This is a genomic window from Corynebacterium sp. HMSC22B11 (assembly GCF_001815965.1).
Classification (GTDB): Bacteria; Actinomycetota; Actinomycetes; order Mycobacteriales; family Mycobacteriaceae; genus Corynebacterium.
Window position 1 is genome coordinate 1 of sequence record NZ_KV823491.1, and the last position, 57,671, is coordinate 57,671.

General features: G+C 63.8%; 41 protein-coding genes and 1 tRNA gene (1 of these 42 running past the window's edge). 16 read left to right on the forward strand and 26 right to left on the reverse strand.

From position 1 onward, the window contains the following. Nucleotides 1–522: 522 nt before the first annotated feature. On the forward strand, nucleotides 523–1,266 hold the full coding sequence (locus HMPREF3088_RS04815; protein ID WP_070758679.1) for a M23 family metallopeptidase: 744 nt from the start codon (nucleotides 523–525) through the stop codon (nucleotides 1,264–1,266). Nucleotides 1,267–1,433: 167 nt separating this feature from the next. Here HMPREF3088_RS04815 and HMPREF3088_RS04820 read toward each other — a convergent pair whose 3' ends face one another. After that, complete coding sequence (locus tag HMPREF3088_RS04820) at nucleotides 1,434–4,478, reverse strand: UvrD-helicase domain-containing protein (RefSeq protein ID WP_070758680.1); 3,045 nt, start codon at nucleotides 4,476–4,478, stop codon at nucleotides 1,434–1,436. 80 nt (nucleotides 4,479–4,558) lie between these two features. Between HMPREF3088_RS04820 and HMPREF3088_RS04825 the strand changes: the two genes are divergently transcribed. Continuing rightward, nucleotides 4,559–4,888 (forward strand): chorismate mutase, encoded by a 330-nt coding sequence (locus HMPREF3088_RS04825; protein ID WP_210398572.1) that lies wholly within the window; start codon nucleotides 4,559–4,561, stop codon nucleotides 4,886–4,888. 181 nt (nucleotides 4,889–5,069) lie between these two features. Here HMPREF3088_RS04825 and HMPREF3088_RS04830 read toward each other — a convergent pair whose 3' ends face one another. Further along, nucleotides 5,070–5,915 carry a S1 family peptidase gene (locus HMPREF3088_RS04830; RefSeq protein ID WP_246818055.1) on the reverse strand — a complete coding sequence of 282 codons (846 nt, stop codon included), beginning with the start codon at nucleotides 5,913–5,915 and terminating at the stop codon, nucleotides 5,070–5,072. Nucleotides 5,916–6,095: 180 nt separating this feature from the next. Between HMPREF3088_RS04830 and HMPREF3088_RS04835 the strand changes: the two genes are divergently transcribed. The 3 genes from HMPREF3088_RS04835 to HMPREF3088_RS04845 all read left to right on the forward strand — a co-directional run bounded on the left by HMPREF3088_RS04835 (nucleotide 6,096) and on the right by HMPREF3088_RS04845 (nucleotide 10,027). Then, entirely contained in the window at nucleotides 6,096–6,905 is an 810-nt protein-coding gene (locus HMPREF3088_RS04835; RefSeq protein WP_012359778.1) for a metal ABC transporter ATP-binding protein, read from the forward strand. Continuing rightward, complete coding sequence (locus tag HMPREF3088_RS04840) at nucleotides 6,902–8,668, forward strand: metal ABC transporter solute-binding protein, Zn/Mn family (RefSeq protein WP_246818056.1); 1,767 nt, start codon at nucleotides 6,902–6,904, stop codon at nucleotides 8,666–8,668. The genes HMPREF3088_RS04835 and HMPREF3088_RS04840 overlap by 4 nt, the downstream gene beginning before the upstream one ends. Nucleotides 8,669–8,779: 111 nt before the next feature. Then, nucleotides 8,780–10,027 (forward strand): AI-2E family transporter, encoded by a 1,248-nt coding sequence (locus tag HMPREF3088_RS04845; protein ID WP_070758683.1) that lies wholly within the window; start codon nucleotides 8,780–8,782, stop codon nucleotides 10,025–10,027. A 134-nt stretch (nucleotides 10,028–10,161) separates the two neighbouring features. On the opposite strand, the gene HMPREF3088_RS04850 is transcribed toward HMPREF3088_RS04845, so the two are convergent. From HMPREF3088_RS04850 to HMPREF3088_RS04860, 3 genes are all read right to left on the reverse strand, one after another. After that, nucleotides 10,162–10,584 (reverse strand): pyridoxamine 5'-phosphate oxidase family protein, encoded by a 423-nt coding sequence (locus HMPREF3088_RS04850; protein ID WP_070758684.1) that lies wholly within the window; start codon nucleotides 10,582–10,584, stop codon nucleotides 10,162–10,164. Between the two features lie 46 nt (nucleotides 10,585–10,630). After that, on the reverse strand, nucleotides 10,631–11,020 hold the full coding sequence (locus HMPREF3088_RS04855) for a cupin domain-containing protein (RefSeq protein WP_070758685.1): 390 nt from the start codon (nucleotides 11,018–11,020) through the stop codon (nucleotides 10,631–10,633). Between the two features lie 166 nt (nucleotides 11,021–11,186). After that, on the reverse strand, nucleotides 11,187–11,579 hold the full coding sequence (locus tag HMPREF3088_RS04860) for a hypothetical protein (RefSeq protein ID WP_141759429.1): 393 nt from the start codon (nucleotides 11,577–11,579) through the stop codon (nucleotides 11,187–11,189). Between the two features lie 714 nt (nucleotides 11,580–12,293). Between HMPREF3088_RS04860 and HMPREF3088_RS04865 the strand changes: the two genes are divergently transcribed. After that, nucleotides 12,294–12,596 carry a hypothetical protein gene (locus HMPREF3088_RS04865; protein WP_070758687.1) on the forward strand — a complete coding sequence of 101 codons (303 nt, stop codon included), beginning with the start codon at nucleotides 12,294–12,296 and terminating at the stop codon, nucleotides 12,594–12,596. Here HMPREF3088_RS04865 and HMPREF3088_RS04870 read toward each other — a convergent pair. From HMPREF3088_RS04870 to HMPREF3088_RS04900, 8 genes are all read right to left on the reverse strand, one after another. Next, the gene (locus tag HMPREF3088_RS04870) at nucleotides 12,593–12,859 is read right to left on the reverse strand and encodes a hypothetical protein (protein WP_070758688.1); all 267 of its coding nucleotides are present in this window, start codon (nucleotides 12,857–12,859) and stop codon (nucleotides 12,593–12,595) included. The genes HMPREF3088_RS04865 and HMPREF3088_RS04870 overlap by 4 nt on opposite strands. A gap of 57 nt (nucleotides 12,860–12,916) precedes the next feature. Then, nucleotides 12,917–13,099 (reverse strand): helix-turn-helix domain-containing protein, encoded by a 183-nt coding sequence (locus HMPREF3088_RS10145; RefSeq protein WP_083317325.1) that lies wholly within the window; start codon nucleotides 13,097–13,099, stop codon nucleotides 12,917–12,919. A 27-nt stretch (nucleotides 13,100–13,126) separates the two neighbouring features. Further along, nucleotides 13,127–13,438 carry a recombinase family protein gene (locus tag HMPREF3088_RS04875; protein ID WP_246818057.1) on the reverse strand — a complete coding sequence of 104 codons (312 nt, stop codon included), beginning with the start codon at nucleotides 13,436–13,438 and terminating at the stop codon, nucleotides 13,127–13,129. A gap of 60 nt (nucleotides 13,439–13,498) precedes the next feature. Continuing rightward, nucleotides 13,499–16,651 carry a type I restriction endonuclease subunit R, EcoR124 family gene (locus HMPREF3088_RS04880; RefSeq protein ID WP_070758689.1) on the reverse strand — a complete coding sequence of 1,051 codons (3,153 nt, stop codon included), beginning with the start codon at nucleotides 16,649–16,651 and terminating at the stop codon, nucleotides 13,499–13,501. A gap of 12 nt (nucleotides 16,652–16,663) precedes the next feature. After that, nucleotides 16,664–17,896, reverse strand: coding sequence for a restriction endonuclease subunit S (locus HMPREF3088_RS10700; RefSeq protein WP_141759430.1), 1,233 nt, complete (start codon nucleotides 17,894–17,896; stop codon nucleotides 16,664–16,666). Further along, nucleotides 17,889–20,759, reverse strand: coding sequence for a type I restriction-modification system subunit M (locus HMPREF3088_RS04890; RefSeq protein ID WP_070758690.1), 2,871 nt, complete (start codon nucleotides 20,757–20,759; stop codon nucleotides 17,889–17,891). The genes HMPREF3088_RS10700 and HMPREF3088_RS04890 overlap by 8 nt, the downstream gene beginning before the upstream one ends. 192 nt (nucleotides 20,760–20,951) lie before the next feature. Continuing rightward, a tRNA-Met gene (locus tag HMPREF3088_RS04895) sits at nucleotides 20,952–21,025 on the reverse strand. A 184-nt stretch (nucleotides 21,026–21,209) separates the two neighbouring features. Continuing rightward, nucleotides 21,210–24,212, reverse strand: a complete 3,003-nt coding sequence (locus HMPREF3088_RS04900; RefSeq protein ID WP_070758691.1) for a UPF0182 family protein — start codon at nucleotides 24,210–24,212, stop codon at nucleotides 21,210–21,212. 141 nt (nucleotides 24,213–24,353) lie between these two features. Between HMPREF3088_RS04900 and HMPREF3088_RS04905 the strand changes: the two genes are divergently transcribed. Then, nucleotides 24,354–24,890, forward strand: coding sequence for a PPA1309 family protein (locus HMPREF3088_RS04905; RefSeq protein WP_043951981.1), 537 nt, complete (start codon nucleotides 24,354–24,356; stop codon nucleotides 24,888–24,890). A gap of 25 nt (nucleotides 24,891–24,915) precedes the next feature. On the opposite strand, the gene HMPREF3088_RS04910 is transcribed toward HMPREF3088_RS04905, so the two are convergent. Beyond that, entirely contained in the window at nucleotides 24,916–25,992 is a 1,077-nt protein-coding gene (locus HMPREF3088_RS04910; RefSeq protein WP_070758692.1) for a YlbL family protein, read from the reverse strand. A gap of 184 nt (nucleotides 25,993–26,176) precedes the next feature. Here HMPREF3088_RS04910 and HMPREF3088_RS04915 point away from each other — a divergent pair, with 184 nt between their 5' ends. Then, nucleotides 26,177–27,826, forward strand: a complete 1,650-nt coding sequence (locus HMPREF3088_RS04915) for a zinc-dependent metalloprotease (protein WP_246818058.1) — start codon at nucleotides 26,177–26,179, stop codon at nucleotides 27,824–27,826. Here the strand turns inward: HMPREF3088_RS04915 and HMPREF3088_RS04920 are convergent. Further along, nucleotides 27,823–28,419, reverse strand: a complete 597-nt coding sequence (locus HMPREF3088_RS04920) for a M48 metallopeptidase family protein (protein WP_070758694.1) — start codon at nucleotides 28,417–28,419, stop codon at nucleotides 27,823–27,825. The two genes, HMPREF3088_RS04915 and HMPREF3088_RS04920, sit on opposite strands and share 4 nt — an antisense overlap. Nucleotides 28,420–28,594: 175 nt before the next feature. Here HMPREF3088_RS04920 and HMPREF3088_RS04925 point away from each other — a divergent pair, with 175 nt between their 5' ends. Further along, on the forward strand, nucleotides 28,595–29,569 hold the full coding sequence (locus HMPREF3088_RS04925; RefSeq protein WP_070758695.1) for a type 1 periplasmic-binding domain-containing protein: 975 nt from the start codon (nucleotides 28,595–28,597) through the stop codon (nucleotides 29,567–29,569). A 113-nt stretch (nucleotides 29,570–29,682) separates the two neighbouring features. Here HMPREF3088_RS04925 and HMPREF3088_RS04930 read toward each other — a convergent pair whose 3' ends face one another. The 7 genes from HMPREF3088_RS04930 to HMPREF3088_RS04960 form a co-directional block, all read right to left on the reverse strand. Next, nucleotides 29,683–31,875, reverse strand: coding sequence for an ATP-dependent DNA helicase UvrD2 (locus HMPREF3088_RS04930; protein WP_070758696.1), 2,193 nt, complete (start codon nucleotides 31,873–31,875; stop codon nucleotides 29,683–29,685). Further along, nucleotides 31,876–32,949: a potassium channel family protein gene (locus tag HMPREF3088_RS04935; protein WP_070758697.1), complete on the reverse strand. Its 1,074-nt coding sequence runs from the start codon at nucleotides 32,947–32,949 to the stop codon at nucleotides 31,876–31,878. A 139-nt stretch (nucleotides 32,950–33,088) separates the two neighbouring features. Beyond that, entirely contained in the window at nucleotides 33,089–36,763 is a 3,675-nt protein-coding gene (locus HMPREF3088_RS04940) for a UvrD-helicase domain-containing protein (protein WP_070758698.1), read from the reverse strand. A 3-nt stretch (nucleotides 36,764–36,766) separates the two neighbouring features. Then, nucleotides 36,767–40,291 (reverse strand): ATP-dependent DNA helicase, encoded by a 3,525-nt coding sequence (locus HMPREF3088_RS04945; RefSeq protein ID WP_070758699.1) that lies wholly within the window; start codon nucleotides 40,289–40,291, stop codon nucleotides 36,767–36,769. Nucleotides 40,292–40,354: 63 nt separating this feature from the next. Continuing rightward, the gene (locus HMPREF3088_RS04950) at nucleotides 40,355–41,485 is read right to left on the reverse strand and encodes a TIGR02569 family protein (protein WP_246818059.1); all 1,131 of its coding nucleotides are present in this window, start codon (nucleotides 41,483–41,485) and stop codon (nucleotides 40,355–40,357) included. A 13-nt stretch (nucleotides 41,486–41,498) separates the two neighbouring features. Next, nucleotides 41,499–42,503 (reverse strand): DUF3152 domain-containing protein, encoded by a 1,005-nt coding sequence (locus HMPREF3088_RS04955; RefSeq protein WP_070758714.1) that lies wholly within the window; start codon nucleotides 42,501–42,503, stop codon nucleotides 41,499–41,501. 32 nt (nucleotides 42,504–42,535) lie between these two features. After that, complete coding sequence (locus HMPREF3088_RS04960; protein ID WP_070761653.1) at nucleotides 42,536–42,769, reverse strand: DUF3107 domain-containing protein; 234 nt, start codon at nucleotides 42,767–42,769, stop codon at nucleotides 42,536–42,538. A 102-nt stretch (nucleotides 42,770–42,871) separates the two neighbouring features. Here HMPREF3088_RS04960 and HMPREF3088_RS04965 point away from each other — a divergent pair, with 102 nt between their 5' ends. Together HMPREF3088_RS04965 and HMPREF3088_RS04970 are read left to right on the forward strand one after the other, a co-directional pair. After that, nucleotides 42,872–44,356 (forward strand): DEAD/DEAH box helicase, encoded by a 1,485-nt coding sequence (locus tag HMPREF3088_RS04965; protein WP_070758700.1) that lies wholly within the window; start codon nucleotides 42,872–42,874, stop codon nucleotides 44,354–44,356. After that, complete coding sequence (locus HMPREF3088_RS04970; RefSeq protein WP_070758701.1) at nucleotides 44,356–45,642, forward strand: Rv3212 family protein; 1,287 nt, start codon at nucleotides 44,356–44,358, stop codon at nucleotides 45,640–45,642. Before HMPREF3088_RS04965 ends, HMPREF3088_RS04970 begins: the two co-directional genes overlap by 1 nt. On the opposite strand, the gene HMPREF3088_RS04975 is transcribed toward HMPREF3088_RS04970, so the two are convergent. Continuing rightward, nucleotides 45,639–46,052: a hypothetical protein gene (locus HMPREF3088_RS04975; RefSeq protein ID WP_070758715.1), complete on the reverse strand. Its 414-nt coding sequence runs from the start codon at nucleotides 46,050–46,052 to the stop codon at nucleotides 45,639–45,641. The genes HMPREF3088_RS04970 and HMPREF3088_RS04975 overlap by 4 nt on opposite strands. Before the next feature lie 659 nt (nucleotides 46,053–46,711). Between HMPREF3088_RS04975 and HMPREF3088_RS04980 the strand changes: the two genes are divergently transcribed. Both HMPREF3088_RS04980 and HMPREF3088_RS10870 read left to right on the forward strand, forming a co-directional pair. Then, nucleotides 46,712–46,972 carry a WhiB family transcriptional regulator gene (locus tag HMPREF3088_RS04980; RefSeq protein ID WP_012359749.1) on the forward strand — a complete coding sequence of 87 codons (261 nt, stop codon included), beginning with the start codon at nucleotides 46,712–46,714 and terminating at the stop codon, nucleotides 46,970–46,972. A gap of 135 nt (nucleotides 46,973–47,107) precedes the next feature. Beyond that, nucleotides 47,108–47,182, forward strand: a complete 75-nt coding sequence (locus HMPREF3088_RS10870) for a 50S ribosomal protein bL37 (RefSeq protein WP_012359748.1) — start codon at nucleotides 47,108–47,110, stop codon at nucleotides 47,180–47,182. A gap of 72 nt (nucleotides 47,183–47,254) precedes the next feature. Here HMPREF3088_RS10870 and rsrA read toward each other — a convergent pair whose 3' ends face one another. After that, complete coding sequence (gene rsrA, locus HMPREF3088_RS04985; protein WP_070758702.1) at nucleotides 47,255–47,539, reverse strand: mycothiol system anti-sigma-R factor; 285 nt, start codon at nucleotides 47,537–47,539, stop codon at nucleotides 47,255–47,257. Nucleotides 47,540–47,551: 12 nt separating this feature from the next. Continuing rightward, nucleotides 47,552–48,184 carry a sigma-70 family RNA polymerase sigma factor gene (locus tag HMPREF3088_RS04990; protein ID WP_070758703.1) on the reverse strand — a complete coding sequence of 211 codons (633 nt, stop codon included), beginning with the start codon at nucleotides 48,182–48,184 and terminating at the stop codon, nucleotides 47,552–47,554. Nucleotides 48,185–48,553: 369 nt separating this feature from the next. On the opposite strand from HMPREF3088_RS04990, the gene HMPREF3088_RS04995 reads away from it, so the two are divergent. Next, on the forward strand, nucleotides 48,554–54,640 hold the full coding sequence (locus tag HMPREF3088_RS04995) for a G5 domain-containing protein (protein WP_083317328.1): 6,087 nt from the start codon (nucleotides 48,554–48,556) through the stop codon (nucleotides 54,638–54,640). 271 nt (nucleotides 54,641–54,911) lie between these two features. On the opposite strand, the gene HMPREF3088_RS05000 is transcribed toward HMPREF3088_RS04995, so the two are convergent. Continuing rightward, complete coding sequence (locus HMPREF3088_RS05000; RefSeq protein ID WP_070758717.1) at nucleotides 54,912–55,610, reverse strand: SOS response-associated peptidase; 699 nt, start codon at nucleotides 55,608–55,610, stop codon at nucleotides 54,912–54,914. Between the two features lie 37 nt (nucleotides 55,611–55,647). On the opposite strand from HMPREF3088_RS05000, the gene aroA reads away from it, so the two are divergent. Both aroA and rsgA read left to right on the forward strand, forming a co-directional pair. After that, entirely contained in the window at nucleotides 55,648–57,051 is a 1,404-nt protein-coding gene (gene aroA, locus HMPREF3088_RS05005; protein WP_070758704.1) for a 3-phosphoshikimate 1-carboxyvinyltransferase, read from the forward strand. A gap of 3 nt (nucleotides 57,052–57,054) precedes the next feature. Continuing rightward, nucleotides 57,055–57,671: the 5' portion of a ribosome small subunit-dependent GTPase A gene (gene rsgA, locus HMPREF3088_RS05010; RefSeq protein ID WP_070758705.1), read on the forward strand. It continues 394 nt past the right edge of the window; the window shows 617 of its 1,011 coding nt (coding positions 1–617); it begins with the start codon at nucleotides 57,055–57,057; its stop codon lies off the right edge, out of view.

Below are 57,671 nucleotides of genomic sequence, written 5' to 3' on the forward strand. Positions count from 1 at the left end.
CCGGCGGGCGCCGGTGGGGGCCGGCCGGGCGGCGTCCCGCCTGGCGGGCGGCACTGCGGCGCGGTCTGGAACGGGGGTTGTCGGCTTGTCTACTCACAGTGTCTATTGTGCCTGCCCCTGACCGCACTGTGACATTCACTGCGCTTTCCGGCGTTTCCGGGCGAAGACGGGGTGAGCCATGCGTGACTACTTCCCTGGTCGGCACCAGAGAGGGGGCAAGGCCTGGGAACGCAGGCGCGAAAAGTGTGACTTTACCCACCCTTTCGGGTGTGTTTCGCCGGCGCAGGGATAAAAAGCGCCACATTAACCCGAGGAAAATGTGCCCTGAACTGCAGTTTTGAGGCACCCCTCAGTCATGACCCCGCCCGCCACACCAGTCACAGCGTTCACTTATTGTTATATTCCCGCAATATTGGTTGAAAGATACGGAAGGAAACAATAGAGTAACTCTCGTTCATAACGATCTGGTTACGAAAACCAGCGAGTAGATCACAGTCTCCAAAGCTTGAAAGGGCAAGGAACGTGCAGAAGACCTCCAGCACCCGGCGCGTTGGCCAGCACCGCAAGGTAGATAACAGCGCCAAGCGCCGTCTCGCATTGGTCGCCGTTGCAACGGGTGCCGTCTCCACGGCTGGCGCCGCAGGCGCTACTGCTGGCGCTCAGCAGGCAAACTCCGCTACCCCAGCCGATGGCTCCATCGAGCTGGCCACCGACTCCTCTTTCCTGGCCCAGGAGGCCGGGGGCAGCTCCGCGGCTGACGCCCCGCGCATCCTCGAGGTCCCGCAGCTGCAGGAGACCACCGCGGACCTGTCCGCACAGCTCTCCTCCGCTCTGGAGTTCGCCAAGCAGCGCGCTGCCGCTGATGCCGCATCCCGCGCCCCGCAGGCGGCTAAGCCTGCCGAGGGCTCCTTCACCTCTGGTTTCGGCGCTCGCTGGGGCACCAACCACAACGGCGTGGACATCGCGAACGCCATCGGCACCGCGATCCGCGCAGTCAAGGACGGCACCGTCATCGACGCTGGTCCGGCTTCCGGTTTCGGCAACTGGGTGCGCGTCAAGCACGACAACGGTGACATCACCGTCTACGGCCACATCGCCACCATCGACGTCTCCGTCGGTGACCGCGTGACCGCTGGCCAGAAGATCGCCGGCATGGGCAACGAGGGCTTCTCCACCGGACCACACCTGCACTTCGAGATTCACCCGAACGGCTCCGGCCCGATCGACCCGGTGCCGTGGCTGCGTGACCTGGGCATCGAGATCTAGCTCGACGCTGACGCGAATAGCTCCCACCCTGCTGCACACGGGGTCGGGAGCTTTTCTTCTTGTTATACGACCCCTCTGGGCTTGTTAGAGCGACCGCTCTGGGTTAGTTAGAAGACCGCTCTGGGGCTGCTATAGAGCACGACCCTAGGGGTGGCGCCACCCCTCCCCTAGAGCTTCTCCATCGGCACGCCACCAAAGAGCATGAGGCGCACGGTGCCGCGACTGCCGAAGTCGATCATGACGGTGGTGTGGCTGCCCGCACCGTCGACGCTCTTAACGGTGCCCAGGCCGTACTTATCGTGGTTGACGCGATCGCCCACGGCCAGCTCCAGGGGCTTGCCGCTGCGGTCTGTGGCCTTCTTTTTGCCCTTCGCAGCCGCACCCTTACCCGCAGGCTTGCCCGGCCGGAAGCCGGTGGAGTTGCCGCCGGACGCGCCACCAGAGCCACTTCCTGCAGAGCTAAATCCGGAACCTGCACGGCCCGCGCCGAAGGTACGCCCGCCGTCGAAACCGCCACTCCGGCTGCCGTAGCCACCAGAACCACCCGAGCCCCAGCCCCCGGAGCGGCCCCAGCCTCCCGAGTAACCAGAGCCACCGCCGAAGCTGGAGCCATCGGCATAACCACCGCTGCCCCAGGATCCCGCCCAGTCCGGTTCCTCGCGGAGCCACTCCACCAGTTCCTCGGGCACCTCGGAGAGGAAGCGCGAGGGCGGGTTATTCACGGGCGCGCCCCAGCCGGAGCGGGTGATCGCGCGGCAGATGTAGAGCTTTTCCTTCGCACGGGTAATGCCCACGTACGCCAGGCGGCGTTCCTCGGCGAGCTCCGTCGGGTCGCTGAGCGCACGCATGTGCGGGAACTGGCCGTCCTCCCAGCCGGTGAGGAAAACCACCGGGAACTCCAGCCCCTTGGCGGTGTGCAGGGTCATCAGCGTGATCTGGCCAGCGCCTTCTTCCGGGATCTGGTCGGCGTCGGCGACCAGGCTGACCCGCTCCAGGAAGGCCTGCACGCTGCCCAGCGGGGCTTCGCCCTCGTCGAGCATCGCGTCGGCGACGTCCTGCTTGAGCTGCACCTCGGGCTGCACCGCCTTGCCTGCGGGCATCTCCTCGTAGGCCTTCTGGTGGGCAGCCTCCTGGCTGAACTCGTGGCCCACGCTGATCAGCTCGTTGACGTTATCCAACCGGGTCTGGTCCTGCGGGTCATTGGACTTCTCCAGCTCGGCCCGGTAGCCGCTCTGCTCCACGATGGCGGCGATGATCGCGCCCAGGTCCGGCAGGCCCAGCGGGCTGCCGTCGGAGGCGCGCAATTCCGCATCCTCGACCGTTTTCCGCAAGTTCTCCATCATGCTGAGGAAACCCGCGATGGCGTTGCGACCGCGCCCACCGAGCCGGGCGACCTTGTCCTCAGCGGCATCCCGCAGCCCCTGCGCGAAGCTCACCCCCTGCGCTTCAGCGTGGACGGTGACCTGCGCAAGCGCCCGATCGCCGATGCCTCGCCGCGGGGTGTTGATGATGCGGCGCAGCGCGACCGTGTCCTCCGGGTTATCGAGCACCTTGAGGTAGGACACGATGTCGCGGATCTCCTTGCGCTCGTAGAAGCGGGTGCCACCCACGACCTTGTACGGCAGCCCGGAGCGCATGAGCACGTCCTCCAGCGCGCGGGAGGCGTTGTTGGTGCGGTACATGATGGAGATATCCCCGTAGGCCACGCCCTCGTCGACGAGCCGGTCGATCTCGCCTGCGATGAAGCGGGCCTCGTCGTGCTCGTTATCCGCCACGTAACCGGCGATCTTCTCGCCCTGGCCGAGGTCGGTCCACAGCTTCTTGGGTCGCCGCTCGGTGTTGCGGTCGATCACGGCGTTCGCCGCGGAGAGGATGGTCTGCGTAGAGCGGTAGTTCTGCTCCAGAAGGATGGTGTGGGCGTTCGGGTAGTCGCGCTCGAATTCCTCGATATTGCGGATCGTCGCGCCGCGGAAGGCGTAGATGGACTGGTCCGCATCACCCACCACGGCGAGCTCACCGCCCCCGCTGCCCTCTTCGCCGACCAGGGTGGAGACCAGCACGTATTGCGCGTGGTTGGTGTCCTGGTACTCATCGACGAGGACGTGGCGGAAGCGGCGGCGGTAATGCTCCGCGACCTGCGGGTTGTTGCGCAGGATGCCGACGACCTCGCCGATCAGGTCGTCGAAGTCCACGGCGTTCGCCGCCCGGAGGCGCTTTTGGTAATCCGCGTACAGGGAGGCGACGGTCTGCTTGTGGAAGTTGCTGTCCGCGTCCGCCTCAGCCTTCGCAGTACTAGGCCCGACGAGCTCGTTCTTCCAGTTGCTGATCGTGGACAGCACACCGCGGGGCGCGAATTCCTTGACGTCCAGGTTGTGGTCCTTGATGACCATGGTGATCAGGCGCTTGGAGTCATCCGAGTCGTAGATCGTGAAGTTGGTATTCAGCCCCGCCACGAGGTGAGCGTTGCTGCGCAGGATGCGCACGCACATGGAGTGGAAGGTGGAGACCCACATCCGCTCGGCGGCGGGGCCAACGAGGTCGGCGACACGCTCGCGCATCTCCGCCGCGGCCTTATTGGTGAAGGTGATCGCGAGGATCTGCCAGGGCGCAACACCGGTGGACAGCAGCCAGGCGATGCGGCGGGTCAGCACGCTGGTCTTCCCTGATCCCGCGCCCGCGACGATGAGCAGCGGGCTGCCGGTGTGCTGCACGGCTTCCTTCTGCTGCGGGTTGAGCCCGGCCAGCAGTTGCTCGCGGTTGTCCGGCGCGTGGCGTCGGTCGAAGGGGCTCACCGCGGTTGTGTCAGGACGTCGGTTCCCGCTGCTTGCAGTTCCCAGGAAGTCGTCGACGTCCCCGGCGTGCTGCGCTCCCTGACGTGGCTGGCGCTGCCCCTGCGACTGACTCTCCGTCGGCTGCGCGGGGGCGTGCTCGCCCTGCGCACCCGGCTGGGCCGTGGCCTCGTTCATGAGCGCGACCAGCTCCTCGTAGCCCGCGGGTGGGGCGTCCTCCGGGGGCGGGGCCGCATCAAACCCAGGGTCGAACTCAGGGTCGAACTCCGGCTCTGGCAGCGGCAGTTCCTCGGCCTGTTCTGCCTCCGGTCCGCTCGCACCGGTGGCTGGCTGCTCGCCGGCGTGGCTGGCCGCCTGGCCCGCCGGACGTGCGGCACCAGGGGTCATGGGAAAGAGGCTGTCTTGCTCATCAGGAGTGTTCATCGTCTACCAGGCTAGTAGATGCCCCAGACACGGCTGCGCGACGTACAATCAAAGCTATGACTAGCGAAGATGGCGCAGCGATGAACCCCGGCATCGGGGATGGGCCGGAGGCTCCGGCTAAGGACTTCGAGGTGCGCATGCCCTCCGGTACCGATGATCCGCTCTCCGATGAGGAGATTCAGAAGTATCGCCAGGAGATCAACCGGATGGACCGGACGATCATTGATGCGATCCACCGCCGCTCCGCCGTCTCGAAGGCCATCGGCAAGACCCGCCTGGGCTCCGGCGGTACCCGCCTGGTCTACACCCGTGAGGTTGCGATTATTAACCAGTTCCGCGAGGAGTTCGGCTCCGAGGGCGTGGAGATCGCCAAGGCGCTGCTGCAGCTTGGCCGTGGTCGGCTGGGCTAGCCCCGCCTTCACTCCCTGAGGCCCCTGCGCACCCTACCCCAACGCGCAGCTGCCCCCGACGATGCGTCGTCGGGGGCAGCTTTATGACCGAGGGTTCTGCCCTCGCGCTTGGGTGTCAGGGACGTTGCTGTGCGTCGGCACGCCAGTGCTGTGCACTAGCGTCTTCCGCTAACGCTATCCGTTAGGGCAGGCGGAAGCCCGCACCCGAACCGCCGAGCGCGTTCATGTCCGCCGCGATGGCATCCCAGGTGGTGGACACCGCTGGGGAGTGCAGCGGGCCCTGCAGCGGGGTGGTGCAGCTCGGCAGCGGCTGGAAGCCGCCGTTGAGGATGCCGACCAGGCGGCCGCCCGCGTAGACGGGTGCTCCGGAGTCCCCGAGGGATGCGCAGATGTGGCTCACGAAGGTCTGGCCGAGTTGCCCCAGCACCGGACCGCACTTGGTACCGGTGGCCACACCGGTCTTGCAGGCCGCGTTTGGCACGCCAGGCACCGGGCCACCGATTCGGTTCAGCGCGACGCGGCCGTAGTTCCGGGTCAGCTGAACGTCGGGGCGAAGGCGGATGACGGAATAGTCCAGGTTGCCGAACTTCACGACCTTGCCGATCACACCGGCCTCGGGAGCGTCGAGGGAACGCACCGGGCTGCCCGGCACGCCACAGTGAGCGGCCGTGATTCCCACCTTGTTGCCCGCAGCATCAATGCCCGCCACCGAGAGGGTGCAGATGCTGTCGCCCACCATGATCGGGGTGGATGGCCCCAGCAGAGCGCGAGGCTTGATGCGCTGCTGGGCAGCCGGCGCGGTGGGCGAGGTGAAGTAGTGCCCCGGCACGCGGTGTGGGCCTGGCTGGCCGGTGGCCGTGAGCGCTGCGTCGAGGGAGCCCATCGGGTTGGCCGCCGCCTGCCCGGCCGCACCGACACCCAGCCCGGCAGCGATGCCGAGGCTGGCGAGCAGGCCCGCGGCACCTCGCAGGATGCGCCCGCGCAGGGTGCGGTGGTGGCGGGCATGGGTCCGGCTGGTGCGCTGCATGGCGTGTTCCTTATGTGACAGGTGGGGCTCGATTCCCTCTAACCATAGCGCCCGCACCAGACACCGCCTACGCCAACGCGCATGGCGGTCCTGGCGCTACCCCCCCCAACACCACCCCACCCCAAAGTTCAATACATTGAACTTGGTGATTCATTGAACTGAACACTATTCTTGGCTGTCATGAGTATTAGCGTCCAGAACTTGAGCGTGAGCTACGGCGCGAACACCGCGATTCGGAACATCAGCTTCACCCTCGACTCCCCCGGCATGCACGGCATCATCGGCCCCAATGGCTCGGGCAAATCCACCCTCATGAAGGCGATGCTTCAGATCCTGGACAAACACAACGTCCACGGCACAAGCACCACCGGCACCCCTGCCGACTACCCCGTCACCCTCGACGGCAAGGCCCCCGCCGAGCAGCGCCGCGCAATCGCGTATATCGAGCAGCGCTCTGACCTCGACCGCAACTTCCCCACCAGCGTCTTCGACACCGTCCTGATGGGCACTTACCCGCGCCTGGGGCTCTTCCACCGCCCCGGCAAGACCGAACGCGAAGCAGCCACCCAGGCTCTCAAGGACGTCGACATGTGGGACTTCCGCCACCGCCACATCAGCGAACTCTCGGGCGGACAGTTCCAGCGCGTCCTCTTTGCCCGCGCCATTGTCCAGGACGCGGAGTACATCTTCCTGGACGAGCCCTTCGTCGGCATCGACGTCCCCAGTGAGAAGACGATCGTGACCCTGCTGCGGCAGATGGCGGACGCGGGCAAGCACGTCGTCGTCGTGCACCACGACATGAACACGGTGCGCGACTACTACGACGACCTCATCGTCCTCAACGGCGAGCTCGTCGCAGCGGGTCCCACCGAGGAGGTCTTCGTCCCCGACGTGCTGCAGAAGGCCTTCGGCGCGCTCGTCATCCGCGAGCCGTCAGCACCAGCCCACCCCACGCCACGGCAGGCAGCTCTTCAGGAGGAGACAGCATGATCGCGGAGTTCCTCGACTCACTACTCAGCCACGGCTACCTGCAAAAAGCGCTGATCACCTCGGTGATCGTGGGCGTGGCCTGCGGCATCGTCGGCAGCTTCATCGTGCTGCGCGGCATGGCCCTGATCGGTGATGCCATCTCGCACGCCGTATTACCGGGGGTCGCGGCCTCCTACCTGCTCGGCACGAACCTCTTCCTCGGGGCGGTGGTCGCGGGCCTACTCGCCACACTGGCGATCGGGCTGATCAGCGAACGCTCCACGGTGAAGAATGATTCGGCGATCGGCATCGTCTTTTCCACCTTCTTCGCGATCGGCGTGCTGCTCATGGCGAAAGCGCAGACGGCGACGGATCTGACGGAGATCCTCTTCGGCAACGTCCTGACCGTTCAGGACACCGACCGCAACCTCTCGATCGGTATTGCCGCTGCCGTGCTGATTCTCACGCTGGTCTTTTACAAGGAGCTCAAGCTCAGCACCTTCGACCCCGTCATGGCGCAGTCGGCTGGCGTGCCCGTGCGGGCAATCCACTACGGGCTGATGGTGGTGCTCACGCTGGTGACGGTCATTTCCCTGCAGACGGTGGGCGTGATCCTGGTGGTCTCCCTGCTGATCACTCCGGCGTCGGCGGCGTACCTGCTGACGAACCGGCTGGGAGTGATGATCGGGCTTTCAGTGGCGATCTCGGCTCTCAGCTCCGTAGTGGGGCTGTTCCTGAGCTATAGCTACAACGTGTCCTCCGGCGTGACGATCGTGCTGACCGCCAGCGCGCTGTTCCTGCTGGCTTTCCTCTTCGCGCCAGGCAAGGGACTGATTGCTCGCTCGCTGGGCAATAAGCCACTGGCCGCGCTGTTGGCCCTCCTGGTGGGCGGTGCCCTCGTGTTCGGGGCCGTGACCTTCTCGACGGAGGAGAAGGCAGACGGTGAGCAGCTGAACGTCGTCACCACCTTCACGCTGCTGGCAGACCTGGTGGAGGAGATCGGCGGCGAGGCGGTGAACGTCCATAACCTCGTGCCGACCGGCACGGACCCGCACGACTACGACCCCCTGCCCGCGGACCTGGATGCGACGAGCGACGCCGACCTGCTGTTCTACAACGGGCTGAACCTCGAGGGCGGTGAGCACGGCTGGCTCGCGAAACTGAAGAACACCGCGGGCCTGGACGATTCCCAGATGGTCGAGACCACCAAGGGCGTGGAACCGAAGTACCTCAAGGACGAAAAGGGCAATCAGGAGATCAACCCGCACGCCTTCCTGGATCCGACCGTCGGCATCGCGATGGCCGAGAACGTGACCGCGGCGCTGGCCGAGGCCCTGCCCGAGCGTGCCGAGCACATCGAGGAGAAGGGGGCGGAGTACAAGGCCATGCTGGAGAGCATCGACGCCGACTACCGCGAGCAGATCGGTGCGCTGCCGAAGGAGGATCGTGTGCTCGTGGCCAGTGAACATGCCTTCCAATACATGGTCGACACCTACGGCATGGAGCAGCTGTATATCTGGCAGATCGACACGGATGAAAACGGCTCCCCCGCGCAGATCGGACACCTCGTGCGCCAGCTGAAGGACAAGCGCCCGAAGCACCTGTTCGTGGAGTCGAACGTGGATACGCGCCCCATGAAGACCGTCTCGAAGGAGGCCGGGATTCCGATCTTCGACGAGCCACTGCACTCCGATGAGCTCGGCAAGCCGGGCACGGTCGCCGGGACCTACGAGGATTTCCTGCGCAGCAACTTGAAAACCATGATCGCGGGGCTGAAGCGCTAAAACGCGAATGCGCGAGGCCCACATGCGTTGGGCTTCCCCGGTCGCATTCCCCCCCTGCTTTTCTTGCAGCAGGGTGGGTGGCGGGCCGCCCGCGGGCTTATTATTTGATGCATGGCTGAAACTATCTCCGAGCAGAGGCAGCGGATTCTGCCCTCTCGCGCTCACCTGCCGTACGGGCTGGTGCTCGCCGCCTGGTGGAGCGCATGCCTGCTACTGATCGCGGGCGGGGCGATCGTCGGCGCCCGGTTGGTGGAGAAGCTCGCGGTGGTTGTGGCGCCGCTGGCCATCGCGGTGCTGTTTTCCGCGATGCTCACCCCGATCGTTAATTTTCTCGACGTCAAGTTGCGCCTCCCCCGCTCCCTGGCGTCTTTACTGACGGTTCTGGGGCTGATCGGGCTCATCTCGGCGGGCATAACGCTGTTCACGACCCAGCTGATCTCTGGGGTGCCCGCGATGCGGGATTCCGCCCGGGAGGGCGTGAATCAGATCGTTGATTGGCTGGAGAACGGCCCCTTCAAGCTCACCCAGGCGAAGCTCTCCGACATGGTCCACCACGTGCAGGGCGCGCTATCCGAGAACTCCAAGACCATCGCTGACGGCGCGGTGCGCACGGGCACGACGGCGGTGAACTCGGGGGCCGCGCTGCTGATCTTCCTGATCACCCTGTTCTTCTTCCTCTACGAGGGCCGGCGCATCTGGTTGTGGCTGGTGTCCCTGGCTCCCCGGGCCTCCCAGGTGCCGATGGATGAGGCTTTCCGCCGCGGTTGGGTCTCGCTGGGGACGTTCGCCCACGTCCAGGTGCTGGTCGCAGCGTTGAATGCGGTCTCGGTGGGTATTGGCTGCTGGGTGATGAAGGTGCCGTTCGCGATTCCGATTTCAGTGCTGGTCTTCATCGCCTCCTTCGTCCCGATCGTGGGCGCGCTGATCTCCGGCGCAGTGCCGGCGCTGATCGGCCTGGTGGACCAGGGCGTGTTCACCGCAATCGTCATGGTGATCATCGTGACGGCGGTGCACCAGATCGAGACGCACGTGCTGCAGCCCTTCCTGATGGGGCACGCGGTGGCGCTGCACCCGCTGGCGGTGATCGTGGTGGTGGCCGCGGGCACGTACCTCTTCGGCCTGGCGGGCGCGGTCTTCGCGGTGCCGGTGGCGGCACTGGTGAACTCGGTGGTGCGCTATCTGCGCGGCAATGACATGTTCCCCGCGCTCGGCGAGGCCTATGAGCTGCGGAAACCGGGGACCACGAGGGGGCTGACCGACCCCAAGGAGGAGAATGCCTCTGCGGAGTCGGCAGCTGCCGATGCAGAGTCGGACGCCGAGGCCACAGCTCCAGCTAACACCTCCGAGCTCCGCGACTAGCGCCCTCTCCCCTTCACCACCGGCGCGCTCCTCCACCTCCAACTAGCAGGCTTCCCCAATGCCCAGCTGGACACAGAAAATCCCCCATTCCGGTAAGTGCTGGCACTCACCGGAATGGGGGACTTTTGCTGGAGCTAGTAGCGCTCCGGCTCCTCGCCGAGCTGGAAGCGCCGGCCGGAGATTTCCTCTGGGGTGATCTCCACGTAGTTGTACTTCAGGGTCGGCAGCCACGGCTTCAGCGGCAGCTCGTCGGCCTGCTGAATCTCGTCGGTCCTCTCCAGGATGCGAGCGCGTCCCTTCACGATGACGGACCATGCCTTGTCCTCGGTGTGATCATCGGCTTCGAAAAGCACCCGATCGTTGATGGACACGGTGAAGAGCTTGGAGCCCTCCGCGGTGCGGAAGTAGATCTTGCCCTCGTTCACCACATAGTTCAACGGGTAGATGTCGAAGTCATCCTTGATGCGAACGACCAGGCGGCCAAGCTGCTGGTCGCCCATCAGCTCCAGGGCCTCGTCTTCCTTCAGGACCTCAATGGGGTTCTCAAAATCAGCCATGCTTCCATTCTGGCACTGTTTTGCTTTTCGTGTCGTGGCGGAGTTTTTAAGCCTCGGGTCCGGTGATCAGCATCAAGGTCACCGTGGCGGGTCCGTCGACCGCCCGCAGCTCGTGGGAGACGTTCGCCGCCACAGAGATTGCGGTGCCCGGCTTAATGAGCAGCGTCTCGCCACCCACGTCGAACTCGACCTCACCGGTTTGGCCGAGAACCATGATCGGCGCTGGCGCGTGGTGATCCGCCATGACGTCGCCCTTGCGGAAGCTGATACGGACGATGGACGCGTGTCCGAGCCTTTCCTGAATGCGAACCTCGGGGACGGCCCGTCCCTCCCCCTGGGGCTGGCTGTGTGCTGCGTCCAGCTGGGTGAGGTACGTCCAGCCTTCGCCAGCGGAATTGTAGGGCTGCTTCGTGGAGGTGTCTTTATTTGCGCTCATGGCCCCATGCTTCCACATAATTGCCACCCCAGGTATGGCGAAGGCCCCCTCACCGTTTCCAGTGCGCCCCGATGCGAGCAACCGCCTCTTCCCTACGTACTCCGGCACCGCCCCACGCGTGCACTGGCTTATTTTCGCGAGTAGCACAGAGGCCCACGAGCCCCAGTCAAGGCCGCGAAAAAGCAACCGCTACCGAGATGATGCCGAGCGGGATAAGCAAGATAAAGAGGTTAATGACGGGCAGCACTTGCCCTGCCGCGACTTCTTCCCATGCGTAAAGAGCCGTCGAACCAAACCCAAGGAGCAACATCGCGCACCCCACCCCGGCCCAAGCCAAGACGGTGCCCCTCGCTGGTTCCGTGCGCGACCGCAAGAAAAGGTACCCACCCAGAACAGCAACCCACACTGTTGTCAGCGACGCCCCCACGGCAATGATGATCCCATCTACAACACTCCACGCCGCATTCGGATCATTGATAATGAAGCTCGTCAGCACCGTGAGCGCTGGAATGCCCACAGCTCCTGCAAGCAGCCATCCAAGAATTGTTTTAGCGCCCATAGTGAAAGGTTAACAGCCGAGCACTGAAGCAGTGCCGGGATGTGACGAAGCCCCCTTCACCAGCACCCGCTGTTCCTGCCGCAGAAGTAAAACACCGACAGCTACGGCTCGGAATCGGCCGCGTTTACCCCGTCCACAGTATTCGGCCCGGACATCCTCGGGATTTCAGATTACGAGATATTGAACCAGGGGGCGGCTATCAGAAGATATGAAAAACAAGTACCCATGAAGATTCACACCAAAGTGGCGATCATGATCCAGCGGGCTGGCGCAACTGGGGCCTGTGTGTCGCCGGTGAAGGAGCGCAATTTACTTCGCAAGGTATATCGCCGACGTCGCTGAGCCTACTCTTCTAACAGGCACGCTGGCACATCACCAGATCCCACTAGAAATGAAATGTAGAAGGGGGTCAGGCGCCGACAAATCAGATGCTTCTTCGTCCTCGAATACAGTAACTCAATAAACCGGCAACGGCAATACCTATCACTAATTAGCTTCTATTTCCGGAAGGCTGACAGCTCGTCCCCATAATGATGCTGTCATTCGTGCCGCCTCCCGGCCGTGGGCTTCTTCTTCGACTTTCCCTTGGGCGGCTTGCCATCCAGCAGGTCGGACACACTGTTCAGATTCTTCGAACAATTGCCTCCAGAAGCGCTCAATGGATTATAACCAACCGTGCTAGGCTCAGTTTACAATCCTTTCAAGTTAAGGAGCATGATGGGAATCTTCGGTCGGCTTTTCGGATCCAAGGATGAGGAAGTCCGCGACGATTCAGCCACTGACGCAGCCTACGAGGAAGAGACCGAAATCTGCGGAGTTTGTGGGGCACGCGGTGACCGAAGTGACCTTTATGACATCGATGGCTTTCAGATCGACGGCCGCCCAGACCCAGTTAACGTCGTCTGTCACGACTGCTACGTCGAAAATAACCTGGACAGCGGCTACCCCAGCTACTGCTGCGGAATGATCTACGAAGACGGCGAAGAGTACTGCGCAAGCTGCGGCGATCCGCTTTAGGCTGAGCCGGAGCTCGGGGGCACGGAATCTTCCTGGGGTTCTTCGATCATTTCCTCTTTGACCGATTCGGTCTCCTCTGAAGGCACTGTGCCCGGTTTCTCGGCATCTTTGGCCCGCTGTTGCTTCCAATCCTTGAACTTCCGGTTCAGATAACGACCGCCCTCCAAGAGGGCCGCTGTCGCCATCATCGCAACCACAGCTCCTTGTTGCCTGCCGGTGGTACGGCCGTCGAAGAATCCCTTGCCGTAAACTGGGCTCCCCATGGACTATTACTCCTTTCGATACATCTATTCACCCCAGCCTAATGCAAATGGCGCAGATTAGCGCTGGGTTTGAGTGTCCATACGTTCGATGGCCCTATAAATCGTTGGCCTGGACACGTTGAACGTACGAGCTACGACGCTGACGGAATTACCGCCTTCGGTTAGCTCCTTGGCGGCTTGCGCCTGTTCGTTACTGAGCTTCGGCCTTGACCCGGCGCCCCCTGCCCTGTGCTCGGGCATGTTCCACACCCTCACGGGTGCGCTGGATCAGTAGGTCTCTTCCCACTCAGCAAGGCTTGCCATGGCGTTGATCACCACCTTGTCGCCAAGACGCGATGTGTCTAGCTCAGGCTCAAGCACCTTGAAGTTGATATCTCGCCTAGCCAGATCAGCGATCGTATTCACAGTCTCAGCCAGGCCACGACCGAGGCGGTGGAGTCTGGTCACAACGAGAGTGCCATCAGGCCTCATGCACGCCAGAGCGTCGTCAAGTCCCGGGCGTTGCCACTTAGTCCCGGAAATTGTTTCCGCGTAGGCGTGGTTTGGATCGTAGCCGGCGTCGATGAGCGCCTCACGCAAGGTGCCGAGACTTTGCCCTGCCTCGACGTGGACACACACGCGCGACACCAACAAGCATGGTTATGCCTCCTCTGCTGCTTCTTGGAGGTCTGTTGGAAGGTTGTGATGCAGCACGTACTCGCGTAACAGCTTGTAGATGGCCCTGTGGACTTTAAAGCGCGATGGTTTCCTTCCCGCCGATTGATAGAAGTACTGCGTTGCAGCGTCGAGATCAACAGAACTAATGACGTCATCGAAACGGCCGTATTCGTTGATATGCGCCTCATCCACGTGCGCGGCGAGGATAATTCGCAGCAGCTCGGCATCAACACCAATAGCACGCACAAGCTGCGCGATCTCACGGTCTTGCTGCGAGAGTTTGTACTCGTTGATGTAGTCCTGCACTGTTTTGCCGGGCACCAGGTCAGCATCGCCCGATTGAATGTCGTGAAGCCAGCGGTTAGCAAAGACCTGGTCATCGGCGCTGAGACGCGCAAAGCCTGCGTGTAGGTCTGAGAGCAGCTCATCGAGCTCAGCCTGCGGCAGACCAGCCTCGATAGCACGCAGGTACTTCGTGTACTTCGCGTTGAGGTAGTCAGCGTCGATACGCGCAGTGTCGATGTGAGTGATGTGGACGTTGATGTCGTACGGCGGGCGGTCATCGCCGTCTCCCCCGCCTGGCTCTGGTTCACCCTCTGCACCGCCAAGCTCTTTATAACGCGACAGCAGCGCGATGTAGACCGGCTCGGTCAGTTCCACGGCAATCTCGGTGTCGGCAACCTCGTAGGTATCTTGCTCCCAGGTAAACCCCTGGACCTGAGCTGCTTGGAGATGCTCGTAGAGTTCGGGCAGCACCTTCGCGAACTCAAGACGGTCGGCTTCATCGCCGGGCAAGCGAGAGAAGTCGCCGATGCCGGCAAAGAGTCGCGTGATGGTCGTGAAGCACTGGTTGATCTGCAACAAGTGCTCGTCAAGATGATCAACGAACAGCCCGAAGGGCTTATCACCGGAGTACAGCTTGACAGCATCGTCGATGTTGCGTCGCATCGTGTACGGCTTGCGGTAGTAGCGGATCGAACCGAAGGGCTTTTCCGGGCCGAAGACACGGTTGGTACGCGAGAACGCCTGGATGATGTTTTCATAATCGATGACTTTGTCCAGGTACAGCGTGTTCAGCCACTTCGAGTCGAAGCCAGTGAGCATCTGTTTGACGACGATGAGCAGGTCAATCTGCTTGTCGTGCGTAAACGCCGGCGTGTTGTATGGCGCCTTATGTGCCAGTCGTGCAGCAATATCGCGCTTAAAGGCGTCGTGCGTGGTCATGGTGAAGTGCTGATCAAACTTGGCGTTGTAATGCTCAAGTATTTCAAGTAGTCCGTCTTCTTTTCTGAGTTGGGCCTCACCTGTGTTGTCGATGTTGGCATCAAACAACGCCGTGACGTTCAAGTGCGGGTAGGAATCGCGAAAAATTTGGAAATACTCAATAGCCTCGACGATGGAGTGCGTAGCCAAGATCGCATGAAAAGCACTGTTCCGGCTTAAATGCACCCAGTGCTCGGCGATGTCAGAAGCGACAGCAGCACGGTGTTCTGGCTGATTGTATTGCGACATCGGAACGAAGTCCTCGATCCCCTTGTCATAGGAGCCGTCTTCGTGGCGCACACCAGCCATCGGGACCTGGGCCTTGTCCATGTACTTCAGGAAGGTCTTTTCCTTGTGTGGATCGCTAAAAGCGTCCTGCTCATCGACAGCCTTGGCCTGTTCGAGCGCGACAGAGGTGCGCACGTCATTTGCGCGGTAGGTCTCGACCATCTCAGGATCAAAACCGAGCACGTTGCCGTCACGGATACCGTCGGCAATGGAATAGCGGTGCAGCTCATCGCCGAAGATGGTGGCCGTGGTGGAATGCACCTTCTGGTTCTCGTCGTGGATCGGCGTGCCTGTAAAGCCGAAGAGCAGCGCGTCCGGCAGCGTGGTCTTGATACCCAGCAGCATGTCTCCGAAGGTGGAGCGGTGTGCCTCGTCAATGATGAACACGATACGCTTATCACGCAGTTTCTTTAGCACCGGCTCACGCAGCGTGTCAGCCTGCAAGTGGTGGAACTTCTGCAGCGAGGTCACGATCAACACCGAGGTGTCGTTTGTGAGCAGCCGAAGCAGCTCGTCAGCGCTGGCGGTGTCTGCAACGTCGATGGTGTCGCCACCATAGCTGCGATAGTTCGCCAGCGACTGCGTGCCCAGTTCCACGCGGTCAAGCAGGAAGACCACTTTGTCGGCGTTTTTGGAGTCGGCGATCAACTGCGCTGTCTTGAAGCTGGTGATGGTCTTGCCAGAGCCGGTGGTGTGCCAGATGTAGCCGCCCCTGTTACCGCTACCCCACTCGTGGCTTTCCACTCGGTCAGCAATGCGGTGCGCAGCGAAGTACTGGTACGAACGCATGACCATGAGCGCACCGGCTGCGCGGTCTGTCACCGTGTAGAAGCCAATGAGCTGGTGCGCCATCGGGATAGACAGCAGCGAGGTCACAACCGTCGGCCACTCGTTGATCGGCTCGTTGTTGAAATCAGCCCAGTTGAAGAAAAAATCAGGATTGAACTTGCCCCCAGGACCAGGGTTAGCAAAGTACAGAGTTTCACTCGGCGTCATGCCGACGAAGATCTGCACCAGCGAAAACAGCCCAGTGAAGACACCCTCGTGGGCGTATTTAATGATCTGGTTCGTCGCCTGCGAGACAGGCACGCCAGAGCGCTTGAGTTCCAGGTGGATCACCGGCATGCCGTTGATGAGCAACATGAGGTCGCCGCGCCGCTCCGGCATGAGCTTGTGAGCTGCAGTGGAGAACCTCGGCTGCCGTGCGATCTGATAATAGGACTGCCCACCTGCGATCTCGCGGCGGTCGTAGATTTTCAGGCTTACTTCTTTGCCCAGGTTGTGCGCCTGAGGTGCATCGCGGGTAATAGCCACGCTACGGCCGTTGATGAACTCATTGAGACGCAACGGTGTGCGTAGATCCGTGATCTGCTCGATGATCTGGTCCATCTCAGACGATGTCAGCGGCACATCACCGAGCCGGTCCTGGTCGCGGTTGTTGTTGTAGAGGATCTGCGCCCAGTTGTCGATGAGCTGGCGCTCAGTGGGACGGTCAAGCACCTCATCCCAGCCGTGACGGCGCAGCATGGCGACAACGTCATCCTCAAAGCGATTCTCATCTGTGTACGTCAGTGGTGTAGTCATGGTGAGCGCTCCTTAGACGAACATACGCTGCAGCAGCGCAGTCTTGGCTTGAGCTAGTTGCGTGATGTAGCCGGCTTCAGCTGCGATAAGAGCATCGAGGTTGGCAAACACTTCACCGATAGCACACTGCTCTTCGAGGGATGGGAACGAAAACACGGTTTCAGCCAAGGTTGAGATGGAGATAGAACTAACCTTGGTCCCCTGCATCTTTGACAGCAACTGGTTGTGAAAGCTCGGGGCGTTGAGAGCATGTCCGAGAAAACCTGGAGCAAAGGTTCTGATAGGTCGTGCGGAAATCGTGTGTAATCCAGCAAGCACGAGATTTTCAGAAATACCCTGTATCTCAACACATTTCCCTACTGTCGAGTCTTCGGCTGCATCAGCGAAAAGAATGTCTCCATCGGAAAGACTCTGCCGAGAAAGGTTTGAAAGTCGCTCAACGTCGCGAACGAAAGGTATATCGGTTTGCGAAACATCCACAACAGAGTCGTATTTCACAAGGATGTCACCGTAATGGATGTTCATTGCCGAGGTAGGTACATCTGTGAGATCTGCTCGACTCAAGCTGTTATGTCCACGGTAGGCAACCAAGTCAGAGAAAGGCTGGATCTCCCAGGCTCCACTGAACCCGCCGAGCCGCAGCTCAGGCTCATCAGCACCATCTTGCGGGAACATACGCTGCATGAGCGCAGTCTTGGTCTGCTGCAGGTTCGCGTGCTTGATGCGGTGCTGCTCGATCAGCGCGTCGAGATCAGCGAAGAGTTCACCGATGGCGCGCTGTTCTTCGCGAGTAGAAGGAAAAGCCATCGGCGCTTGGGACACGAGTTTCCAATCTGCACGAGGCATCTTGGAACCACTTGAGATACTGGCGGCGGCGTCATACGTCGGGGTTTGAATGAGTTGATAGAGAAATTTGGGATCAGTAGTCAGAGACTGTAGGACCCAGAAATCACCGACGGCGATGCCGTGAAAATCAGGGAGAAGCCAATTTTTGAGGTACGGGCGTAGCTTGCCGTAAAGCACGTCACCTGGCCCAAAAAGAAGGCCAGCTTTAAAGCTCTCCTTTCGGTTCAGATCTTTATTGAGAACACCGACACCAGAAACAATGTCTTCGTATTCCAGACGAGGAAGGGCCGATTCTGCTGATGCGGTGCTAGAGCGTGTGACAGCTGAGCCAAACTCTTTTACCTCCCACTCACCATCGAACCCATCGAACCGCAGCGCTGGTGTGTTGTGCTTAGTCACGCTGACCACCGCCCAGCATCTGCTTCAGGGCTGCGACAGCCTGCATATCCGCATCCGAGCCAGCGAGCTGGTCCAGCGATGCAAGCAAGCTACGCTCAGTGGTAGCGATCTGCGTATCTAGCTCAGTCAGCGGCGTGGCGTACTTATCCTGCAAGCGCTGCACCTTGCTTGCAAGTTTGACCAGCACATACTCGGGCAAAAGCTCTAGTTCACCCTCTAAAGCCTTGATCCACTTGGTGTTAAGAACTTCTTCAATCTGCCCTGGGGTCAAGTTCTCAATGATCTCGCGAGTTTCAGATTCTAACGCTTCAGAGGCATCCTTCAACTGCGTTTTAACTACTGACTGACGGTTAACAAGTTCGTATGCTTCCAGCACTACGGACTCAATACTCCCTTCAGGCCATTGCATCCCCATGGGTAAAGTATTGACCGTTTTTTCAAGACCACCCTTGAGGAAACCATCTCCCTTCACGTTAAGCAGCCCTACATGCTCGCGCTTGTCCTCATCGCTGAGATTGTCCACCAGTGAACGTAGCCCGTTCTTAATGGTCTTAGCTTCATCTCGAAGTTCGTTCAGAGCATCAGATTGCGGGTTTGACTCTTTAATCTTCTTCTTCACAATCGTTTGACGATTCATGAAGTCTAAAGCTCGAAGCAGTACGGCTCCCATGCTTCCGTCAGGCCACTGAATGCTCTTAGACAAGTTCGCTATAACGACCTCTAGACCTGACTTAATGAAAGCATCACCCTTAACATTGAGCGCTTCATCCACATCAAGCTTGTCCTCTTCACTCAAGCCTTCGATAAGACCATTGAGCTGGACTTTGATGTCTTCTGCTTCACCAGAAAGTGAAACTACCTTCTCGGCTAATTCGGGCAAATACAAACTGCGAACAATGGCAAACGGGGCTACACGGCCTTCCCAGCCGGTTCGGACGTAGACCTTCTTCTTGTCCTTGGTCTTCCACTCCATGACAGGATCAATGACCCGCATTGCATCCCAGCCCTCGGTCTGCAGGATCGTCAGATCGTTGGCAATGACAAGCCACTTCTCATGTAGCAGCTGGTATCCCTGGTACTCGTTGACCAGTGGCACCGGGGCTAGGCGCGCGAACAGATCAGCCTTGATGCCATCCTCAGCAGTGTTCACTGGAACAGCCATCGCACCGTCAATGAGGTCTGTTTCCAAGGCCCCAGCAAACCCATCCAGTGTCGCGTTCAATGTGTCTGCCAGCGTTCCGGCAGCACTGTGTTCTAAGACCATTTCGCGAATGTCGTCAGTGCGGAGGGTCGCGTACCCGTTTGCACCTTCTTCAAACAGCGTCTCACGCAGGCCCGGCAGCACATCCCAGTACTCAGCGAGAGCGTCGATCTCGCTCACAGGGATGCCGCCGTTGACGGTGGCGAAGAAGTCCACAGACTCCGGCGGCAGTGTTGCAGAAACGTAGCGCGGAATATTCAAGTTGTAGTCGTTGTCGCGAATCTCATCGCGAGACACAACACGTGCGAAGTGCTCTACGTCTCGGCGAGCATGAACAGTATCAACGATGCGCTCGATGTCACGCGCGCGCAGAAGATTGTTCTTGCCGTCTTTAATAAAGCCCTGGGATGCGTCAATGAACAGCACGTCATCGTGACTGCGCTGCTTCTTGAGCACCATGATGATGGTCGGAATGCCGGTGCCGTAGAAGATCGAACTCGGCAGGCCAATGATGGTGTCGATGTTATTGGCCTCGATAAGGCGCGTACGGATCGTCTCTTCTGCCCCACCACGGAAGAGCACACCGTGCGGCAGGACAATGGTCATAATGCCGTCTGGCTTGACGTGGAAAAGCTCGTGCAGCAAGAAGGCGTAATCAGCCTTATTCTGTGGCGCCAGACCATACTGCGTAAAGCGTGGATCGGTGTCCATGCCCTCTGGCTCCCACTTCTGCGAATAAGGAGGGTTCGATACAACAGCATCGACAAACAGCGGGTCATAGGTGTTTTTCGGGTCAGCCTCGTCAAACATCGGCCAGTCGTGTTTCAGGCTGTCTCCGTTACGAGCGACAATGTTGTCCGCCTTAACACCCCGCATAACCAAGTTCATACGCGTGAGGTTGAAGGTATTGTCTTTGAGCTCTTGGGCGTAGTACTTGATTGCATCTGGATCACCCATATGACGTGCAACGGCCTGGCCGATATTCAGCAGCAGCGAGCCAGAACCAGAGGTCGGGTCGTAAATGGTCAGGGTCTCACGGTCTTGGGTGTGCGCTGCAACAATTCGGCTCATGATCTCAGAGACCTCGTGCGGGGTGTAGAACTCCCCCGCCTTTTTGCCGGAGTTCGCTGCGAACTTCGAGATCAAGTACTCGTAGATAAACCCGAGAACGTCGTAGCCTTGGGCACCATCAGTGGGGATGTCGTTGATAAGGTCCAGCAGATCCTTAATCGCCTTGGTCTGCGAGACAGCACTACTACCCAGCTTCGACAGCCCTGTTTCTAGAGTGCGGAAGATGTCTTTGAACACGTGGCTGCGGCTCGGCAGGATGAGGCGTTCAAAAGCAGCGAGTGCATCACGCACATCAGCGACGTTGAAGTCACTACCGGCAGCACGCCACGTCGAGTGAAGGTTGTTATACGAGATGAAGTAGCCCAGCCGGTGCTGTACGAACTCCACTGTTTCGGGGTCGTCTTCGACGAGCACCTCAGCAAGTTCATCGGGTTCTACGTCGTTGGCGTACATCAGCTGCTCAACTTGATCAGAGAGGAACTTATAGAAGATGAAGCCGAGAATGTAGTCCTTATATTCCTGCGCCTCGATTTTGGAGCGCATGGTGTTCGCGGATTCCCAGATGCGCGATGCGAGTTGTCGTTTATCCATGATGCAGTGCCTGTTACCTGTCAGTATTAAATCGCACCATCGCTTAACGTCGCCAAAACTGTTGAAGTGTCACCAACGTACATGGTGCAGGATTTTGAGCCTAGTGCACCATCTAGTGCACCAAATGGCGATTTCAGCACAAAATGAAGAAGGCCCCTACCAGCGTTTCCACTGGTAGGGGCCTTATCTTAGTAGCGGGGGCAGGATTCGAACCTACGACCTCTGGGTTATGAGCCCAGCGAGCTACCGAGCTGCTCCACCCCGCGACGCTTGCGAGTACAGACTCAACCAATTCCTTGGCTGACCTCTGTCTGCAACATCGACTAGCCTAACAAGGCTCCATACAAAAGCAAAATCGCCCGCTGGCCTGCGCTCTTCCATCGAGCGCTGCGACCAACGGGCGATCAGCGGGCTAGTCACTGGGCGGCCACGCGGCCACCCAGCCTGCCCCTACTGCTGGGACTGCAGTTCGCGGACTGCCTTGTCCAGCTCGTCGAGGGCCTTGCCGAACTCCTCGAAGGAGCCGGACTGGCGGGTGCGGTTGACCTTGTCCATCGCATCCCGGACCTTGTCAGCAGCGTCGCCCTGCGGCAGCTGACCAGCAGCGCCGGAGCCCTGCTCCTGGCCTTTATCCTCGTCCTTATCGGACTCGCCTTCGTCCTTCTTATCGCCCTTACCCGGAGCCACGACGCTGCCGTCGACTTCCTCCAGGTCCGTGGCGGCCGCCGGGTCGATGCCGACCTGCTCCAGAGCCTCGGCGATCGTCGGCGCGTAACCGACCTGACCGTTGTAGGACACCAGCACGCGCAGCAGCTTCGGGAACGCGGACTCCTGGTCCTTGCGCTTGGAGTACACCGGCTCCACGTACAGCACCTGACCGTCGCCCACCGGCAGGGTCAGCAGGTTGCCGTTGATGACGTCGTTGGTGCCCTCAAGCAGCGTGCGCTCGCGGGCCACCTCGTCGGAGGACATCATCGTGTCCTGCGCCTGCTTCGGACCCTGGGTCTGCGTCTGGGTCGGCAGCACGCGCACGTGGATCTTGCCGTAGTTCTCCGGGTCGGAGGAGACGGTCATGTGCGCGGCCAGGAACTCACGGCGCAGGCCACGGAACGGGGTGATCAGCTGGAAGCTCGGCTTACCGGTCTCCGGGTCGGCGGCGACCACGTAGTACGGCGGCTGCGCCAGCTCACCCTTGTTCTCCTTGGCGGTCGGGTCGGAGGGCACGGACCAGAAGGCGTCGTTCTGGAAGAACACGCCCGGGTCGCTGACGTGGTAGCGGGCGATGAGCTCACGCTGGACCTTGAACATGTCGCCCGGGTAGCGCATGTGCTGCATCAGCTCGTCGCTGATCTCGGACTTCGGCTTCACGACGTCCGGGAACGCGCCGCGCCAGGCCTTCAGGACGGGGTCCTTCTCGTCGAATTCGTAGAGCTCGACGGTGCCGTCGTAGGCGTCGACGGTGGCCTTGACGGAGTTACGGATGTAGCTGACCTTGTCGGTAACCAGCTGCTCACGGCGGACACCATCGGGGTTGGTCGTGTCCGTCGTGGTCTCCGTCAGGCTGGTGCGCTCGGAGTAGGGCAGGTCCGTCAGGGTGGTGTATCCGTCCACGACCCACTTGATGCGGCCGTCGATGACGGTCGGGTAGGTCTTCGAATCCGTGGTCAGCCACGGCGCCACCTTGTGCACACGCTCGCGGGGGTCGCGGTTGTACAGGATGCGGGAATTCTCGCCGATGCGGTCGGTGAGCAGCAGGTTCATCGACTCGAAGTGCGCGGCGTACATCAGGCGGTTGAATGGGTTATTGACGTCCACCCCGCCCTTACCGGTGTAGGTGTAGTTGCTGTCCTCGGTGTCGTACTCCAGCGGGTTGCCGCCGGAACGGCCGACGATGGCGTAGTCCGAGTTCGGCGTCGGGTTGGAGGCGATCAGCGGGCCGAAGTAGATACGCGGCTGCTTCAGATCCAGCTCCAGCTCGCCACCCTGGCGGCCCCGCTCCAGGGACTGCAGGTCGGCGACGGTGTAGACCGGGTAGCCACCACGGGCGGAACCGACGTCGCGGGCTACCTCGTCGACCTTGCGGGCCGGGGCGGCGATGAAGCCGTTGCCGTGGGTGTAGACGGTGTGGCGGTTGATCCAGTCCTGCTGGTTGCCTTCCAGGGTGTTCGGGTTCAGCTCACGAGCGGCGACGACGAAGTCGCGCATCTTGCCGTCGACCTCGTAGCGGTCCACGGCGAGCTCATCGGAGAAGCCGTAGAAGTTACGCAGCTGCTGTTGCTGGGTGAACGTCGGGGACAGAACCTGCGGGTCGAGAAGACGGATGTTGGAGAGAGTGACGTCGTCCTGGGCGATGGAGCGCTCCGCCTTCTTGCCGCCCTGCTTGGTGCCCCAGTTGCGCTCGTAGGTGACATTGTCATCCTCGAGGTCGTAGGCGTGGCGGGTGGCGTCGATGTTGCGGGCGATGTACTCGCGCTCCTTCTCCGCGCGGTTCGGCGCGACGGAGAACTGCTCCAGGATCGCTGGCCAGGCTACGCCGGCGACCAGGGAGGTCAGCAGCATCAGGGCCACGGCGAGTGCTGGGATACGCAGGTCCTTCATCACGATGGTGAGGAAGAACAGGGCGGCCACGAAGATGGCGACGACGAGCAGGACGATCTTCGCGGGCAGGACAGCGTTGATGTCCGTGTAGGAACCACCCGTGAAGGTGTCGTGCTGGCGGTTGAGCAGGTCGTAGCGGTCGAACCAGTAGCCCACGGCCTTCACGATCATCCAAATGCCGGCGATGATTGCCAGCTGGCGGCGGGCCGCCGGGGCGACCTTCGCTTTCTCCCCCACCCGCGGGTTACCGGTGGTGATGGATCCCAGCAGGTAATGGCCGATGCCGTTGACGAAGAAGGCGATGATGAGCATGAAGCTGAGCAGCCCCAGGATGAGGTTCAGCATCGGCAGGTTGAACGCGTAGAAGCTCAAGTCCTTGCCGAACTGCGGGTCCTCCACCCCGAAGGAAGAGGAGTTCCAGAACAGCATCGCGCGGCGCCAGTTGCCCTGCGAGACCAGGCCGACGACGATGCCCGCCAGGATCGGCAGCCACACCAGCATCGGGCGGACGGTCTGCCGGATCGCCGGGCGGTTCGCGGCCAATGGCGAGGCCGAGCCGAGCGACTCCAGGCTGGTCGGCCCCTTGCGGTAGGCGGCGAAGGCCGCGAGCCAGACGATCGCCCCCGCAACCAGCCCGAAGATCAGGAACAGAATCACACGGGTGACGATGACGCTGAAGAATACGCCCTGATATTCCAGGTCACGGAACCACTGCCAGTCCGTGTACGCGCCAACCACGATGGGAACCAAGAAGAACGCCACACCCAGCGCCATGACCAGGCCGGCGATAATCTTGGAACGGCGCGAGGGCGTGAAATTTGCAGATGAGGCGCCAGATGGAGGCTGTGCCGACATACTCAAGGGTTCACTACTTCCTACGCAGAATCAGATCTAACAGTCCAGGATACGTAGTAAAACTTCCCTCGCGAAATGAGTTTTTGCCCCTAGCGATGCTGGCTGCCGCCACATATGGGGCGGCGGGCTAAACTCGCGGCCATGAACCTCAACGATGACCGCATCTTGAACGCCGCCCTCATGGAGGCCGTGGACTTCATCCAGGCCGAGGGCTGGGATCGCCCCGCCACCCTGTTCGCCCTCGTTCCGACGGAGCTGGTCGCCGACGCCCTGGAACTCACCGAGGACCGCAACCCGCTCTCCCTGATCGTGCAGGACGACCTGCCGGAGCACATCCGCCCCGGCTCGGAGGAGCTGGGCGAGTTCGTCGCCTCCATCCGCTGGCCTGCGCAGGTGGTGGGCGCGATCCTGGCCCAGGAGATCTCCTTCGTGGACTCCTCCCTAGGCGAGGACGCAGCCCCGCAGCAGGCACGACTGTTCAGCGGCATCTTGGACGCGGGTGCCCGGGATGGCGCCGCGGCGGCGGGCGATGGTTCCGAGCGCACCTTGCTGCAGCTGCGCCCGACCGAAGAGGAGCTCGCGGCCGATCCCTTCGGCCAGGACCGCGTGGAGCTGCGGGGCGGGGAGGATATTGCGCCGGGCGTGATCGCCGCGCTGCGCGCCACCTTCGTGGACTAGGGCCTCGCTAGGGCCTCGCTGCGCCCTAGCTGCAGGTGTCGAAGTCGCCGCCGGAGCGGATGCCCTCCAGGTCCTTGACCGCGTCCTCGAGGGAGTCGACCTTCACCAGCTTCGGCCCGGCATCCTCCACCGTGAGCGCCTCGGCGCAGTTACCGGCGGGCACCAGGAAGTACTCGGCCCCGGCGTCCGCAGCCGCGCGGATCTTGTGGGTGATCCCACCGATCGCGCCGACCTGGCCAGCAGCATCGATGGAGCCCGTGCCCGCGACGAACGCGCCACCCGTCAGATCCTCCGGGGTGAGCTTGTCCACGACGGCGAGGGAGAACATCAGTCCCGCGGAAGGGCCGCCGACGTCCTGCAGGTTATAGCGCACGCGGATCTCACCCGCGGGCTGGGATACAGAAGTCACGCCCAGGAAGGCGGAGCCCTGCTCGGCCCGCTGGAGATGCTTCGGCGGCTCCCCGAGCGTGACGGTCACCGTCTCCTCCTTGCCCTGCCGGTCGACCAGGACGTCGATCTCGTCGCCCGGTGAGTGCTCGCCGACCACCCGTGCGAGCTCGTCGGGGGTGGTGATGGTTCGGCCGTCAACCTCGCGGATGACGTCGTTGACCTTGATCTTCCCCGCTGCCGGCGCGTCGTCCAGGACGTCGATGACGGCGGTTTCCAGCGGTTTGTTGAGATAGTTCATCGCCGCGGTGGTGGCGTTGGATTCCGAGGCGGCGAAGGCTGCCTGATTCTGCTGCTGGACTTCCTCGGGAGACTTGTTCGCGGGGAAAATCTGCCCGATCGGGACGAGGGTGTCGTCGGTGGTCAGCCACCGGGCGAGCGCCTGGCCGAGCGTGAGCTTGGTGTGCACGGAGACGGTGGTCATGTTGAGGTGACCGGCGGGTTTATTGGTCTCCGCACCGGTGATCTCGACGACCTGCTTGCCGCCCTCCTCGCCGAGGGTGTTGAAGGTCGGCCCCTTGCCCTCTGCCGCGTAGGGAACCGTCAGGTCGATATCGGTGCCCGGGATGCTCGGCAGGCCAAGCAGGGTCACCAAGACGACGACCGGGGCGGCGCCCAGCGCGATCGTTCGGTTGCGACGGTTCCAGATTTTCATCGTTCATACCCTACCTGCTCGTGGGGACTGCTGGGTTGAGGCAAGGCCGGGCGGTGGGTGCGGGGTGACGTCCTCAATATGGAAGGGGGTGACGGGAAGCGATGGCGGGACCGTTCGCTCACAGCACACGGAACGAGCGGTTTTTGGTGGGGCGCTGTCCGCTGCGATCAGTAAGGTTGTTGGCATGAGTAATTTCGGCTTCGGCATGCACCCCAATAACAACGGTGGCAACGGCGACGACAACGGCCGCGACGATGATGACCACAAGGATGGTCACAACGGTGGCGACGATGGCGACGGTCGTGGCGGCCAGGGCGACGGTCGAGGCAATAATCCTTTCGAATTTATCTTCGGCGGCCCGGGCTCGGGTGGTTCTGAGCAGTCGAATCCCTTCGGCGGTGGCTTCGGCAGCGGGAACCTCGGCGACCTGCTGAACCAGTTCGGCTCGATGTTCAGTGGCTTCGGCGCGGATCTGAACAGCACGGGCGCAGATGATGCCGTGAACTATTCGATGGTGGAGCGCACCGCTCGCCAGCACATCCGCAGCAAACAGCAGGCCAGCGAGGGTGGGCAGCACCCGTTCGGCGGTTTGTTCTTCGGCTTCGGCGCTGGCCCCCAGCGCGGATCGGGGGCCAGCACGCCGAGCCAGTCGGATTCCCAGGCCGTGGCGGAATCCGTGCGACTCGCGGAGCTGTGGCTGGACGGGGCGACCACGCTGCCTGCGGGCGCGACCGGCTCCGTCGCCTTCGGCCCGGAGCAGTGGCTGGAGGAGACGCTCGAGACATGGAAGCGGATCTTCACCCCGCTGGCGGAGAAGCTCGGCGAGGCCGCGATGGGCGAGATTCCGGAGGAGATGCGGGATCAGATGGGCCCGTTGGCCGGCATCATGCGCCAGGTCAACGCGATGAACTTCTCCATGCAATTGGGCCACACGCTCGGCGAGCTAGCGACGGGTGTCAGCCACTCCACGCAATGGGGTATGCCGCTGGCAAGCGGCAACGTGGCGGCTGTGGCGACCGCACAACTGGAGTCCATGGCCGAGAAGCTGGGCACGGATAAGCGGGAGGCGCTGATTTACCTGGCGACCCGCGAGGCCGCACACCACCGCCTGTTCAAGCACGTCCCGTGGCTGGCCGAGCGCCTCATCCTGGATGTTGAGGAGTTCGCCCGCGGGTTGGCGCTGGATACCTCCGCGATGGAGGAGGCGATGCGGGAGTTCAACCCGGAGTCCATGAATGATCCCGCAAAGATGCAGGAGATGATGGCTCAGATGCAGGGCCAGGACCTCTCCCCCAAGGTCGTGTCCGCGAACGCGCACGCCCGCGAGCGGCTGGAGACCAGCCTGAGCCTCGTGGAGGGCTGGGTGGACTACGTGGTCGGCCAGGCGCTGGCGGACCGGATGCCGAATGCGTCGATCCTGACCGCGGCGTGGTCGTCCTACCGCAACACTGAGTCCCCGGAGATGGAGGCTCTGAGCAAGACGGTGGGCATCTCCCTGCTCGCGCCGCGCGCCAACGATGCCGCTGGTCTGTGGCACAAGCTGGATGAGGCCGTGGGCGCGGAGAAGCGCGACGGCATCTGGGATCACCCGGACCTGCTACCGCTGGCCAAAGACCTGGACAACCCGGCTGGATTCATCGGCAAGGTGGCCTTCGATGGCGAGGACGAGGACTTCGACCCGATCAGCGAGATCGAGAAGCTGGAGGCGGAGCTGAACCGCCAGGGCGGGCCGCGCGAGGAGCGCACCAACCGCCGCCGCCCAGAGCAGGACGACAAGCCGGATAAGGGCTCGGAGCCTGAGGACGACGAGGACGACGCTGGCGGCGAGCGCTAGCGCTGCGGTTCCGGGCCGTCGCCCGGGCAGCCCCAGCGCTGATAGGCCTCGAGGTAGCCGCGGGCCCGCTCGAGCTGTGGGGCGCGGCTAGCCCAGTGCCAGAAGTCCGCACCGTGGTTGGGGATCCACGTGTGCACGAGTTCGTGGATGATCACGGAGTTCAGGACGTAATCCGGCACCTGTTTAAGCCGGTGGGAGATACGAATCCGCCCGGTGCTGGGGGTGCAGCTGCCCCAGCGGGTCGTCATGTTCTCCACCCAGGTGATGGAGGTCCACTCCGCCCGGCCGCCCAGGTACTTATCATTGAGCGCCTCGGCCAGGGCCTGGAGCTGATCGTCGCTGCGCTTGTGATTCGTGGCCCGGGTGGCTTTCTTTTCTAGCCGGGCGATGAGCCCCTCCCCCGCGGCCACCAGCCGCTCCAGGCCCATCGCGGCCGGAGCCAGCATCACGATTGTTTGCCCTTCCCAGCGGGCGGTGATGGTCTTCTTCCGCCGCGCCGAAAGCCGCACCTCCACCGGGCGGGCCGGGGTGCTGAGCCGCGCGGCGGCCTGCTGGGCCTTGCGTTGCGTGGCGGTGGGCTGGGCTCTGGTCATGGAAGCACATGTTAGCCGCCGCGCTTCTCGCTAATCCTTCGCGGTTTCGCACTTTGCCCACGCCCCGGTGCCCGCGTGGCTAGAATTCTGCGCAGACACAGCACGCGGGCGGCGGGGGTCGCCCGGGCGCGGATGGGGCCGCGCCTCAGGGGAGCTGCAAATCCGAGGGGGAATCATGGTGCACGCAACCGCCGAAAAAGCCAGGCCACAGGGCTCGCGAACCGCGAATGCCACAGCCAGCTCCGGTCCGCCTGCCCGGATGGTGCTCCGCCCGGGCACGGCGGTGCTGCTGCGACCAGACCGCAGCATCCAGTTCGGTATCCACCCCGGCAACGCAGTGATCCTCCCGGTGCCGGCCGCCGTGGATCCCGGCCAGGTGTTGCAGGTGATGATGCAGGCTCGCGCGGGCATGACCGCCGAGGATCTCGCCGCCACCCTGGGCTACTGTGGCTTCACGTCTGTTGAGGCGGGTTCCATCGCCGAGGAGCTGGTGCGGGCCGGGGTGCTGGTCGCCGCCGAGGAGCAGGCTATCCCGCTGCTGCGCTTCGGCAAGCCCTCCCTGGCCCTCGCCGATGCCCTCTTCACCCACGGTGTGAAGGTGGACTGGTTGGAGGCGCCACGCACCACCAGCGAGGCACGGTCCGGGCAGGTCATCACCAGCCAGGGGCGTACGGCACGCAAGGACGTCCTGATCCTGCCGGGCGGGCTCTTCCCGCCACCGGATGTGCAGTTCTGGCTGCACGAAAAGCTCATCCCCCACTACCCCACCGGGGTGATCGACGGGCGCCTCACCTTCGGCCCACTGATTATCCCCGGGCGCACCGCCTGCCTGAGCTGCATCGACCAGGCCTACCTGGAACGCGATGCGCTGTGGCGCAGCACCCGTGCGCAGGCCACGGCCCGGCCGGTCAGCTACACCACCGCGGAGCACGGCCTGCTGGCGGAGATCACCACCCAAATCATCCGGGAGCACATCATCCCGTGGCGCGATGCCGGCTCGGACCCAGCCGCGCTCCCGCCACTGCTCACCCAGCGGCAGTTCTTCGACACCACCGGTTTCGCCATCCAGCCCGAGGAGGTGCGGCGCGAACCGGAGTGCGTGCTCTGCCGCATGGCGGTGGCTGGCCGTGGGCTGCATGTGACTCGCTAGGCTCTGCTGCCCCGGTTCCCGGCTTCGGAGCGCACCTGCACCACCAGCCACGGCAGCCCTATCCCCGGTCGCAGCGCCCCTCCCCTGCGCACCCAGCTAGCCCGCGGGTACCACTATCCCGTGGCGTAGTTCGCGGTGATGGCGAGGACGTCCTCCCCGAACTGTTCGATCTTCATCGGTCCCACGCCCGGGACCTGGATGAGCTCCTCTGGGCTGGCGGGCATGCGCTGCGCGATGGCCAGCAGCGTGGCGTCCGTGAACACCACGTATGCCGGAACCCCCATGGACTTTGCGGTGTCCAGCCGCCACTGCCGCAGCTCCCCGATGACCACCTGGTCGGTTTCCAGCGAGTGCTGCCCGCAACGGCCGAGGATCTTCGCCTCCGGGGTGGACAGGGGCGTGCCGCAGACGGCGCAGGCGTTCTTCGGGGCTCCCGTTTTCCGACGACGCCGCGCCTGGCCCAGGTCGATGGCCAGTTCGCCGTCGTCCTCGTCCTCCCACGGCACCAGGTCGTCGAGGAATCGGGTGCGCACCCGGGACTGTTTACCGCCCTCCTGCCGGGCGAGTGCCCAGGAGAGGTGGAGGTGTTCGCGGGCGCGGGTGACGCCGACGTAGAGCAAGCGGCGTTCCTCCTCGATCGCGTCGGCCGCGCCCGCGCCCTTGAGGGCGTGGTGGATCGGGAACATGCCCTCGTAGAGGCCGACGAGGAAGACGGCGTCCCACTCCAGGCCCTTGGCCATGTGGACGCTGACCAGGGTCACGCCCTGCACCTTCGGCGGGTTCTTGGAGCGCACTCGCTCCTGGAGCATGCCAATGACCCCGAGGTAGCTGATCTGTGGGTTCGCGGTGAGGATCTCCTCGATCAGCTCCACCAGGGCGTTGAGGGACTGCCAGCGCTGGCGTTCCTGCGCACCGCTGGGCTCGGTGGCGGTGAGCCCGACCGGGGCGAGTGCCGCCTTCGCGGCGTTGAGGATCTCCTCCCGGGTCTCCGGGCCTGTGCTGTCCGCGCCGCCAGCGCCACCCTGTTCGCCAGCGCCGCCGGGTCCGGCATCCGGCCCACCGCCTTGCCCGCCGCCTGGCTGGCCGCCGAAGTTCCGCGCGCTCTTCGCCAGCGCCCCCAGGCCCTGGCGAATCTCAGCGCGGGAGAAGAACCCTTCTCCACCCTTGACCTGGTACGGAATCCCGGCCTCTTCCAGGGCGTACTCCAGGGCACCGGCCTGGGCGTTGATGCGGTACAGCACCGCAATCTCGGCGGGCTGCACGCCCTTTTTGATCAGCTGGGCGATCTTCTCCGCCACCCCCTTGGCCTCTGCGGCCTCGTCGGGGTATTCCACGAACTCCGGCTCCGGGCCGTCGGGGCGCTGCCCCTCCAGCTTCAGCCGGGTCCCGGCGGCCCGGCCCTTGGCCTTGCCGATCACCTCGTTGGCCAGCTCCACGACCTGCGGGGTGGAGCGGTAGTCCCGGTGCAGGCGCACGGTGGTGGCCTCGGGGAATTTCGTGGTGAAGTCCAGCAGGTAGCTGGGGCTAGCTCCGTTGAAGGAGTAAATGGTCTGGTTGGCGTCGCCCACGACGGTGAGGTCGTCACGCTCGCCGAGCCAGGCATCAAGCAGGCGCTGCTGCAACGGGGTGACGTCCTGATACTCGTCGACCACGAAGGTGCGGTACTGGGAGCGGAACTCCTCGGCGATGCCGACGTTGGACTCGATGGCGGCGGCCATATTCAGCAGCAGGTCGTCGAAGTCCAGCAGCATTCCCTCGGGCGTGGCCTTGAGCTGCTCGTAGTTCTGAAACACCTTGATGAACTGCTCGGGGCTCACGGGGCAGTCGCGGCGCTCCGGCACCATGACCTTCGGGTAGTCCTCCGCGACGACGAGGGAGGACTTGCACCACTCCACCTCACCGATCAGGTCCTTGAGCAGCGTGGTGGTGGGTTCCAGGCCGGCGCCACGGGCGGCTCGGCTCATGAGCGGGAACTTGGAGTCCACCAGCTTCCACGGCAGGTCTCCGGCGTATTTCGGCCAGAAGTAACCCAGCTGGCGCATGGCGGAGGCGTGGAAGGTGCGGGCTTGGACGCGCGCGACGTTCATCATCGCGAGGCGTTCCCGCATCTCGGAGGCAGCCCGGGAGGTGAAGGTCACGGCCAGCACCTGGTCGGGGTTGACGAAGCCGCCGTCCACGAGGTGGGCGATGCGGTGGGTGATGGTGCGGGTCTTGCCGGTGCCGGCGCCCGCGATGATCGCGACGGGCCCGCGGGGGGCGGTTGCTGCGCGAAGTTGTTCCGGATCCAGGTGGTCCCTGGTCTCCAATTACTCTCCCTCCTCGAGGTTGCCCATGCCGCGAACGTAGAGGATGCGGTCGCCCGGTTCGACGGTCTCGGCTTCGGCGGAGTCGATGCGGTACAGCGCGCCGGAGCGGACGATGCCGAGGACGATGTCCTCCAGCACGCGGGGGTTGCCGCCGACTTCCTCTTCCTTGGCGGGGCGTTCGGCGATGGAGAAGCCCTCGTCCGGGGAGAGCAGGTCCTCCATCATTTCGGTCACGGATGGGGTGACGGTTGCCAATCCCATGAGGCGGCCGGCGGTCTCACTGGACACGACCACGGAGTCCGCGCCTGACTGTCGCAGCAGGTGGGAGTTATCGGATTCGCGCACGCTGGCGATGATGGTGGCCGAGGGCGCGATCTCTCGGACGGAGAGGGTGACCAGCACGGCGGTGTCGTCCTGGTTCGGGGCGACGACGACGGCCCGGGCGCGGTTCACGCCGGCGAGTTTCAGCACGTCGGAGCGGGTTGCGGAGCCGTGGACGGTGACCAGGCCCTGGGCGTTGGCGAGGTCGAGAGCTTCCCGGTCGAGGTCCACGACCACGATCTGGGATGGGGAGACGCCGTCGGCGAGGAGGGCTGCCACGGCGGACCGGCCCTTCGTGCCGTAGCCGATGACGATGGTGTGGTTGCGCATTCTTTTCCTCCAGCGGCGGATCATGAAGGTTTGGCGGGATTCCTTCGTCAGCACGGTCAGCGTCGTGCCGACCAGCAGGGCGAGGAAGATGATTCTTAAGGGGGTGACGATCAGCGCCGTGATGAGGCGTTCCTGCTGGCTGACCGGGGTGACGTCGCCATAACCGGTGGTCGACAGGGTGATCGTCGAGTAGTACAGCGCGTCGATGAAGGTTTCGACGCCGGCGTATCCCGCCCTGCCCCGGTAGGTCAGGAGCGCCACCCCGAGGATGAGGCCGAGGGCGTAGAGCATGCGGCGGCCGATGAGCCGCCAGGGGCTGCGGTATTCCTCTTCCGGCAGGCGGAGGATGTTGAGCAGCGCGTGCGGCGGGAGACCGTCAAGTTCGCCTTCCGTCTGGAAGCGTTCCCGCATTCTAAACCGCATGACTTCCTATCCTGAGGTGGGTGCGTGGGGTGGGCTCGTGCCCTGCCCCATCGGTTGTTGGGTGCCCGGCCCGTCGGTGGGGCCTGGCCCCTGCCCCGTGGCCCGGGGCAGGTTGTCGTGAACCATCAAATTCTAGGGCTTAGGGCTTGTCCAAGCCTAGCCGGGCGATGAGTTCTTCTTCGTTCGGCAAGTCTTGCACGTAGTGGGTGTGTTGGGTGCGCACATAGAAGAACGCGGTGCGCACGTTGTCCACCGGCACCTCCACACCCAGCTGGCGGCTCAGGATTTTCGCCCAGGCCAGCCGGTAGGCGGCGAGCTGGAGTTCGGCGTTCCTCATATCCCGGCCGGTCGGCATCTGCCCGGTCTTCCAGTCGACGACGAGCCAGCCAGCGGCGGGGTCATCGCCTTCGTGGAAGACCGCGTCCATGCGGCCGTTGAAGACGAAGCCGCCGATGTTGACCAGGTAGGAGCCCTCAACCGACTCCGGGGTGCGCTGTGCCCACTCGGAGCCGAGGAACTTGTTTTTTAGCTCCTCGAGCTGCGGGTCCTGGAGGGTGGCGTCGGAGGCGCCGGGCATTTCGTCCTCGTCGAAGAGCATGGCCTGGTTGTAGTGCTGCTCCACCCAGTTGTGGAAGGCCGTTCCGCGCTTGGCGTAGGGCTGCGGCTGCATCGGGATGGGACGACGACGCCGCCGCGCGAACTGTTCCGGGTCCTGGTTCATCGCGACCGCTTGGGTTGCGGTGAGCATCGGGTCGAGCGGGACCTCCACGGCGGTGAGGGTGCGCTGCTGGTGCTCTTGGATCAGCAGGCGGGTTTCCTCGTCCCACTGCCGGGTCAGCATGTCCTGGTTGGCGGTGGATTCATTGGCCGGGTCGCCGGTGGTGGCCGCGCCGAGCGCATCAACGACCATGCTTGCCCCCTCGGCCGCGCCAGGTCGGCTGGCCAGTGGTGCGGGCTGTGGCCAGCTGGCCTGCTCCTCGGCGGCTGACGTGTGGCGGGTGGCGGCGTAGTCCTCGCGCGCGGTGAGCTGCTCGGCCGTGGGATAGAGGTAGTGGTCAATCTCGGTGGCCTTGCCCTTGTCCACCCTCGCGGCATCCTTCTTGCTCGGGGTGCGGCCAAGGTCGGACCAGGTGTGCACGCTCGCCCCTGCCAGGGGCGCACGGGCATCGGTGATGCGGTTTTTCAGCAGCACCAGGTTCAGCGAGGGGTCCAGGGCAGTATCGTTGCCGGGGCGGTACGCGGCCCCGCTCACCAGCAGCACCCGCTCGGTGCGGGTGATACCCACGTAGAACAGCCTTTCGCTCTCCTGTGCCTCGGTCGCGAGCAGCTGGGCCCGGAAGGCCTCAGCGGCATTGGTGAGGTCCACGCTCTTCTCGGCGTGGCTGATGTCGTAGATCGGGTAACCGCCGGGTTCGCCTTCGGTTTCCGCGTCGCCGCGCAGGCTGGAGGGCAGGAGCTCGGCCTTCGAGATCCACCGGTCGATGATGATCCCCGGAGCCTCGGCGTCGTAGAAATTCTTGCGGTGCGCATAAGGCACGGCAACGATGTCCCACTCCAGCCCCTTGGAGCGGTGGACGGTGAGGATCTGCACGGTATCGGTTTTCGCCTCCACTTCGCCGGGCTCCAGGCCGGCGTCGTGCTCGTGGGCGGCGCGTAGGTAGTCCACCAGGGCAGACGCATTGCTGCCGACCAGCCGAGAGAAGTCCTGGACGATCTGTGCGAACTTGTCGAGGTGGCTGGTACCGATCGAGTCATCGGGGTTGCGGTGCCAGCGGGTGAGCACCTCGGTGCGGATGCCGATCATGTCCTCGATATCCGCGATGAGGTCCGGCAGCGGCTTGGTGAGGCAGTTGCGGCGCAGGTGACCGAGCTCGCGGGAGAGTTCGGCGATGGCTCGCGTGCCCCGCGGGCTCATGCCCTGTTCTTCGGCGTCCGCGAAGTCCGCGATGGCGTCTGCCAACCCCACGGTGGCGTCCGCAGGGTTGGGGATCGCGTCGAGGAGTTGCTCACGCAGCGGGGATTCGAGGCTCTTCAGCTCCTCGTAGGCGGGATTGTGGATCCACGGGTCCTCTGCACCAGTGCTGGTCGCAGTGTTGTCTGCAGCCTGGTTCATCTCCCCTGGGTCGGTGTCGCCTTTGGCGCGGCGCTGGAGCTGTTGGGCGCGGCGGGCGAGGATCTGGAGGTCCCGGGCCCCGAGATTGAAGCGCGGGCCGGTGAGCAGGCGGAGCATGGCTGGGTCGTCCTCCGGGTCGACGAGGGCGCGCAGGGTGGCGTAGACGTCCGCGACCTCGGGGATGTCCAGCAGCCCCGCCCCGCCGGTGAGCTCTACGGGCACGCCCTTGGCGCGCAGGAGTTCGAAAATCGGTAGGGCTTCCTTGTTTTTCCGCACGAGCACGGCCGCGCTGAAGGGATCTATCTTCTCCCCCGATACTGCGGCGGCCTCCTTGCGCTTCTTGAAGCTCTCCCAGCGCTGTTGCAGCTGGTCGGTGAGCCATTCGAGTTCCTGGTCCTCCTCGTCGAAGAAGGCCACCGGGATTTCTCCGTCGTCGGCTCCCTCGCGGGGCGACAGCTCGGAGACGGTGCGGTTGTTACCCAGGGTGCGGGAGGAGACGACGTTCGCCAAGTCCAGTACGGAGGCGGGGTTGCGCCAGGAGGTGGTTAGTTCGAGCTTCTGGGCGGGTTGCCCGCGGAAGGGGAAGTCGGCTTCGAAGTTCCCAAGGTTGGAGGAGGTCGCCCCACGGAAGCCGTAGATCGCCTGCATGGGGTCGCCCACGGCGGTGACGGCGAGCTCGTCGTCCTGCCCGTCCCCGAAGAGGGAGCGCAGCAGCACGCGCTGGGCATGGGAAGTGTCCTGGTACTCATCCAGCATGACCACGCGGAAGCGCTCGCGCTGGGACTCACCGACGATCGCATGCTCGGAGGCCAGTTTCGCCGCGAGGGTCATTTGCTGGCCGAAGGTGCGCACGTCGAGCTCCTTCAGCCGCTCCCAATACTTGGGGATCCAGGGCAGCAAGTCGAGACGTTCCTGGTTGGCGTCACGCAGCTCGTAAGCCTTGAGGGAGAGGGGCTTGCCCACCCCGTGTTCGACCTGTTGGAAGGTGTCGATCAGCGCTTCGGTTTCGCCGCGGACGTCCTTAAGTTCTGCGAGGTGGTTATCCATCTCCTCCGAGAGAGTGTGGATGAATTCGATCATGCGGTTCATCGAACGGGAGGTTGTCAGCTCGCGGTCGTGATCGATGAGCAGCTGGCGGGTGATCATCCATTTTTCGGCGTCGCTGATGATCCGCCCGCTGGGCTCCACGGGGGCGAGCAGGCCGTACTCTCCCACGATGTTGCCGGCGTAGGAGTCGTAGGTGGAGACGGCGGGCGAGATGTTGCGCAGCGCTTCGTGGCGCGGGTCGTCGGCTGGCAGCTGGTCGCGGAAGCCGCTGCGGGCCAGTGTTTCGAGCCGGCCGCGGATGCGCTGGCCGAGCTCGTTGGCGGCCTTGCGGGTGAAGGTTAGGCCCAGGACGTGTTCGGGCAGCACAAAGCCGTTGGCGACGAGCCAGACCACACGCGCGGCCATCGTCTCGGTCTTGCCTGCCCCGGCACCAGCGACGACGATGTAGCTGCCCTGCGGTGGCGCGCTGATGACCGCGGATTGCTGCGGGGTGGGTGGGTAGGGCTGCTTGAGCCAACGGGTGGCGAGTTCCTCAGGGCTGATGATTCCGCCGGCTGGTTCCTGCATTGCTGCCTTTCGCTGCTGTGCGTTGTGCGGGGTCGCGGGGTGGGCGTTGCTTGTGCTTTCCTCGCGGGGAGATTGTGGCTGGCCCATGGTCTAGCTGACCACCTTCCGGCCAGCGTCCTTGGCTGGGCAGATCAGGTGGTAGCTGCAGTACTTGCACTGGTCATCGCCTGGGGTAGCTATCTGTATGGGCCCGCTGATCTGCTCCGCGGCGGCGAGCAGATTCTGCTTGGTCTCGGTGAGCTGTTCGGGTGAGAAGTCCGGTTGGCTGGACTTCTTGAGCTGCCCATTGCTGGTGGCGGGATAGATCAGGTGCGCACCGTATGGCTGCTTGCGGCGATCCGCGTGCACGAGGAATTGGTAGGCGCCGAGCTGGCGGCTGGCCTGGGCTTCGGCCGAAGTTTTGGCAGTTTTCCCGGTCTTGAAGTCGTAGACAATCACCCGGCCGTCCTCATCGGTGGCCATGAGGTCGATGCGGCCGCGGAGGGTGACCTCCTCCCCGGTCGGCAGGGTTCCCAGGGAGGTTGCAAGCTGCTGCTCGACCTCCCATTGAGTGCCCTCGGCGTCGCTGCGGGTGCCCGTGATCCAGCTGTGGAGGTTCTCGATGCCTTGCTCCCAGCGTTCGAGTGCTGCGTTGACTTCGAAGGCTGGCCCCACGACCGCCCAGCGAAGCGCGGCCCGCGCGGCGTAGCGCGCGTCCTCGAGGCTGAGGTCTTGTTGGACGATGGCCTGGGCGATGGCGTGGACGACGATGCCCACCCGCATCGCGTTGGTTTCCTCCTGTGCCCCGCGGTTGTCGTCGAAGAAGGTCTTGAGCGCGCAGTTATCGATATTGTCCAGCTTGGAGGGGCTCAGGGAGACCCCTCCGCGCCGGTCGGTGATCCGGTCCATGGTGGTGGGTTCGGCCATGCCCCACCAGTCGATCGGGTGGCTGCCGAAGATCCCGGCGTCAGCCATCGCGGCGAGGTTACGCGCGGCGGCGCGGCGGCGGTGGTGCCGTTGGGTGGGGTCGGTGACCACGTCGCGCAGCTCGGCGATGAGTGGCTCGAGAGCGAGCACCCGCGGCAGAGCGCTCATCTGCTCGGCCGAGCTGACCTGCGCTGCACCTTCACCCTGCTGCGCAGTTTCACCCAGTTCCAGGCCCAGCCCAAGCTCCCCTTGCACGGGCTCGCCCGGCGCGGCCTGCTGCCCCACCGGACCGTTCTGCTCAACCTGGTCAACGGTTCCCAGCGGCACAGCCGCGCCCGGCGTGTCGGTGATCTCATCAATGAAGCGGGAGGGCACGCCGTTTTCCACGCTGGCGTTGTCGATGCAGGTCACCAGGGTGTTGTGGGTGGCCCGCGAGATGGCGACGAGGAAAAGCCTCCGCTCCTCGTGAACAGCACTCGCCACGCGCGAGACCCGCGTTCCGGGTTCGATGCCCCGGTCCAGCAGGTCAACAAGCTCTAGCTGGCCGAAGAGCCCGCCCACGGTGGGTCCGGCGGGCCAGCTGCCTTCCTGCACGCGGGAGACGACCACGGTGTGCCACTGGCGGCCCACGGCGGCGTGGGCGGGCAGGAGCTCCACGGCGTTGCTGGCGATCCCACGCTCACGGCCACCGGTTGGCAGCTCCTGGGCGCGGACTTCCTCGCAGAAAGTACGGATCGAGGCGTTGGGGTGGCGCTCGACGAAGTCCCCGGCCATGTCGAAGAGCATCATCACCGAGTCGAGGTCCTGGTCCGCCTGAGAGCCGAAGGTCCCGCCACGCAGCGCCCGTTCCTGCAGGCGGGTGTCCAGCCCGGTGGCCTTCCAGATCTCCCAGAGCACCATCTCCACGGACTGTCCCGCCCGTTGTGCCTCCCTGCCCGCGGCCAGGACGTCGCTCATGTCCTGCAGGATCTGCAGCTCGCGGTTATTGAATCCCGCGGTCCACTCCGCCGCATCCTCCGCACTGGCGGTGCCGTTGAGCAGGGCGCTGAGCGCGTCGCTGGATTGGTATGGCAGACCCGCGGCGTTTTCCGGCACCGGCTTGCCCTGCAGGCGTTGGCGGGCCAGCGCCTGGGCCAGCACGCGCTCGAGGCGGCGCACCATGATGGGGTCGGCGCCACCGACCATGGATTCCATGAGCACGCGGACCTCGGAGTTCTCTAGCGGCCGGTAGGTGGCCTCCAGGGCGGTGAGCAGCAGCCGGATCAGGGGCTGTTCCGCGAGGATGATGGAGGTCTGGTCAACCCGCACGGGCACCCCGTGGGTCAGCAGGGCACGCCGGATCGGCGCGATCTCCCCGACGGAGCGCACGATCACGGCCATGTCTTGCCAGGCCACGCCGTCGCGGACGTGGGCGCGGCGCAGGGTGTCGGTGATGTGCAGCCGCTCCGCGGTCCCGGAGTTCGCCCGCAACACCCGGATCGGTTGGTTCCGCTCCCCCGCGGCACCGGACGTGGCCCCAGCGTCGCTGGCATCCGGCGCGGCGTTCTTCCCTGCTACTCCGATGCCCCCGGCCACCTCAGCGTCCTCGGCCACGCGCAGCGGGATGCGGGTGTCCACGTGCGGCAGATTCCCGGTCAGCGCGTTGATGGCCCGTGCGGTGGGCACTCCAAAGCGCTGGGAGCCACTCAGGACCACGCGGTGGCTCTCGTCGGCGGCGTACTTGCTGAGCAGCTCCTCATCCGCCCCGCGGAAGTGGAATACGCACTGGTCGGGGTCCCCGGCGAGCACCACCCGCGTTTCCGGGGTGAAGAACTGCTCCAGGAACTCGGCGGCTGCCGGGTCGAGGTTGTGGGCATCATCGATGAGGATCAGCCGCAGCTTCTCCCGCCACCGGTCGAGCTGTGCCCGCCCCGGCCCACCCTCCATCTCCTGCAGCGTGGTGTGCAGCAGCTCGGAGGCGTTCAGGCTGATGGACTGGGCCAGCCGCCTCGTCTGCCGGTATTCGTCGAGGAACTGCCCCGCCCCCACCCACATCGGCTGGTCGTACTTCTCCCCCAGCGCGGTGAGCTCGCCCGGCCCCACCCCGCGCTCCTCGGCGCGCAGCAGCAGGTCGCGCAGCTGGCGGGCAAAACCCACGTAGCCCAGCGCTGGGCGGATGTGATCCGGCCACGCCCCCGCACCGTCCTCGGCATGCCCGGCCAGCAGCAGGCGCACATCCGCATCGTGTTCGGCACCGGTGAGCAGGCGCGGTGCTTCCCGGTCGCTGGCCAGCAGCATGCTGCGCAGTGCCGCGAAGGCCCAGGAGTGCACAGAGCGCACCGGCGTGCGCGTCGCCGCGAAGCTACTCATGCTTGCCAGCCGCGCCACCAGCTGGGTGTTCACGGCGGTGGCGGCGTCCTTGGTGGGGGTGACCACCATGACCTCGTCCGCCGAACCACCCGCGGCGAGGAAGTGGACCAGCGTGTCGACGAGCAGGCTCGTCTTTCCCGTCCCCGGGCCCCCCAGCACTGCCCACGGCGCGGAACTATCGATGCGCTCATCACCCGTGACGATGGCCCCGGCGAGCCCATCCCACTCATGGCCTTCCTCCCCCACCCGGCGCGGCGGCTGCAGCACGACCTTCGCCGCCTCGCGCGCCCCCAGGCGGTCCTCAGGCGCGCTCGGGGAGGCCGCGGCGGTCGGCTGGTGATTCTTGGCTGTGTCCGTCATGCCAACAGTATGGCACCCGGTGCAGACACGCCCCGCCGCGTCCTTCCGCGGTGTTCGATTTTCTTACTCTCGCCCCTGATCAGGGTACTTATCGACGTCCTCGGCGCCACCTTCGTCGGCATCTTCGACGTCCTCGTCGCTGCCCTGTTTCCCAGCCGGCTCGCTCACCGATTCCTCGGCATCCTCCCCAGCGTCGTCCCCGCCTTCTTCCGCAGGCTCGCCCTCGTCTTCCCACTCCTGCCGTGCCTCGTTCTGCTGCTCGCGCGCGGCGATGACGTCCGCGGTGCGCGACAGTCCCGGCCAGGCTTCCGGCCGCGAGTTGGGCAGCATGGCGTGCAGCGCGAGCCGGTAGAGCACCGCGCGCAGGGCGAGCTGCATGAAGTCCGGGATGTGGGACCAGCGATCCAGCAGGGCGTCGTCCCCGTTGCCCCAGGCCATCGCGTCGACGACGAGCAGCGCGACCGACCAGCCCGTGGGATGCCACGCGGGCACCAGGTCGGTGATCGCGGGGTCGGCGGCGCCGTCGAAGATCATGCAACCAATGACGTCGCCGTGCACCAGCTGGTCCTCCGCCGTGATCTCGGTGCGCAGTGCGGTGACTTCCACGGCCTTGGCCAGCGCCTCGGCGATGTCCTTCCGGGGCACGGCGGTGGCGTCCATGGCCGGGGCGATCCACTCCTGGGGTTGCTCGGCGAAGGCGGCGGCATCCGCGGCGGCGAAGATCTCTGTCTGCCCCCAGGTGCCCGTGAGCTCCGGAGGTGCCAGGAACTCCGGTCGTGGCAAGCCGCGAAGGGATTCATTAATACGCAATGCGGCGGCGGCCATCTCGTCAAAGCGGGGCGCGCGGTGCCCGGAGAGGAAGGTCCGTGCCCGCCACCCGGAGACCGTGTACCGGCCGTCGGTGGAGAGCATGGGGCGCGAGACGCCCACCCCGGCGGGCCGCATCTTCGCGGTGGTTTTGGCGATCCAGGACGCACGCATTGGCTCCTCAGCCAGGGAGATCACCGCGCGGTCGCAGCGCCAACCGTATGACCACGGCTGGTCCAGCTGGACGGGGTTGTCCACGTGTGCGTGGAATCCGTTGAGGATGTGGGCTGGCGGCGGGGTTCCCAGCGCGCCAGCAGGGCTAGCTGCGCCGGAGCTAGCAGCACCGGCAGAGCGACCAGCGTCACGAGCAGAGCGGGCGTCATTCACGGCGGGGCACCTCTTATTGTTCTTCCGCAACCGGGTAGGGCCACGGGTTCGCACGGCAGGTGGAGTCGTTTTCCCCGTAGATGTCCTCGTTGCTGATCTCCCGGAGCACGCGGTTATCCACGCTCAAGGTTTGCTGCATCATGATCGGCGCGAGCTGCCCGTCCTTCGGGCAGGGCTGGTGTGCGGCGAATCCGATGCCGTGGCCGACCTCGTGGTTAATGACGTACTGCCGGTAGGCCCCGAGGTCCCCCTGGAACGGGATCGCGCCACGGATCCAGCGGGATTCGTTGATGACGACCCGGTTACCGTCGGAGTAGAAGCAGCTGGTCTCCAGTTTGAAGGTGTTGCCGCAGACCTCGTGGGTGTGGTTCTGGGAGGCCAGTTGGATCCGCAGGTCGGGTTCCTCACCCTCCGGTAGTTCCCCGGCTGCGACGTGCTGGAAGGCGAACTTCCCGCGCCCGGTCCAGCCGCGCGGGTCGGACAGGATCGCGTCCACCGTCGCGGCGAAGGCGTCGTCCCCGCCGAAGGCGGCGGTGTTGATCGTGTCCTCGACCTCGACGGTGTAGGTGAAGAGTTTCCCGTCGCCGACCTTCGGGCCTGGGGCGCCGACGGTGCGGAAGTTGCCGCTGCTGTTCTCGGTCACCGGTCCGCCAGGTGGGAGCTGTCCGGTCGGTAGGTCGCCGTAACCGGAACCGGGGACGGGTCCGGCAGCGCCCTCGGCTGGGTCGTCACTGTTGCTGGTGGCTGCCACGTCGGTGGCGGCGTCCTCCCCTGCCCCGCGGAGGGCGTCGACGAGGACGAGCACGCTGACCAGCGCGAGGACCGCGACGATCCCGATGCGGACGCGGGGGTCACTGAAGTTGAGCCAGTGGAACCCCTGCCCCTGAGACTGCCGGTCGATCCGGGGCGGGGTGTGGGCGTGTTCGGGCGCGGGCAGCGCAAATTCCTCGCGGCGCGCGCGCCGATGACGCGGCCCGTTCTGTGTGTGCTCGCTGCCCGTGCCCTGGGGGTTATTCACCTCGCTCAACCTCTATCTGCCCTTCAAATGGATCAGATGAAGCCCACGGAGCGCGGCTTCTCGGCGCCGACCTGGATGTAGGCGATCTGCTCGCGCAGCAGGACGGTCTTGGTGCCGCGGGCGTCCTCGACCACGGTGGTGGTGGCGGTGCCGTCGGTCAGGAAGTTCTGCAGCTCCTCGACGAGTTCTGCCTGCTTGACCTCGTTCTTATCGAGGTCGATGGCGAGCTCGCGCTGGGAGTTGATGAAGCCGATCTTCAGTTGCATGCTTGTCGATCTCCGTCCGTTGGTTCTTGAAAGATCTGGCGCACTGGTCGGTGCGCTAATGTGACCATCATAGTACTGCCTTGTTTTAGGGAGGTTCCGACCGTGCCAGCGCCCCATCTCCCCTCCGATGATCACTCGGGGGCGACCCCTGGGCCCACGTTCCGTTCCTTGGGGGTGGCAGCCGAGATCGCCGAGGCGTTGGAGCAGGCGGGCATGCCCACGGCGTTTGCGATCCAGGAGCTGACCCTGCCGATCGCGTTGCGGGGCGATGATCTGATCGGTCAGGCTCGCACGGGGATGGGTAAGACGTTGGGTTTCGGCGTGCCGTTGTTGGACCGGATTTTCGACGACGCTGGCATCACCGAACTCGATGGCAGCGTTCGCGGCCTCGTGGTGGTTCCCACCCGCGAGCTGTGCCTGCAGGTGGCGGAGGATCTGACGCTGGCTGCGGCGAACCTCGTGATTCCGGCGAAAAAGCACCGGGTAACGGTCACGCCGATCTATGGCGGGGTGGGCTTCAACCAGCAGATTCGGGCATTGAGCCGGGGCACGGACGTGGTGGTGGGCACGCCAGGCCGCCTGCTAGATCTGCACCGCCGTGGTGAGCTAGAGCTGTCCGGGGTGGAGGTGCTGGTGTTGGACGAGGCCGATGAGATGCTGGACCAGGGTTTCCTGGATGATATTCGGCAGATCATGTCGCTGACCAGCACGGACCGGCAGACGATGCTGTTTTCCGCGACGATGCCGGGGCCGATCCTGAGCCTGTCGCGACAGTTCATGAAGCAGCCGGTGATGATCCAGGCGGATTCCACGGCCGCGGCGGATACGCACGAGCGAGTCACCCAGATCGCGTTCCAGTCCCACAAGTTGGACCGGATGTCTACGCTTTCCCGGATTCTGCAGAGCCCGGGCCGGGGCCGGACGATCGTGTTCACCCCGACGAAGCGCCAGGCCGCGATGGTCGCAGAGGACCTGGCCGCGTGGGGCTTTAGGGTCGGCGCGGTGCATGGGGATATGCGCCAGGCGGACCGTGAGCAGTCTCTGCAGCTGTTCCGGGATGGTGCGGTGGACGTCATGGTGGCCACGGACGTGGCTGCCCGCGGCATCGACGTCACGGATGTCACCCATGTGGTCAACTACCAGGTCCCGGAGGACGAGCGGACGTATGTGCACCGGATTGGTCGCACGGCGCGCGCTGGCAAGGACGGCACCGCGATCACGCTGGTCGGTTGGGATGAGGTGCCCCGGTGGGACCACATCAGTGAGGCGTTGGGCTTGGGCCTGGAGAATCCACCGCAGTGGTTCTCCCAGTCCCCTGAGCTTCTGGAGGTGCTGGGGCTGCCCACGGATGAGGAGCTGGGTGACCGGGTGGGACCGAATCGTCGGGTTGCTGGTTCTGCGGCGGCGACGGCACCGGCTCGACGTTCCCGCGGTGGGCGCGGTGAGCGTGGTTCAGGGGCTGGTTCGCGTGGCCAGGGTGGTCGCGGCCGCGGTCACGGGACTCGCGGTCGCGCCCAGAGTGCGCATGGCCGCGGCCGCGGCCGCGGTGGTCGCCCGCGCGGCGGGAACGGCGGGGGAAAGAACTGATGGCGCCACACGCCCCCGCACAGCCCGCGCCGCCCACATCTCAGCAGCACCGCTGGCCCCGTTCGGAGCGGGCCTCTCTCAAGGATTTCCTCGCGGTAGGCGCGATCATCCTGGTTCTCGTGGTGGTGCTGCTCGCTAGCTGGTGGGGTTCGGACGCCCGCCGGGTGGAGCGCACCCAGGTCTCCACTCTTTCCGCCCCGGCGGCGGCTGAGGCCGCGCCAACAAAGCTCCGGGAGCTGTGGCGGGGCTCCTCCCCGCAGACGGTCGCCCCTATCCTGCTTGCCGGTGGTGTGCTCACAGCCGAGGACGATGTGCTGTCCATGCATGACCTCCGCTCTGGTGAGGTGGCGTGGACCTACGACCGGGGGCTGCCGCTGTGCGATGTGACTTTCAGCAACGAGAGGATCGTCGCGGTTTATCGTGGGCCGAAGGGCTGCGGGGACGTGGTAAGCCTGGCTGCTGGCACTGGCGAGTACGCACACACCCGCTCGGCACTGGCAGAAGATTCCGCCACGGCGCTGCGCTCGAATGACTCCACGGGCATCGTGTCCCCGCACCGGGTGGAGCTGTGGCGCAGTGACCTGGTGCGCACCACGGAGGTGGGCCGCCAGGAGACCCCGGTAAAGAAGGAAGAGCAGCGTTACGCGGACTGTCCTTTCACCTCGGCTCTGACTCGCACCGAGCTGCTGGCGACGACCCAGCACTGCGAGGGTGAGGACAAGATGCTGCTGCGGTTGCTTAAGACGAAGCCGGAGCGCTCGGACGTGCCGGAGGATCTTCACACCTTTGACGTGCCCCGGGATGGCCGGTTGGTGGCGATCGCGCAACACCATGCGGCGGTGTACGCGCCAACGGGCGCCCGTGGTGATGGGAAGCCACAGTTGATCGTGGCCAGTGATTCTGGCGAGGTCAGCCACCACCCAATGCCAGCCGCGCCAGTGCTGGCAGACCTCCCGCAGGGCACCCCGGGGCTGCCGGTCACGGCGGACCTGCCGCACAATATGACCTGGTGGACGGGCGACTCGGTGGTGGGTTTCCACCCGACACACCTGGCCCCGGAGTTCACGGTGCGCGGCGCGCTGGGTGCAGGCGCAAATATGGCCGACCGGCTGTTGGTTCCGGTCGAGGGTGGCATTCAGGTCTACGACACGGAGCACAAGAAGAAGGAGCGGACACTCTCAGTCCGCCGGGATGGCCTAGCAGCTGGTTCGCCAGTGCACCTGCGGGTCAGCGGTGACGTCGTGGTGGAGCAGCGCGGTGACGAGCTCGTGGTGCTCGGTTCTTAGTCGCGGTAGTGGTCCATCGTCCACCAATTGATGGCGGTGGGGTTGAACAGCAGCGCGAGCCCAAGAATCAGGACCAGCGTGGTGGGAACGGCCAGCTCGGGACGTCCGGAACGGAACATGTAATAAGCCACGGGAACGAGGCAGATCTGCAGCATGACCACCGGGCCGCGTCCCCAGGACCGTCCGCGGTAGAGGAAGTAGCCACAGACGGCGACGGCCCCGAAGATGAAGAAGAACCACAGGGCGGTGCCGTAGCCGCTGATTTTCGCGGTGGGGTCGTGGAAGCCTTGGGCTTCGCGGACGACGAGGAAGATGCCGAAGGCGATGCCGATGAGGCCCTGGATCAGGCCGTAGATGCCGGCGTATTGGATCACTGTGGGTGGCTTGGAGTAGTTCTTCGGGGAGCTCATGCCGATGAGTCTAGCCTTAGCGGGCTTGCTTCCCATTTCTGGCCGCTCCGCCTTCTTGGAAGGTTCAGTGGAGCGCGGGCGTGAAGCGGGCCGGCCAGCGCAGCCACGGCGCGCTAACGAGACAAACCAACCAGCCGAATAAGGGCCCCTACGTCACTCGGCGTCATTACCCAAATCGAAACAGTGTGAGCTTGGTTACATTTTCTGGGTTAACTCTAGGCAACCTGGGAAATACATGCCATACTCCTTGATGTAACCGCGAAGGCGGTGGGGGAACAACAGCCTACTCACGTTGATGTTATGGCGCTTTAGCCATGCCATAGCGCGGGTATCGCAGTGCCACTTTCCTGGCGTGCATGTTCGTTCCACACCGCCCGACCTGCCCTTACCCGCGATTCTTCGCACCCCGCTGCGTTGCACCACGGCTCCGCGTGGCCATGTTCGCTCCTCCCCCGGAGCACTATCGACGACACCATCGGCCCCGCGCACATGCTGCCCACCGGCGGCAAAAGCCAGTAGCCATTGGAGTGCCCCAAAGAATCGCAGTTAACCGCCCGTTAACCTTTCTGCCGGTTCCCCGCTGGCAGAAACCTCCGCCAGGCCACCCCGTGGCGTGCCGGACCGCTACGACCGCCCGATAGGCATGAAAGGACTTGATCATGGATTGGCGCCACAAGGCTGTATGCCGCCAGGAAGACCCCGAGCTGTTTTTCCCAGTTGGCAACTCCGGCCCGGCCCTCGCCCAGACCGCGAAGGCGAAGCTGGTGTGTAACCGTTGCCCAGTGACCACGGATTGCCTCACCTGGGCAATCAGCTCCGGCCAGGACGCCGGTGTGTGGGGCGGCATGTCTGAGGACGAGCGTCGCGTGCTGAAGCGTCGCAACAATCGCGCTCGCACCCGCGCCCGCGCGAACGCTTAATAGTTCCCGCTGCCCCTGATTTCCGCTGCCCGCTGCTGGGCGGATAGACTATAGCGGTTAAATAATTTCATTGCCCGATCGCTGCGCCGGCTACTCCCCTGAGGAACGCTGGTGCACATGCTTTAAGGAGAATTCATGAGCAAGCGTGGCCGTAAGCGCAAGGACCGTCGCAAGAACAAGGCGAACCACGGCAAGCGTCCAAACGCATAATGCCGATCACCCCGCGCTGGGGTGTCGCTGAACGGGTCCGGGAGGAAACTCCTGGGCCCGTTTTCTTATCCCCTATCCCTGGGATGCGCGGTAGACCACCCTCAGCTGGCTGGTGATGCGGCTGCGCAGCTCCACTGGCGCGACTTGGGTGCAGCGAACCCGCAGCAGTTGGCGGATTTCGCGTTCCACGCCGAGTTTCTCCACGCAGCTGGGGCAGCTGTCGAGGTGCTGCTGCAACTGGGCTCGGAGGCTCTCATCGCATCCGCCGTCCACATATTCATAGAGGACGTCCACGAGGTCGCGGCATTCGATGTCGCGCCGAGGGGTTCCTGCATTCGGCTCAACGTTGTCACTCATTGCGCTTCTCGCCTATCCCTTCGCCTTGATTCCTTCTTCGACGCCGATGCCGTGCTCCGCGGCGACGTCCTTCAGTTTCTTGCGCAGCGCCTTCCTGCCCCGGTGGAGGCGACTCATGACGGTCCCGATAGGCACGTCGAGAATCTCCGCGATCTCCTTATAGGCGAAGCCTTCGACGTCGGCGTAATAGACCACCATGCGGTAGTCCTCGCTGATGTCCATCAGCGCGTCGATGATGCGCTGGTCGGGGATCCGTTTGAGCGCCTCGATTTCCGCGGAGGCGAGGCCGTCCGGGGTATGGGACATCGCGTCGGCCTGTTGCCAGTCGGTCATGTCCTCCGCGGAGGATTCATAGGGTCGGCGCTGCTGTTTGCGGTACTCGTTGATGTAGGTATTCGTGAGGATGCGGTATAGCCAGGCCTTGAGGTTGGTGCCGGGCTTGAAGGACCGGAAGGCTTGGAAGGCCTTGATGTACGCATCCTGCACGAGGTCCTGCGCATCGGCGGGGTTGCGAGTCATCCGCAACGCCGCACCGTACAGCTGGTCCAGCAGCGGTAGCGCGTCGCTTTCAAAGCGGGCGAGCAGCTCCTCGTCGGGCTCCTCGGTGCGCAGTGTGGCGGCGCGCTGGGGGCTGGGGGAACTCATGTTCTCCTCTCTGCTGGGTCAATTCTTGCAACGTGGTGTGGAACCATTCTATTCCCCGCGCAACGAATGCTCCGCTGCGGTCCAACCCTTAACGGCCCCTTTAAGGTTGCCTAAGCCAGTGTTCCAGGGCCTGCACCCCTTCGTGTGACTAAGAACACCGCCCGAACTGCACTTTTAGGGGTTTTGGTAAACAATCCCGATTGTTTGCTCACCCTGAGGGGAGTATAATTTTTGCTGCACTCTAAGGGGATTTTGCACTTCAAGCGTTTCCACGCTGCGGATGCAGTTTTGACCTTAGATAGACCCGATTGTGCGTTTCCGCGCTTCGGATGCACCGGGGCATCTCAGTTTTTAAGGAAGGACCGGGGAATGAACTCCTCTCAGAACAGGGTTCCGCGGCGTCACGCACGCACTGGCGTTGCTGCACTGTCCGCCATCACTCTCGCGCTGGGTTCGCTCAGCATCTTCTCTCACGGTGATCTCACGCCTGAGGCCACCGCTGCCACCCTCAGCGGTGGCATCCGCGACAAGTCCGGCGCGGTGGAGAAGGATGCCCAGCAGGCGTCCGACCTGCCGGCCGGGTCGTGTGTTGTTACAGCGACAAACAAACCGGATGGTAGCCAGGCTGGTTTCAGCTGGAACACCCTGGAGCCGAGTGAGACCAGCCCCGACAAGACCTTGTGGGGCTTAAGCGTCTCCTTTGATAACTCGAAGGACCGCACATTCGCCGATTGGTACTTCACCAATGGCGCGAACCTTGGCGACTACTTGAATACCGGCGAAGTGCCTTCCATGGAGGCTGGCCAGATCTTCCTTGACAAGAGCGTCACTGACAAGGCCGACGAAAGCATTGACATTACTGCTTTTCGCACACAACGAAACCTGAATCTCTACGCAGAACTGACCGATGAGAAAGTCAAGCAGTTCGCTTCGGCCACTGCCGACAATCCCGTGCGCTACGCCTGGCAAGGCAATTACAAGAAGGACAATCCTTCGGGTGTGCTGCAAGCCACACAAGGTTCCAGCTCGGAATTCAGCGCTACTGTAAACCCGTGGCCGAGCGAGAATATTGAATGTAACCCGATCACGGTGTCGTGGGAGAATCGGGAGAAGCTGGTCATTAGGCCCGGCGAGAAGCTCAAGGTCGGCAAGATCAACGTTCCCAAGGTGCAGAACGGCGGCACGGACGATTCCCTGTCCCGCATGGTCGTGGAGGCTTACGACGCGCAGGGCAACTTCATCGGCACGAGTGACACCGACGCTTCTGGTGGTGGCACGTCGAGCGTAAGCATTGACCAGGACACCGGCGAGATCTTCTACACCATGCCGGCGTACAAGGGTACGGACCTGAGCGACCAGCAGGGTATGCGTTTTAGCGTGCTTGCTAAGCCGCGTACCGTTGACCAGTTGCAGGCTGCTGCTCGCAACAACGCCTTTGGCGGCGGCGGGGTCTTCGACAGCTCCAACTCGCTGACCCGCTACAACCAGGCGAACGTTATTGCCAACCACCAGTGGAGCTTCGACGACACCCAATTCCACGACCCCAAGTATGACCCTGCCCAGCAGGCCATCATCTCCGGTGTAGAGGGCCCGAACGGACCTGTTATCACGGAGCGCCAGGTTATCAAGTTCCCGCAAGCCGGTGACAAGATCGCCAATCTGGTAAAAAAGCGTGAGGACGGTGGCGTTGAAGCCGAGGTCAAGCTGGATAAGCAGTTCGTATACTCAGGCTGGGACGCCAAACTGGATCGCGACACCTACGAGGTCACCGTCACTGCACCGAAGAACCCAAACCCGGGCACCTTTGCGCAGCCTCGCATCATTGTGACCTACTCTAACGGCTCCCGGGACGTCATTCCTCTGCTCGTTGTTGTGGACCCCAACAACACCCAGGTCACTACGCTGGTCAGCCCTGGAACCACCACGGGCATTCCGGGTCAAGGCATGGACGCTCAGCTGACTGTGGAACCCTCCTTTGAGGATCGCGACCCGGTCCAGCCAAAGTCCTATGAGGTGGTCGAGGGCACCGTTCCTGACGGTTGGAAGGTCACCGTGGATGAAAACGGCAAGGTTACCGCGACCTCGCCTGTGGGTGCACCGAACTTCTCCACGATCACACCCGAGATCAAGGCTATCTACCCTGATGGTACGACCGATACTGTCAAGACTACCTTCCAGGTTATCAACAGTGTGAAGGTGCCGGACTACGCCGCAGTCTCTGGCCAGGTTGGTGAAGAGGTATCGCTCCAGCCAGTCATGCCTCCGGTGGGTCAGGGCGGCAAGGAAACGGACGAAGAGCCGAACCGCTACACCTTCGAGGATGGCACCACCGAGTACAAGGCCGGTGAGTGGACTATCAAGATTGATGAGAACACCGGTGTCCTATCCACCACTATCCCGGATGATGTTTTCCCGGGTGCGCAGCTGACCGTGCCGGTGAAGGTGCATTATGCCACCGGCGCAAACCCGCAAATCACCACCGGCGCCATCAGTGTGATCGGTAACAAGTCGGGTGAGGATACCGCGCACTACCTGCCGAAGCTGACCAAGGCAGGGGACTCGGTTACTTCCGATTTCCAGAGCCTGCTGCCTGACCCGAAGCTAGCCAAGTTCAAGCTGCCTGATAGGAAGACCTGGCCGAAGGGCTGGGAGTTCAGTATCGACGAAAGCGGTACTGTTACAGCAACCCCGGATTCGAACATTCCGAACGGTGAGGCTGTCTCCATCCCAGTACATGTCATCTACCCGGATGGCTCCACGGCTGAGGTACCAGCAGACTTCACTGTTGTCGGTTCGTACTCGCGAATCAACCAACCAACCTACCCGACGGTAAACGGCAAGATCGGAACCACGGTGACAAGCCAGGTTGACCGCAAGAATCTGAGCGACGACTCGGAGCCACGCTTCTCCCTCGTGACCGACCCGAAGGACCCGGACTACATTGCGCCGCCGCGTAACCTCACCTGGGACCAGGTGAAGATCGATCCGGAAACCGGTGAGATCACCACGCCAATTGGTAAGAACGTTCTTCCGGGCTCGTCTGCGGATATTCCAGTTCGTGTGACCTACAAGGATGGGTCGAAGGACTTCACCATCGCTACTGTGGTGGCACAGGGCGCGCAGCGTCAGATTTATGAACCGAAATATGAGCAGAAGACCACCAAGCCAGGCGAGGGTGTCGCCTCCTCCATCACGGAAGATACGAAGATTCCTGAGCGTGATCTGGCTACAGAGCCGTCGAAGCGCTACTCCGTGCCGGAGACCGTCGACGGCTGGACTGTCACTATTGACGAGGCCGGTATCGTCACGGCTACACCGCCGAAGACGGCCAAGGCCGGCGACGGCATCCAGGTGCCTGTGACCGTGACCTACCTCGACGGTTCTCAGGACACTGTCTTGGCGCCGTTCAAAGTGAGGGAGTCGCAGAATGATGTATATGAGCCTTCCTACTCCGTTCAGGATGCGGCCCCGGGCGAAGAGGTGAAGCGAAACGTCAATCGGAATAACATTCCGGATGGTTCGACCTTCTCCTTCGGCATGGACGGCGACAAGCCGAAAACTGAAGACACCGTTGACGGATGGAAGTACAAGATCGATCCCGCCACCGGCGAAGTTTCAGTGACCCCGCCGGCAAACGCTAAGCCCGGCGATAGGCGCAAGTACCACGTCTCCGTCACTTACCCTGACGGCTCGATTGATGAGGTCCCTGTTGGCACCGTGGTCAAGCTGACCAACAAATGGGAGGCTAACCCGACGTATCCTGAGGAGACGGTGTACCCGGGCGGGTCCGCCAAGCTACCGCTGGATCTCGACAAGCCGGAGAACGTCAACGTCGCGAAGGAAAACCCATACAAGTTGGGCGATGTTCCTACCGGCTGGAACGTCAGCATTGACGACAATGGCCAGGTCACCGCAACCGCACCCGCGGATGCGAAGCCAGGTGCCCAGGTCAAGATCCCGGTTACCGTGACCTACGAGGACGGCTCTACCGATACCGCTTACGCTGTCGTAAACGTTGTTGACGTTCCAACCCGTGAAGCTCCGTTCAAGGTCGAGTACAAATACGACAACACCATCCCTGCTGGCGAGTACAAGGTAGAAACCAAGGGCGAGCCGGGCAAGGAGAAGATGAACAAGGACGGCAAGTGGGAGCGCGTCGTCGATCCAGCAACTGGCAAGCCGATGGATCCGGTCAACGAGGTCGTCATCATCGGTACCAAGCCTGCCGAGAGCGCCAAGGAAGTCACGTGGACGTTCCCGATCCCATACCCGACTGAGATCAAGGCTGACCCGACGCTCAAGCCGGGTGAGACCAAGGTCATCCAGGAAGGTGTAAACGGCGAGCGGACTTACACCGCCAAGTTCACCGCCAAGGGCGACGATGCCTGGGTGAGCGAGGAGAAGGTGGCCAAGGAACCGCAGACCCGCATCATCCACTATGGACCGGGTATCGAGGATCAGACGCTGACCAGCACGAAGACCCAAGAGGTCCCGTTCGAGATTGAGTACGTCTACGACGACACGCTCGCGGCTGGCGAGTCGGTCACCGAGGTTGTTGGCGAGCCGGGTGAACAGACCATCACTTCTACCCAGAAGATCAAGGACGGCAGGCCGGACGGCGAGCCGAGCATCAACATCGAGCAGACCAAGCCACCGAAGAATGCCAAGATCCGCATCGGCACCAAGACCACTGGTACCAACACTGAGACCGTTGAGTCTGAGGTTCCGTTCGGCGTGAAGATCGAGTTCGATCCGACACTGCCTGCCGGCGAGTCCAAGGTGACCACCAAGGGTGAGCCGGGCGAGAAGACTGTGACGATCACGCGCGACATCGTCAACTCCAAGCCGGGCGATCCGCAGATCTCTGAGGAGATCACCAAGCAGCCGGTCGATCAGGTCATCAAGGTCGGCACCAAGCCGTCCGAGGCGTCTTCAAAGGTCACCTGGACTGCCCAGGTTCCGTTCAATGTTGTGACCCGCCCGAACTCGGAGCTGAAGCCGGGTGAGATCAAGGTCTTCCAGAAGGGCGTGCCTGGTGAGAAGACCTACACTGCTGACTTCACCGCTGTGGGTAATAACGCCGAGGTAAAGGCGGAGGAGAGCCAGACCAAGGATCCGGTTGACGAGATCATCGAGTACGGTCCGACGCCTGAGGATCAGACGGTCACTGGTACTGAGAAGCGGGTCATCCCGTTCGAGACGACCATTATCACTGACCCCGACCTCCCGGCAGGTCAAACGGCGATCACCCCGGGTGAGAATGGTGAGGAGACCATCACCTCCACGCAGGAGTTTAAGGATGGCAAGCTCGTTGGCGAGCCGAAGATCACTTCGGAGCGCACCAAGGAGCCGAAGAACCAGATCATCCGCGTGGGCACCAAGACCGAGGCTGTTTCCACGGATGTCGAGTGGATTGAAAAGACCCCGTATGAGACCGAGATCCGCGTGAACCCGGCTCTGCAGCCAGGCGAGACCAAGGTTATCCAGGAGGGCACCCCTGGCGAGGTCAAGCACACCGTCAAGGTGACCGTTGATAACGGCGAGGTGAGCAAGCAGGAGTCTTCTAAGGAGATCAGCAAGCCTTCCCCGCGCATCATCGAGGTCGGCCCAGCTAAGGGCATTGAGACCGAGCTCACGGACAAGCACACCGAGGTGATTCCGTACGAGACCATCATCGAGTACGACCCGAACCTCGAAGCCGGCAAGATTGAAGAGGATCAGGCTGGCGTGCTCGGTGAGAAGGAAGTTTCCAAGACCTGGAAGCTCGTCGACGGCCAGCCGGTAGGCGAGCCAGAGACTTCCGAGACGGTGACGCAGGAAAAGCAGGATCGTAAGATCCGCGTGGGCACCAAGTGCGACTGCGAGAACCCGGGTGACAACCCAGGTGAGGATCCGGGCGACAACCCAGGCGAGGGCCCTGGCGACAACCCTGGCGGCGACAACCCAGGTGACAACCCTGGGGGCGACAACCCAGGCGGCCAGACCCCGGGCGACAACCCTGGCGGCCAGACCCCTCAGGATCCGAAGGACCCAGAGAACCCGAAGGATCCAAAGCCAAACGATCCTTCGGAGCCGGGCGACAAGCCAGGTGGTGGCACCCCGGGCGACAACAAGCCGGGTGAGCCAAGCAAGCCAGGCGACAAGAAGCCGTCCAAGCCGAACAAGCCGGGCGACGAGAAGCCAGGTAAGCCGTCCGAGCCGAACAAGCCGGGCGACAAGGAGCCAGGTGAGTCCGAGAAGCCGAGCGAGCAGCCAGCCGCTCCGGGCAACTCGGGTGGCAGCTCCGGTACCTCCGGCAGCTCTGCCCAGCAGGGCAGCCAGCCAGAGCAGGCCGAGTCCAGCAGCCAGTCCGCACTGGCACGCACCGGCGCAAGCATCGCCATGCCGGCAGGGATCGCAGCACTGCTGATCCTCATCGGCACCGCGCTGATGACTCTGCGCAAGCGCCTGTACTAAACAGCGCACCCCGGGCCAGCGTTGAGGCCATCACACCTCAACACTGACCCGACATAGAAGCGGCGGGAGCCGCGGGGAACACCCCGCGCCCCGCCGCTTCCGCATTCCCACCCCACAAGAAACGCACTACCTAAGCAACAACACGGCACAACCCCACCCCAGCAGCACGGACACGCCCTGCTCCTGCAACACCCGCTCCCCTGCCTCGCGCCGCTAATTCCGGGCAGGCAAGCCCCGTCCTCACCCCACCCCTCAACCCCTGCGCATCGGACTACCGGCCGATCAAATGCGGCCCATTATTAGCCACATTGCCGACCGCCTTATCCGCCTTCTCGCTCACCAGGCCACCCAACCCGTGCTGAGGAGGTGCCGCAGCCATCGCGCGCAACGTCGCCTCGTCACCTTCGAGCCAACGGCGCACCTCATCGGCCGCGCCGTCCCCGCGAGCCACGCCGCCACCGGCGCCACTCCCCTCACCCGGCACCAGCACCCGCGGCATCCGGTGATGCAGCCACTCCAGCTCCGGGGTGGCCGCCGTGGTCACCATCGTCGCGTACACCACCCCATCCACGGCCTTACACAGCCCAGCAATGAAGATCGGCTCCCCACCCGCATGCGTGAACCACGGCTGCTTCCGCCGGTCCCCCGGCGCGGGATCCTCATCGGCGGTCCACTCGTACCAGCCATCCATGATAAACACGCACGGCTCCGAGCCCGCGAACGTCGGCTTGTCGAAAGCCGTCTCCCCGCGCGCGTTGAAGACCGGCTTCGGCGGATAGCCCCACACCGCCGGCCCGAGCGTCGGCACCCCGCGGAACGGCCGCAGCACCGGCACCGTGTGGGTGGGCGCGATGTTGTAATTCTCCCGCGCCCCCTCCCCAACCATCGCGACCCGCTGCTGCCCGGTCCGGCGCCGCACCGCACCAACGAGCTGCTCGGGCGTGCTGAAAAGGACATAACGGCCACACATGGGACCCATTATCCCCAAAAAATGAGAGACTAGAGCCATGTCGACTAGCACCCACCCCGCCTGGCCCGCCCCCACCGCACGCGGCCCCGTCACCGCGACGGTGCCCGTTCCCGGTTCCAAGTCCATCACCAACCGCGCGCTTGTCCTCGCAGCGCTCGCCGACGGGCCGGCCACCATCACCAACACCCTCATCAGCCGCGATACGAACCTCATGCTCGACGCGCTGCGCACCCTCGGGGTGGGTGTCGAGGTCTTGAGCTCCGAGGGGGCGGCCGCCACCGTGCGCATCACCCCGCCCACCCAGTTCACCGGCGGGCACATCGACTGCGGCCTTGCGGGCACCGTCATGCGCTTCGTCCCGCCCATCGCGGCACTCGCCACCGCCCCCGTCAGCTTCGACGGCGACCCCCAGGCCCGCCGCCGCCCCATGGACCAAACCCTGGATTCCATCCGCGGCCTCGGCGCCGGGATCGGCGAGGGCACGGACGCCACCGAGCCCAACGCGGAGACCAGCACCCTGCCCTTCACCGTCCTGCCCGCAGCTGCCAACACCGCGCAGGGCTCCGCAGGCCCCACCGCCCCAGCCGGCGGCGAGGTCCGCATCGACGCCTCCGGCTCCAGCCAATTCGTCTCCGGGCTGCTGCTGGTCGGCGCCCGCTTCGCCGACGGCGTGCGCATCGTCCACACCGGCGCGTCCGTGCCCAGCAAGCCCCACATCGACATGACGATCGACATGCTCGCCCAGGCGGGCGTCGTCGTCGAAACAGGGACGGAGGACACCACCGGCAACCCGACCTGGACAGTCCACCCCGGACCCATCAAGGCCGTGGACTGGGTGATCGAACCGGACCTTTCCAACGCCACGCCCTTCCTCGCCGCGGGCGCGCTGACCAAGGGCGCGGTGAGCATCCCGCACTGGCCTGCCGAAACCACCCAACCAGGCGACCAGATCCGCCCCATCCTCGAAGCCATGGGAGCGACCGTCACCCTGGCAGACGGCACCCTGACCGCCAGCGCCACCGGCCCCCTGCAGGGCGTGGACTGGGACATGGCCGACATCGGTGAGCTCACCCCCACCGTCGCAGCCCTGGCGGCCCTGGCCACCACCGAGACCCGCCTGCGGGGCATCGCGCACCTACGCGGGCACGAAACCGACCGCCTCCACGCCCTCGCCGCGGAGATCAACGCGCTCGGCGGGAACGTCGCCGAAACCGAAGACGGCCTGCACATCACCCCCGTCCCCCTGGCCGGTGCCCGCTGGCGCTCCTACGCCGACCACCGGATGGCCACCGCCGGCGCCATCATCGGCCTGCTGGTCCCCGGCGTGGAAGTCGAGGACGTCGCCACCACCGCCAAGACCATGCCCGGCTTCGAACACATGTGGACCCAGATGCTGGACGGCACCGACACCACCGCTGCCAGCGGCACCGGGGAGGCTTAAGCGATGGCACGCTACCAGTGGGATGAGTCCGACGTCCGCGTGCGCCCCAACCGCCGGGGGTCGCGGCCCCGCACCAAGCAACGCCCCAAGCACAAGGACGCCAAGTGGGGCATGGTGATCTCCCGCGACCGCGGCCGTTGGGGCGTGGTCCTCGACGAGACCGGCGTGGAGGTCACCTGCATGCTCGCCCGGGAGATGGGGCGCACCCCCATCGTCGTCGGCGACCGCGTCGGCGTGGTGGGCGATACCTCCGGGCGGAAAGACACACTGGCCCGCATCGTCCGCCAGGCCGAGCGCGACACCGTGCTGCGCCGCACCGCGGACGACACCGACCCCTACGAGCGCATCGTCGTCGCGAATGCGAAGAACCTGCTGATCGTCACCGCCGTCGCCGACCCGCCACCGCGGGCCGGGTTCGTGGAGCGCGCGCTGATCGCCGCTTTCGTCGGTGGCCTGCAGCCCGTGCTGTGCCTGACGAAGACCGACCTGGAAGACCCGGAGGCCTTCGCCGCCGAATTCCGGGAACTGGACGTGCCCGTGCACTACACCGGCACCAGCAACGAGCTCGCAGAGCTCGCCGAGGTCATCACCGGCGAAGTCTCCGCCCTGATCGGCCACTC

Excerpts from the sequence above, each read along its gene's own strand:
- HMPREF3088_RS04820 (WP_070758680.1), bottom strand. The coding sequence starts at position 4,478 with ATGAACACTCCTGATGAGCAAGACAGCCTCTTTCCCATGACCCCTGGT.
- HMPREF3088_RS04825 (WP_210398572.1), top strand. The coding sequence starts at position 4,559 with ATGAACCCCGGCATCGGGGATGGGCCGGAGGCTCCGGCTAAGGACTTC.
- HMPREF3088_RS04830 (WP_246818055.1), bottom strand. The coding sequence starts at position 5,915 with ATGCAGCGCACCAGCCGGACCCATGCCCGCCACCACCGCACCCTGCGC.
- HMPREF3088_RS04835 (WP_012359778.1), top strand. The coding sequence starts at position 6,096 with ATGAGTATTAGCGTCCAGAACTTGAGCGTGAGCTACGGCGCGAACACC.
- HMPREF3088_RS04840 (WP_246818056.1), top strand. The coding sequence starts at position 6,902 with ATGATCGCGGAGTTCCTCGACTCACTACTCAGCCACGGCTACCTGCAA.
- HMPREF3088_RS04845 (WP_070758683.1), top strand. The coding sequence starts at position 8,780 with ATGGCTGAAACTATCTCCGAGCAGAGGCAGCGGATTCTGCCCTCTCGC.
- HMPREF3088_RS04850 (WP_070758684.1), bottom strand. The coding sequence starts at position 10,584 with ATGGCTGATTTTGAGAACCCCATTGAGGTCCTGAAGGAAGACGAGGCC.
- HMPREF3088_RS04855 (WP_070758685.1), bottom strand. The coding sequence starts at position 11,020 with ATGAGCGCAAATAAAGACACCTCCACGAAGCAGCCCTACAATTCCGCT.
- HMPREF3088_RS04860 (WP_141759429.1), bottom strand. The coding sequence starts at position 11,579 with ATGGGCGCTAAAACAATTCTTGGATGGCTGCTTGCAGGAGCTGTGGGC.
- HMPREF3088_RS04865 (WP_070758687.1), top strand. The coding sequence starts at position 12,294 with ATGATGGGAATCTTCGGTCGGCTTTTCGGATCCAAGGATGAGGAAGTC.
- HMPREF3088_RS04870 (WP_070758688.1), bottom strand. The coding sequence starts at position 12,859 with ATGGGGAGCCCAGTTTACGGCAAGGGATTCTTCGACGGCCGTACCACC.
- HMPREF3088_RS10145 (WP_083317325.1), bottom strand. The coding sequence starts at position 13,099 with ATGCCCGAGCACAGGGCAGGGGGCGCCGGGTCAAGGCCGAAGCTCAGT.
- HMPREF3088_RS04880 (WP_070758689.1), bottom strand. The coding sequence starts at position 16,651 with ATGACTACACCACTGACGTACACAGATGAGAATCGCTTTGAGGATGAC.
- HMPREF3088_RS04890 (WP_070758690.1), bottom strand. The coding sequence starts at position 20,759 with ATGGATAAACGACAACTCGCATCGCGCATCTGGGAATCCGCGAACACC.
- HMPREF3088_RS04900 (WP_070758691.1), bottom strand. The coding sequence starts at position 24,212 with ATGTCGGCACAGCCTCCATCTGGCGCCTCATCTGCAAATTTCACGCCC.
- HMPREF3088_RS04905 (WP_043951981.1), top strand. The coding sequence starts at position 24,354 with ATGAACCTCAACGATGACCGCATCTTGAACGCCGCCCTCATGGAGGCC.
- HMPREF3088_RS04910 (WP_070758692.1), bottom strand. The coding sequence starts at position 25,992 with ATGAAAATCTGGAACCGTCGCAACCGAACGATCGCGCTGGGCGCCGCC.
- HMPREF3088_RS04915 (WP_246818058.1), top strand. The coding sequence starts at position 26,177 with ATGAGTAATTTCGGCTTCGGCATGCACCCCAATAACAACGGTGGCAAC.
- HMPREF3088_RS04920 (WP_070758694.1), bottom strand. The coding sequence starts at position 28,419 with ATGACCAGAGCCCAGCCCACCGCCACGCAACGCAAGGCCCAGCAGGCC.
- HMPREF3088_RS04925 (WP_070758695.1), top strand. The coding sequence starts at position 28,595 with ATGGTGCACGCAACCGCCGAAAAAGCCAGGCCACAGGGCTCGCGAACC.
- HMPREF3088_RS04935 (WP_070758697.1), bottom strand. The coding sequence starts at position 32,949 with ATGCGGTTTAGAATGCGGGAACGCTTCCAGACGGAAGGCGAACTTGAC.
- HMPREF3088_RS04940 (WP_070758698.1), bottom strand. The coding sequence starts at position 36,763 with ATGGGCCAGCCACAATCTCCCCGCGAGGAAAGCACAAGCAACGCCCAC.
- HMPREF3088_RS04945 (WP_070758699.1), bottom strand. The coding sequence starts at position 40,291 with ATGACGGACACAGCCAAGAATCACCAGCCGACCGCCGCGGCCTCCCCG.
- HMPREF3088_RS04960 (WP_070761653.1), bottom strand. The coding sequence starts at position 42,769 with ATGCAACTGAAGATCGGCTTCATCAACTCCCAGCGCGAGCTCGCCATC.
- HMPREF3088_RS04970 (WP_070758701.1), top strand. The coding sequence starts at position 44,356 with ATGGCGCCACACGCCCCCGCACAGCCCGCGCCGCCCACATCTCAGCAG.
- HMPREF3088_RS04975 (WP_070758715.1), bottom strand. The coding sequence starts at position 46,052 with ATGAGCTCCCCGAAGAACTACTCCAAGCCACCCACAGTGATCCAATAC.
- HMPREF3088_RS04980 (WP_012359749.1), top strand. The coding sequence starts at position 46,712 with ATGGATTGGCGCCACAAGGCTGTATGCCGCCAGGAAGACCCCGAGCTG.
- rsrA (WP_070758702.1), bottom strand. The coding sequence starts at position 47,539 with ATGAGTGACAACGTTGAGCCGAATGCAGGAACCCCTCGGCGCGACATC.
- HMPREF3088_RS04990 (WP_070758703.1), bottom strand. The coding sequence starts at position 48,184 with ATGAGTTCCCCCAGCCCCCAGCGCGCCGCCACACTGCGCACCGAGGAG.
- HMPREF3088_RS04995 (WP_083317328.1), top strand. The coding sequence starts at position 48,554 with ATGAACTCCTCTCAGAACAGGGTTCCGCGGCGTCACGCACGCACTGGC.
- HMPREF3088_RS05000 (WP_070758717.1), bottom strand. The coding sequence starts at position 55,610 with ATGTGTGGCCGTTATGTCCTTTTCAGCACGCCCGAGCAGCTCGTTGGT.
- aroA (WP_070758704.1), top strand. The coding sequence starts at position 55,648 with ATGTCGACTAGCACCCACCCCGCCTGGCCCGCCCCCACCGCACGCGGC.